This window comes from Nocardiopsis valliformis DSM 45023, assembly GCF_000340985.1.
Taxonomy (GTDB): domain Bacteria; phylum Actinomycetota; class Actinomycetes; order Streptosporangiales; family Streptosporangiaceae; genus Nocardiopsis; species Nocardiopsis exhalans.
The window spans coordinates 1-57,671 of record NZ_ANAZ01000012.1; the positions used below are offsets into that span (position 1 = coordinate 1).

The window sequence follows — 57,671 nt, forward strand, 5'->3', positions numbered from 1 at the left end:
GTCGAAGGAGTTGCGCTGGTGGGTGCCGCCGTCGTTGCCCATGCTGCCCTGGTAGTCGGACCGGGAGAACGAACCACTGTCGTAGGCCGGGCCGGAGCGGAACGAGCCCGACGAGTAGCCGCCGGTCAGGGGGTCGGTGTCACCGGGCAGCGGATGCCCGGGCACGTGAGGGCTGCCCATCGGCTGGCCGGGGGCGGGCTGGGCGCCCGTACCCGGAAGCGTCCCGCCGGTGGGGCCCACGCCGCTGGAGGGCCCGCCGTAACCGCCCATCGAGGACAGGTCCGGGCGCTGGTGGGCGCCGGTGTCCATGCTGGACCAGATGGGTGAGCTTAGCTCGTCGCCGCCGGCCGAACCCGGCCGGAAACCCGGGTCCAGAGGATCGGGGGAAGCTGGGCGCTCACCGCTGCCTCCGGCACCGCCGGAACCCGGGCCGCTGCTCAGGGGCGGGTAGTCGGAGCGGTTCATCGACCCGCTGTCGTAGGGCGAACGCCCGTCACTGCCCTGCGACGGGTCGCCCAGGGGCGCGCTACTCAGGGGACCACCGGCGAGCGGGTCGTGCCGCTCCTCGGGCCGCAGGGGCTCGCGGCCCTCGAACGGGTCTCCGGTCGAGGGCTGGTGGGGATTCCAGCTACCCGGGCCCAGGGGATCGTCCTCCCGAGGTGCCGAAGGCACGGGGGACACGGGGGGCTGAACCGGGGGCAGGCCCTGGGTGGGCGGCAGCGCCGCGCGCGCCGGAGCCTGCTCCGGCGGGGACTGCTGGGGCCTCTGCGGAGGCTGCTCCTGGTGGCGCGGTGCAGGATCCGGCTGCGCGGGCGCAGAGCCCTGTCCCAGGCTGGCCAGCATCGCCAGATCGGAGGAGCCGGTGGGCGTTCCGCGTTCCCCGGGCGCGGGCGGCAGGGCGTTGGCCCCGCTCGACGGGCCCTGGATGATCATCGTGTTCTGCTGGTCCGGCCTCTCGGGTCCGTCGTCGTAGTCGTCGTCGTAGTCGTCCGCGTGACCCCCGGCGCCCCCGCGCCCGCCCGAACGGGACCGGCCGGAGTCCTCGTCACTCAGACTGGACCAGAAGTCGTTGTCGGAGAGCCCGTCGGAGTCGTCGTCCTCCCAGTCCACCCCGCGCTGGCGCCTGCCCTTGGGGCGCCGCTCCGCATTGCCCCCGCCCTGACGCGATCTGCGGGCCCGACCCCGCGGGGCCGCCTCGTCGTCCTGCGGGTCCCCGCCCCGGTCACGACGGTCATCCCGATCGCGCCGGTCGTCCCGGTCGCGGTCCTCGACGTCGTCGTACTCGTAGTCGTCGTCGTAGTCGTCCTCATTCGAGCCGAGACTCAGCGCGCGCATACCCAGCAGGAGGAGCACGAGGACGGCGAGCACGACGATGACGGCGATGATGATGACGGTGACGTTCATCGCTTTGTTGGGCGTGGAAACCCGGTCCTTCAGGGCCGGGAGGAAACGCCCTGCTCCTTCCTGAGGGTGTAGGCATAGCCGTCGGCCCTCTGAAGCAACCGAACATGCCGATGGTTGATGCCCTGGACAGTGCCCCGGGCGGTGGTGATGGTGAAACTCCCCGTGGCGCGTGCCGCGACCCGGCCGGTGTGCGTCCCCGCCTTCTTGCCCTTGGGCGCCACGGCGCGGACCAGGTCCCCGGTGACGAAAGAGAAGAACCGCCTGGAACGCGGTAGCCGCAACCGGGCGAACCCGTGCTTGTCCGGGCGGGTACGGGCGTAAGAGCAGCGTCCGGCGCCCCCGGCCACCGGCATCGGATGAGGTGCTGGTGGTCTCCCCTCGACCATGTTCCGCACCGGGTACCGCTTTTGAGCGGTGTCCGTGCCCCGTTTCGTTCCCGATCTGGTGGGGGGCCCGCCGTTCGCGGTGGTGTCTGCTGGCACGGATTCCAGAGCAAGGACAAGAACCGCGCCGCAGGCGTCCGTAAGAGGGAAGCGTCGCACGCGAAGCGTGTCTGTTGAGGGTGGTGGGAGACGGGTGGGCTGGGGAAGCACATCCTGGTGGGTCTGCTGTCCTGTGCGGAACGTAGCCATCGAGATCACCTCCTTGTGGTGATGGCTGGGTCTGGTAAAGGCGGCTTTCAACCACGAGGTTTGAAAGCCCGGCCTGTCAGGACCGGGGTCCCTTTACGGTGTACGCACTACCTTGGGGAGGTCGGCCGCGCCCGGGGAGCGCCGGGGACCGGCCGGGCGAGGTCCGATCGAGGCGAGGTGGCGGCCCGGGCCCGCGTGGTTCCGGCGCACCGACCCCGAGTGGCTGGCAGGGTGCGTCCGCCGGTGTTCCGACGCGGTCTCGGATCAGGGTGCCGCGGGGCGGTTGAGCGGGAATCGGTCATCTGAAATGGGGCGAGGGGCACAGGCCCACTGTATGTGCTGTCGTGCGCTGTGTGCAGAGGGCGACAGGGGCTTCCTCAGTTAATTCCGGTGACACCGGTCGGGTGTGGTCGGCCGGATTCGGGCTGCCGAAAAGAGCTATGGTGACTCATGTCACTCGCTGCTGGTGACCAGTGTTCCCCTGGCCACGGCCTGCTCGGCGATGCCGTCCAGAGTCAGGCTCAGCGCCGCCCCCTCGGGCAGGTCCAGGGTTCCGTCCAGCGCGTACACGGTGAAGCGGTACTCGTGCACGTCACCCTCCTCGGGGCAAGGCGCCCCGTAGGCGGAGTCCCCGAAGGTGTTCTGACCCAGCTTCGCGTTGCCCGGAACGGTGTTCTGGCGCAGCTCGACCAGCTGTGGGTCCAGGTCGTAGACCATCCAGAACACGACCGCGGCACCCGGGTCGTCCATCACCAGCGCGATCGAGCCCACGTCGTCGGGCAGTCCCGACCAGCTCAGCGGCGGCGAGACCGGTTCGCCGTCGGCCTCGCACGTGTACGCGCTCGGGAGCGGCTGGCCCTCCTGCATCATCGGGCTGGTCACGTTGATGTCGGTCGGCATCTCGGCGCGCAGCTCCGAGGACATCCCGCAGCCGGTCGACGCCAACAGGGCGGCACCCGCCACGAGCGCTCCCACGCGGGCGCCGGGGGACGTTCGGGGTACGCCGTGCGCGGCGGTGGTCCGGAGGGAAGACAAGACCGGGGACAATGGGGCTCCTGCTGCACTTTCGGGCCAAAAGGCGAGACTCGCTGTACACCGGACACGACGCCGGAAGGTCCGGGACGGTCACGGTGGAATCGCGTTCACCGGCTGCCGCGGCGGGCACCGGAACACGCTCCTGAGCGAACCTTACTGTGATCGGCCGCGACCACGGGATTCCGGAGCGCCGACGGATCCGCGTCGCACCGCCTCCGCCCGCGCTGGTGCCGCTGGTGCCGTGCACGATATCGGCGGGCTTTCTCCCAGCGGATCGGAGATCATGGGTCGGTGCGGTTCTCTATTCTGGGCCCCCTCCAGGTGCACGATGCCTCGGGGCACCCCATCACCATCGGCGGCGCCCGCCTGCGCGCCCTCCTGACCCTGCTGCTGCTCCGCCCCGGCCAGCAGGTGGCCACCGAACAGCTCACCGATGCCATCTGGGGCGAGGACGTCCCCGCCGCCGCGGGCAACGCTCTCCAGGCCCTGGCCTCCCGCCTGCGCCGCACCTTGGGGGAGGGAGCCCGCCTGCACGGTGACGCCTCCGGGTACCGGTTGGAGGTCGTCCCCGGCCAGGTGGACCTGCACGAGTTCGAGGACCTGGCCGGGCACGGACGGGAGCGGCTCCTGGCCGGCCACCCCGAGCAGGCCGAACGCGCGCTCTCGGCCGCGCTCGATTTGTGGCGCGGCCCCGCCCTGCCCGACCTCACCGCCCGGGGCGTGGCCGAGCACATCGCCCTGCGCCTGTTCGAGGCCTACCGCACCGCACGCGAGGACCACCTGAGCGCCCGCCTGGACCTCGGCCGCTTCGTGGCGGCCCTTCCCGAGGCGGAGTCACTGGCCGGCGGGGAACCGCACCGTGAACGCCCCGCCGAACTGCTGATGCGCGCCCTGTCCGGCAGCGGGCGCACTGCCGACGCCCTCGCCGCCTACGAGGGTTTCCGGGACCGGCTCGCCGAGGAACTGGGCCTGGACCCCTCCGAACACCTCCAGCAGGTCCACCTGCGCCTGCTCCGGGGCGAGTTCGCCGTCGGCGGCCCCGCCGAGCCGCCTCCGCCGGCGGCCGTCCGCCTGCCCCGGCAACTGACCAGTTTCGTGCCCCGCGAGGCCGAAGTCCGCGCAGCCGTTACCCGGTTGTCCGGCTCCCGGCTGGTCACCCTCACCGGCCCCGGGGGCGCGGGCAAGACCCGCCTGGCCGTGGAGGCCGCCGCCACCCTGGTCGAGCACGCCCCCGAACTCGCCTCCGGCGGGGTCTGGTTTGTCGGGCTCGCCCCTGTGCGCCAGGGGGCGGATCTGCCCGACGCCCTGGCGGCCGCCCTGGAACTGCGCGGACAAGCCATGATCCAGGCGCGCACCGCCATGGCCCCGCAGACTCCGCTGGACCGGGCCGTCTCCTTCCTGAGCGAGCGTTCCGCACTGGTCGTGCTGGACAACTGCGAGCACGTGGTGGACGACGCAGCCCGCCTGGTCGAAGTGCTGATGTCGCGCTGCCCGGACCTGCGCGTGCTCGTCACGTCCCGCGAACCCCTGGGGGTCGGGGGCGAGAACCTCCTGCCGGTGCCCTCGCTGGCCCTGCCGCCGAAGACCGCCGGAGTGGAGGAGGCCCGCTCCTACCCCGCCGTGACCCTGTTCACCGAACGCGCGGAGTCGGTGCTCCCCGGCTTCACCGTCGGCGCCGACAACGTGGGACACGTCGTCCGGATCGTCCGTGAGCTGGACGGCATGCCACTCGCGCTGGAACTGGCAGCGGCCCGGCTCCGCGCGATGTCGCCCGCCCAGCTCGCCGACCGCCTCTCCGACCGGTTCCGCCTGCTCACCGCCGGAAGCCGATCGGCCCTGCCCCGCCACCGGACCCTGCGCGCGGTCGTGGACTGGAGCTGGGAACTGCTCGACGAACCCGAACGCCGTCTGCTGCGCCGCCTGGCGGTCTTCCCCGGCGGGGCCACCCTGGAAGCGGTCGAACAGGTCGGTTCCGACCCGGGCGGCCCGCACGGGGTCGTCGCGGGCCACGATGTCTGGACGGTCCTGTTCACCCTCGTGGACAAGTCGCTGGTGGTCGCGCAGACCCCTACCCGCAACGACGCCCCTCCCCGCTACCGGCAGCTGGAGACGGTCCGCGCCTACGCGGCCGAGCGCCTGACCGGCAGCGGCGAGGAGGAGCGGGTCCGGGACGCGCAGGCCCGCTACGCGCGAGACCTGTGGCGGCGGGCCGACCCCGAACTGCGCGGCCCGAACCAGCGGGTTTGGATCGCACGTCTGGGAGCCGAGAGCGACAACTGCGTCGCCGCCTTCCGCTGGGCACTGGAACGGCGCGACGCCGTCCTGGCCCTGGACCTCGTCGAGAATTCCCAGTGGTACTGGTCTCTGGACGAACGCTGGCAGCAGGTCAGCGGGTGGGCGCACCAGGTTCTGGAACTGGTCGGTGACACGCCTCCCGCGGGGCACGAGGTGGCGTACGCCCTCTGCCTGTTCCACACCGCGGGAGACATGAGTTTGGGCCGCAAAGCCGTCATGGAACGGATCGGCCAGGTGGAGGAGGTGCTGGCCGGCGTGGGCCGACGGTGCGAGGACCACCCGGTGCTCATCCTCTGCCTGGTCTACCAGGCGATGGCGGACGGCAGCCCTGACAGCCCGGCCCGTGCACGCCTGGAGGACAGTGCCGGGGAGCAGAGCGATCCCTGGAGCAGAGGGGTCGCCTACCTGATGCTCGCCCTGCTGGACGGGGTCTTCGGTGAGGCGGACCGTTCCATGCGACGGGCCTCGGCCGCGTTGGAGGTCCTGCGCGGCCTCGGGGACGTGTGGGGGCAGTGCAACGCTCTCCTACAGTTGGCCGACGTCGTTCGCTTCACCGACCTCGAACGCTGCCGCGGCCTGCTCACCGAAGGCGTCGAACTCGCCGCTGGGGACGGGCTGAAGGGAATCGAGGCCATGTTCCGGATTCGGCGGGCACAGGCCCTCGTCGACATGGGCGATGTGGAGGAGGCCGAACAGGACCTGAGACAGGTCATCGACGACTCCGTCGCTGATGATTACCTGGTGATGCTCCGGATCCCCCAGATCCTGTGGCTTCGCGCCGCGGGCCGGATCGAGGAGGCCCGGCGGTTGGCGGACGAGACCGAACCGGTCGTGGCTGGGCTGGGCGGTTTCGCACCGGCGTACCTCGAACCCGCCTGGCGGATCCAGGCGGCCGCCCTCGCCTGGGAGGAAGGTGACACCGAGCGGGCCTGGCAGGACGCGGGCCGGGCCTGGTGGCTCTCCCGGCACGGGCTGAGCACGGTCGGTGCCGACGTCCTGGACGCCTTCGCCCGCATGCTGACGGAGGAGGACCCGGAGCGGGCCGCGCTCATGCTCGGCTACGCGGCCCGGCTGCGCGGCGTTGCCGACACCACCCCCAAGGTGCGGCGGATCCGCGAGCGGCTACGGGGGCGTCTGGGCGAGGAGCACTTCACCCGGCTCCTGAACGAGGGGGAGAGCACCGAACGGGAGGCGGCTCGAGGCCGGGTTGCGGAGTGGCTCGCCCCGATCGTGCCCGACGACGTCGACCTCGGTGACTGGGCTCGCTGAACGGGGCGCGCTGAACACTGAAGGGCTCAGCGCGCCCCTGGTCTTCTGCGCCTGTCGCGGACCTCAGCTACGGCGGCGGTAGGCCCACACGGCCAGCGGGAAGAAGATCGCCGTGATCACGACGGTCCACACCAGCGTCCAGGCGACCGGACCGGCGACATCACCGCCGAGCATCAGTGCGCGCATGGCGTCCACCACGTGGGTGACGGGGTTGTTGGCCGCGATCGGGGCCAGCCAGCCCGGCATGTCGTCGGGCGAGACGAAGGTCGAGCTGCCGAAGGTCAGCGGGAACAGCAGGATCATCGCGAAGGACTGCACGGCCATCGGCGTGCGCACGATCATGCCCACGAAGGCCGACATCCAGCACAGCGCGAACGCGAAGAGCAGCACCAGCGCACTGGCCAGCAGCACACCGACGGCACCGCCCTCGGGTCGGAACCCGATCGCCAGGCCCACCGCCATCACCATCACCACGGTGATCGCGTACCGGACCAGGTCGCCCAGGATGGCGCCGATCAGCGGGGCCGACCGCGCGATGGGCAGGGAGCGGAAGCGGTCGAAGATCCCCTTCTCCACGTCCTGGCTCAGGCTGAAGCCCGTGCCCATCGTGGCGAAAATGACCGACTGCGCGATGATCCCGGGCATGAGGAAGTCGCGGTAGGTCTGCCAGTCGCCCATCATCGCCTGTCCGAAGACGAAGACGAACAGGGTCACGAACATGACCGGCTGCAGCATCAGCCCGAAGACCTCTTCGGGGTTGGCCTTGATCTTCAGGACGCTGCGCCAGGTGAGCTGAAGCCCGTGCTGGACCGTGGTCAGCGGGGTGATGTTGGCCGGAGCCACCGTCACACCCTCCTGAAGCGTCCGGGGCCGGGTCGACACGGCACTCATGCGGGGGTCCCTTCGTTCGCGGGCCGGCCCGCGGTCTCGTCTTCGGCGGTGTGGCCGGTTAGGGCGAGGAAGACCTCGTCCAGGCTCGGTTTGCGTAGGGAGAGCTCGGCCACGACCACACCCTGCTCGTCCAGGCGGCGCACGGTCTCGGGCAGCACGTTCACGTCCGTGACCGGAACGCTGACGAGCAGACCGTCCGCGGTGGCGGGGGTGCTGGTCACGGCCTCCACGATCCGGGTGGCCAGCGGCAGCTGGCCGGGATCGACGGTGCGCAGCTGCAGCACCTGGTTGCCCGCGTGGTTCTTCAGCTCCTCGGGTGTGCCCCGGCTGATCACCTTGCCGTGGTCCAGCACGAGGAGGTCGTCGGCGAGCTGGTCTGCCTCCTCCAGGTACTGGGTGGTGAGCAGCACGGTCACCCCGTCGCCCACCAGGTCGCGCACCACCTCCCACAGGCCGTTGCGGCTGTGTGGGTCCAGACCGGTGGTCGGCTCGTCCAGGTACAGCAGCGCGGGGCGGCCCACCAGGCTCGCCCCCAGGTCCAGGCGGCGGCGCATCCCGCCGGAGTAGGTCTTGGCGGGGCGGTCGGCGGCGTCGGACAGCCCGAAGCGCTCCAGCAGCTCCTTGGCCCTGGCCCGGGCGTCGGCACGGCCGAACCCGAGTAGGCGGGCGATGAGCACCAGGTTCTGGGTACCGGTCAGCTCCGCGTCGACCGCCGCGTACTGGCCGGTCAGCCCGATCTGGCGGCGGACCTCGTGCGGCTGGCTGACCACGTCGAAGCCGCCCACGGTGGCGTGCCCGCCGTCCGGTCTGAGCAGTGTGGACAGAATGCGGACGGTCGTGGTCTTCCCGGACCCATTGGGCCCAAGAACACCCAGCACGGCGCCCGCCCTGGCCGTCAGGTCCACTCCGTCCAGGGCGGTCTTGCCCTTGAAGTGCTTGACCAGACCCTCCGCGCGGATGGCGTCAGTCATCAGTCCTCCGTTTTCAGCGTCTGTCCACAAGTGTGCCGACCTGCACTGACAAAACGCTGACACCCCGGTTCGCCCCGCCCTGACACCATCGGTGTACAACCCCGTCAGGCCGCAAACCCGTAGAATCTTGCTCGTGATGAACACCCCGCCGCACGACGCCATTCCTCCCTCGGGGGAGTCCCCTGAACCACTCGCGTCGACCGAGGTCGCGCGGTTGCGACCACCGCTGCGGCGGGTGAGCGGACGGGCCATCGGGGTGTGGACCCTACGGCTGATCTTCGGGTCGCTGTTCAACCTGGTCCTGCTGAGCCTGATCGCCTGGGCGGTCAGTTCGGCCCCCTGGGGCTGGATCCCGGAGTGGGCCTCGGAGAACGCCCGGGTGCTGCCGGTGGCCTACTTCGTATACGCGCTGGCCAAGATCGCGATCGTGCCGTCCTGGCGCTACCGGGTCCACCGCTGGGAGGTCAGCGACGACGTCATCTACACCCGGGTGGGCTGGATCAGCCGCGCCTGGCAGCTGGTCCCGGTCAACCGGCTGCAGACCGTGGACCACACCCAGGGGTGGCTGGAGCGGGTCTTCGACGTGGCCACGCTGAAGGTCCAGACCGCCTCCTTCGCCGGTTCCTCGACCATCGAGGGGCTGGACTCCGACGAGGCGCGCAGACTCAGCGAAGAGCTGGCCGTGCGCGCCGGGACCCTGCGGGATGACGCGACCTGATGGACCGACACCACGGACAGCCCGAACCCGACCCGGACCCCTATGGCTCCGACCCGGATTCCGTCGGCCCCGCCACCGCCGATCCCACCGAACCCGCCGATACCGAAGTGGGCGGAGCGGGTGCGGGAGCCGGTGGTTGGGTCGCGCCGGGCAGTACCTCCTCCGCCGCGGCGCCTGAGACCGGGCCCGGCCCGTGGTCCCCACCTGGGCTACCCGACCCGGGGCGCGTGTCAGAGGCCGCGTCCTGGGCCCCGCCCGGGGGGCACCCGTATCCCGACCATCCGCACCCGGGTCACCCACACCCCGGCCATCCTTACCCGGAGCACGCTGGGCCCCCGGCCGGGCCACCCGGGGACGGGGGACCACCCCTGCACCCCGAGGCGCCGCCCTTCGGCGGGGAGCAGCCCCGTTCCTGGTGGGGGGAGACCCCTGGCGCGCCCGCGCTCGGCTTCGGTGTCGAGAGCGCCCACCAGCTCAGCCCGCGCAGCATGGTCGTCGGGCCGATCAACCAGCTCAAGAGCCTTCTGCTGCCCGTCCTCGCCGGTCTGGTGATCGGCGGGTTCAACCCGTGGCTGCTGACGGCCACCGGGATGGGCGTCATCGCTCTGCTGGTCGGCGGGCTGGTCACCTGGAGGACGTTCCGCTACGAGGTGGGCGAGGACCGGATCGAGATCCGCAAGGGCCTGATCCGGCGTTCGCGCCGCACGATCCCGCTGGAACGGGTACGGGGAGTGGACGTCACCAGCACCCTGCTGCACCGGATGCTGGGCGTGGCAGTGGTGCGGATCGAGGCGGCCGCGGGTTCGGTTGGCGACACCGAGGACGGCAAGCTCGACGCCGTCTCCGCGGAGGAGGCGGAGCGGCTGCGCCGGGTCCTGCTGCACCGCAAGGCTGTGCTCACGGAGAAGGAGGCGGGGGCGGGGGAGACCTCCCCGGAAGCGCCGGGAGGGGAAGGCGAGAACGGTGTCACGGCCGCCGTGCACACGCCCTTGGACGGAGACGTCGCCGACGACACCGTCACCCACTTCACGATGCCCCGGTCCTGGTACCTGTACGGGGCGCTCAGCCTGGGGTACCTGCTGACCCCGTTCGTGGTCCTGGCCACCCTGTTCGGCATGGTCCAGCAGTCGGCCGGGCAGTTGGCCACCGACTACTTCGTCGACTGGGTGACCAGCACGGACCGCGCCTTCCTGGTGGTGTTCGGGACGGTAGCCGTCGGGGTGCTGGTGCTGTTGATGCCGGTCTTCGCGGTGGTCTCCTACGCGCTCACCCACTGGGGTTTCTCCCTGAAGGAGCGGGACGGCTCCCTGGTCGCTGAGCGGGGCCTGTTCACCCGGCGCAGCGTCACGCTGGAGAAGCGGCGGATCCGCGGGTACGAGCTGCTGGACAGCCCCCTCGAACGCACACGCGGGGCGGTGGGGCTGCGCGCCATCGTCACCGGGCTGGGGGACGCGGCCACGCGCGCGGTCCTGATGCCGGTCGGCCCGCGCTCGCGGGTGGAACCGGTGCTGGACCGGGCTCTGGCGCTGTTCCGCGCGCCCCTGACCCGGCATCCCCGGGCGGCGCTGTACCGCCGCCTGACCCGGGCGGTGCTGCCCTTCGCAGCGGTGGCGGCCGCTGCGGCGGCTCTGGACATCACCTGGCTTGTGGTGACCGCCGGAGTGCTGGCCCTGCTGGGCGTACCGCTGGGCATCGACCGCTACCGCTCGCTGGGTCACGGTTACGACGGCGAACGCGTGAGCGTGCGTTCGGGATCGCTGTCCCGTTCGCAGGCCACGGTGGAGCGGTCGGCGGTGATCGGGTGGACCTGGACCCAGACCCTCTTCCAGCGCCGCTCCCGCCTGGCCGACCTCCAGGTCACCGTGGGCGCGGGCACGGGCGGCTACACCGCGCAGGACGCCTCCCTGGACGAGTCCGTGGCCTTCGCCGCGCGGATCACCCCGGAGATGGTGCGGCCCTTCCTGGTCCAGGCTGAGGGCGAGCCGGGGCCGAGCGGCCAGGAGACGAGTAGCCGGGGTTCGAGCACTCGGGACTCGGGTGGTCAGGGAGCGAACGGAGCAGGCCCGGGCTACCGGGAGTGAGCTTTAGGGCGTGTCCGGCGAGTACGTACCCTGCTGGGCGTTGCCCCAGCGGCACTGTCGCTGCGCATCTCTCAGCCGACGGCCAAACCCGGGCGGGCCCCGCTGTGCGACACTGCGGAGCTTGCGCAGCAGGGCACAGTAGGGGCACTCCTTCCGCGGCCTTGCGCCAGCACCCTCAACGGACGCCTCCGGCGTGGCCTTCTTTCCGCTCGCGGACGGGCAGCATCCACCGAACACGCTCTAAGGGGGAGGGCGATCACCGCGCGGTGACCGCCCTCCCCCTTCGTGTTCTTACGTCGGCTCGGACGTTCTCTTGGGGCTGTTCAGTCGTTCTTCTTGGAACCGAACATGATCTCGTCCCAGGACGGCACCGAGGCGCGGCGTCCGCGGCCCTTGCGTTTGGCCGCTCCGCCGCCGGGTGAGCCGTTGGCCGAGGCCGGAACGGCTGGGGCCGTGGGCGGGGCCTGCTCGGCGGCGCGGCGCGGTGTTCCCTTGTCGTTGAGGTCGATGGTGGCCCGGCGGCGGCGCGGACGCTGCTGCTGGCTCTCCTCTGCGGCCGGGGCCTCCTCGGTTTCGACCTGAGGCTCGGGCTCGGGAGCCGGGGCGGGCCGGGCGTCCAGCCAGTCCGGCGCCGCGGACCGCTGCCGGGGCTCGGGACGCCCGGGTTCGGGGTGCCTGGGTTCGGAGGGCTCAGAGACCTCGTGCGCGACGGGCCCGGGCTCCTCGAAGAACTGCCTGCGGGGTTCGGGCTCGTACCGCTCCGACTCGTACCGCTCGGGTTCGGGCTGGCGGGGCCCGTACCGGAGGGGTTCGGGGTGCGCGGGCGGTGCATCGACCGGGTCGGCGAAGCGCTGGTGAGCAGCCGGCTCGGACCGGGGCGCGGCGGGCCGCGGGGTCTGCGGCAGCGGAGCCGCTGGCGGGGCCTCACCACGGCGCTCGGCGAATCGCTCGCTGGGCCGTTCCAGAGGCCGGCGGGGTGCGGGCTCCGGCTCCGGCGGGGCCTGGCGCTGGCGCTCCTCCCTGAGCGGCACCCCGAACTGGTCGGTCTCGGGTCGGCGCGCGACCGGACGCAGCGGTTCGTCCAACGGCGTGTCCTGCGCGGGCGACAGGCGGCGCGGGGCGACGTGGTCCGGGCGTCGCTCAGCGGCGGACTGTGCGTCCAGGCGGGGCAGGTCGGTGGTGGCCTCGTTGCGGCGCGGGGTGAAGGGCGTGACGTTCGTGCCGGGAGCGGGGGCCGCGTCCAGGGGCTCGTTGGAGGAGAACCGGGCGGCCTCCTCGTCAGCGGGCGTGACACTGTTGTGTCTGGGCTCGTACAGCCAGTGGGCGACACGCTCGTCGCCGCCGTGCAGGAAGACCAGCTTCAGCTGCCAGGAGCGGTCCTCCCGCTTCCATGAGTCCCAGGCGGCGTCGCCGGTCTCCAGCTGGTGGGCGCCGATCCTCTTGGTGACCAGATCTCCCAGGGAGGGTCCCGGCGAGGCGTCGTTCGGTGAACGCACGGTGGCTCGCTGGGCCTGCTGCGCGATGTACTCGCGCTCCTGGAGGACGGGTCCCTCGAACCAGCGCACTCGTTCGATGGGTATCCCGGAGATCTCGGAGATGGCCTCCGCGGTCTCGCCGGACCGGATGCGGGCCTGGATTTCCTTGGGGCGCAACGGATTCTCCACTTCGATCTCGTACTGGCCGAGCCGGGAGAACTGGCCGCGTACTGCGGCACGGAGGCGGTCGTCGACGGGCAGCATGAAACGGGTGCCACGGCCGGTGCTGGCGAGCACCAGGTAGGTGCCGTCCTCACTCACGGCCACGAGGCGAAGCTCGTGCATCGCCCTCCCTTTCGCGTCCCGTCGAGGGTTGGTCTGGCGGACCGTCCCCCGCGTTCTCCAAGTCTGGTCGGCCGACAACTGTTCGGCCAGTACCGCGCCCGGCATGTCCGAACTGTGCCCGCCTCCCGGCCCGTGGTGGGCACCACGGTGGGAGCTGCCCCGGGGTTCCGGGGCCCTCACGGTCGCTTCCGCTGCCAATCTTGACACGCTGAACCTTCCGCGACCGGGAGCGATCGTGGGGGAATGTCGCCGATCCCGCGCGAAGGCTCCGCGGTGATGGTATCTCGGGGACCTCGAATCCCCCCAGGTCTGGGAAAAACTCCGATCTCGGACCAGGTCCGAACTTGACATCTCCTGGTGTTCGCAACTCGACACGCCGATGGATGCCACACAGTGATCCTTCTTATTTCATGGCGTTATCAGCGTCCAGTCCCCCTTATGGTGAAGTTTCCGCTGATGGGATTTATGTGGAGTTCGGGGCTTGCGGGAGCATCTGCCCCACCACACGCCCATCCCACGACCATGAGCCGCACCTCCCCCGTGCGCGGCCGACACCAAGGGGGACCGCACCATGCCAAGACCCGACCACGGAGACGAGTTCGAGGAGGAAGAGGAGGAAAGGGCGGGCGCGGAGGAGAGCAAGGACAAGAAGAAGCGCATCGACCTGAGCATGGCGCAGGTCGCCGGGGCCGGTGTCGCGACGCTGACCGCCGCCACCGCGGCCTCCTACCTCAACGTCTACGGCACCGTCATCGGTACCGGTGTCATGGCGGTGCTCAGCACCTCCGCTGCCCCCGTGATCCAGCACTGGCTCACCCGCAGCGGCGAGCAGGCCAAGGAACTGGCGGAAAAGAAGGCCGCCAGGCAGAAGGGCGTGCGGGCTCTGGTCGACACCGAGGCCGAAGCCGCCGCGGAGGCAGCCACACAGGATGCGGCCGAGGCCGGAACCGGCCACATGGGTTTCGACACCGGAGCCACCCGGGTCGCGGACCCTGACGCCCCCAACCCCTTCGGCTTCCCCGCCGATCCCGACGCCACCAGGACGATGGCTATGCCCATGGTGGGGCTGGACCTGCCGGGCCAGACCGTCGCTCACGGTTTCGGCAACCCCGAGGACCCCACGCAGGTGGGCGGACCGCCGGTCGCCGACGCCACTGAACCCCTGCCCCAGATCGGGGGCCCCGGCGATACGCGGTACCCGGACGGCCCCGCCAGGGACAACGAGGACGCGGACGGCGCGATCGGTGATGAACGCCCCAAGCGCGGCTGGAAGACGGCCGTCATCTCGGCCGCGGCGGTGTTCACCCTGGTCATGCTGGTGATCCTGGCCTTCGAACTGCTCACCGGGCGCTCGTTGACCGCCTGGACGCAGGGCCAGGACGAGCCCACCTCTCCCTCGCTGTTCGGCGGCCAGTCCTCGCAGGTGCAGGACGAGGAAGAGGCGCCGGAGACCACCGAAGGGGATCAGCCGGAGACGGAGAACGGGACCGGAACCCAGCCACAGGGGACCGACGCACCCGTGGAGCCCGAGCCCATCGCGCCCCCGGGCGAGCCTCAGCCCGAGGTGCCCGGCGGCGGTGCGACCGATCCCGCGGAGCCGCCGGTGAACGGCGGGGAACCGGCGGAGCCGGGCGGCGGGGAGGCGCCTGACCCCGGGGCGGAGAACCCGCCCGAGGGTGACACTCCCGCCGAACCCGCCCCGGTGGTCCCCAACGGCTAGCTCCGGCACATGCGGTCTCCGGTGCACGCATATCGTCCCCCGGCCCTCGACGACATGAGGGCCGGGGGACGTTGCGTCAGGGGTGACCCGTTAACCGAACACCTTGTCCAGGTAGGCGTTGCCGAAGCGGCGGTGCGGGTCCACCCGGTCGCGTACCGCCAGAGCGTCGTTCAGGCGCGGGTACACGCCCTCCAGGTACGCGCGGTCGCGGGTGTGCAGCTTGCCCCAGTGCGGCCGTCCGCCCACCGAGGTGAAGATCGCCTCCAGGTCTGCGAAGTAGGCCTCATAGGGAGTTCCCTTGTACATGTGCACCGCGACGTAGGCGGTCTCGCGCTCGTGGGCGGTGGACAGCCACACGTCGTCGGCCGGGGCGAAGCGCACCTCCACCGGGAAGCTCACCCGGTGGTCGCCGCGGTCCACGATCGACCGGGCCTCGCGCAGCACGTCCGCCGCGTGCTCGGCCGGGATCGCGTACTCCATCTCCACGAACCGCACGTCGCGCACGGACGCGAACACCTTGTGCGAGACGTCGGTGTAGGTTCGCGCGGACAGCGCGCGGGAACTGATCTGGTTGACCTTCGGCACCACCGAGGGGAAGCGTCGGCATATCCGGTTGATCCGGTCGAAGAGGGTGTTCGACAAGAAGTCGTCGTCCAGCCAGCTCTTGAAGGCCGACAGCGGATCGGCCGGACCCTGGGTGATGTTGTTGCGCTTGGTGTTGGTGTTCCCGGTGTGCGGGAACCAGAAGAACTCGAAGTGGTCGTTCTTCGCGCGCAGTTCGGGCAGGCGCTCCAGCACCTCGTCCAGGGGCATGGGCTCCTCCTGGGCGTGCAGGAGGAATGCCGGGCGGACCGCGAAGGTCAGCGCCGTCACCACGCCGAAGGCGCCCAGACCCACCCGGGCGGCGTGGAACAGGCCCGGGTCGCGCTCGGCCGAGCACTCGACCACGGAGCCGTCGGCCAGTACCAGCTCCAGTCCCACGACCTGACTGGCCAGTCCGCCCGCGTCGCGCCCGGTGCCGTGGGTGCCGGTCTGCACTGCACCGGAGACGGTCTGCACGGCGATGTCGCCCATGTTGGCCAGGGCCACGCCGTGCGCGGCCAGGGCGTCGTTGAAGTCGCACAGGGGCAGCCCGGCCTCGACCGTGGCGGTACCCGCCACCGGGTCGATCGACCGCACACCCGTCAGGGAGGTGGGGGTCAGGAGCAAGCCGTCGGTGATGGCCACGTCGGTGAAGGAGTGCCCGGAGCCGACCATGCGCACGCGCAGGTCGTCGGCGGCCGCCGACCTGACCGCGGCGACGACCTCCTCGGTGTTGTTGGGGGTCGCCGTACGGCGTGGGCGGGCCTGGTGGGTGTCGGCCCAGGTGTGCCACAACACATCAGTCATGCCGCGACATTACCCATCAGTCACTTATGTGACCAGACCGGGAGTGTCCCTGGTCACGGAAGGTACGAAAGTCCCAACACTCAGGGTGGGGCGGATCGAGGAGGTCCCCGGGAGCTGGTTTCATGAAGTGCATGAGGCCTTACGACGCGTTTTTGCTGATCTCCTTCGGTGGCCCGGAGGGCGAGGACGAGGTCATCCCGTTCCTGGAGAACGTCACCCGCGGGCGCAACATCCCCCGCGAGCGGTTGGCGGAGGTCGGTGAGCACTACTTCCTCTTCGGTGGAGTGAGCCCGATCAACCAGCAGTGCCGGGACCTGCTCGCCGCGGTCACCTCCGACTTCGACGCCAACGGCATCGACCTGCCGATTTACTGGGGCAACCGGTTCTGGGAACCGATGCTCACCGACACCCTCGCGCAGATGAAGAAGGACGGCATCCGCCGTGTGCTGGCGCTGCCGACCTCCGCATACTGCAACTGGTCCAGCCGGACTGCCTACCACGAGGACATCGAGCGCGCCCTCGCCGAACTGGGTGAGGACGCACCCGAGGTCGACCTGATCCGCCCCTTCTACGATCACCCCGGTTTCATCGACCCCCTCGTGGAGTACACCCAGGCGTCCCTGGAGCAGCTCCCCGCCGACCAGAGGGAGGGCGTGCGCCTCCTGTTCTCCGCGCACTCCATCCCCAGTGCCATGGCCGAGGCCAGCGGTCCTCCGGGGCACGGCTTCGGTCCGGAGGGCGCCTACGGGGCCCAGCTCGCCGAGGTGGCCCGTCTAGTGGTCGAGCGCCTGGACCGCGCCTACCCCTACGAGCTCGTCTACCAGAGCCGCAGCGGCCCGCCCAGCCAGCCCTGGCTGGAGCCCGACGTCAACGACCGGATGGAGGAGCTCGCCGGGGAGGGCGTGCCCGCCGTGGTGGTCATCCCGCACGGGTTCGTCTCCGACCACATGGAGGTCAAGTTCGACCTCGACGTGGAGGCCCGCGACACCGCCAAGAAGCTGGGCATCGGCTACGAGCGCGCGCTCAGCCCCGGCACGCACCCCGCGTTCGTGTCCATGGTGACCGAGCTGGTGCGCGAGTACACCGGCCGTGGAGAAGAGCACAAGCTCGCCTCCCTGCCGCCCTGCGCCGGCGGAAGCGGTCAGTGCTGCAAGCAGCGCTGATTCGGTGGAGCGGAAACGGCCGCGATTGGCGTAGCGCCTGTTCCGGACGCGCTCCTGACGCCGGGTGAACCCGCTGGCGTCCGGGACGGCGCCGTCACCGCTGTCCCGGGCGCGCTCTCCGAGCGAGGCTGCGTCAACAATGTTGACGTCTCTGACGTGGGGAAACGTAAAAAGGGGTGGTGATCAGGTTCACTGTCCCGGATAAGGTCGTCCCAGACCACAAGTCGACGGTTTCTGGAGATTCCCCTTGGTTCGTTCCTGGTATGAACTGCCGGAGTACGTCCGCCTGCGCCGCGTGAACGGGCTGCGCCTGTCCCCGGACGGCACTCGCCTCGTCGCGCCCGTGAGCGACATCGCCCCCGACGCCAAGTCCTTCCGCAGCGCCCTGTGGGAGATCGACATCGCCCCCGAGTCCGAGGGCGGGCGCGCCCCCCGGCGTCTGACCCGCTCCACCAAGGGCGAGTCGGGCGCGGAGTTCCTCCCCGACGGCTCGGTGCTCTTCAGCACCGGCCGGGTCGACCCCGAGGCTAAGACCGAGGACAAGCCCAAGGCCGCCCTGTGGCTGCTGCCCGCCGACGGCGGCGAGGCCCGCCAGGTCGCTTCCCGGCCCGGCGGAGTGGGCGCCTTCACGGTCGCCCGCGACTCCGGCCTGGTGGCCTTCACCGGCAAGGTCCTGCCCGGGGCCGAGGACGACGAGGCCGACACCGAGGCCCGCAAGGCCCGTGAGGAGGCCGGGGTCACCGCGATCCTGCACGAGGCCCTGCCCGTGCGCTCCTGGGACAGCGACGTCGGCCCGGACCACCCCCGCATCTTCACGGCCACCCCGCCCGAGGACGAGGACGCCCGCCTCGGCGAGCCCCGCGACCTCACCCCCGACGCCGGCCTCTCCCTGCTGGGCGCCTCCCCGGCGCTCACTCCGGACGGCTCCACCCTGCTCACCAGCTGGTCCGTGCCCACCTCCGGCGGGGCCCGCCGCGAGGAGGTCGTCGCCATCGACGTCGCCACCGGCGAGCGCCGCACCATCGCGGGCGGCCCGGACGCCGACTTCGAGTTCGGCTCGCCCGCGCCCTCCCCGGACGGCACCAAGGTCCTGGTCTACGCCGACGACGAGGGCAGCTACGACGGCGAGCCACGCAACGCCACGCTGTGGATCACCGACCTGGCCACCGGCGAGGGCCGCGACCTGCTGCCCGACCACGAGCTCTGGCCCCAGGGCTACGTGTGGTCGGCGGACTCCAGCACGGTCTTCCTGGTCGCCGACGAGAACGGCCGCCGCCCGGTCTTCCGCCTGGACGTGGCCACTGGCGCGCTCACCCGGATCACCGGCGACCACGGCGCCTACAGTGCGCTGAACCCGTCCCCGGACGGACGCTACGTCTACGCGCTGCGCGACGCCTGGGACGCCCCGCCCGCCCCGGTCCGGCTGGACGCCGACGCCACCGACGGCCAGCCCGTCCATCTGCGCACTCCCGGCTCCGAGCTGACCATGCCGGGCACGCTCACCGAGATCGAGACCACCGCGGACGACGGCACCCGGATCCGGTCGTGGCTGGTGCTGCCTGAGGAGGCCTCGGCCGACTCGCCCGCTCCGCTTATGCTCTGGGTCCACGGTGGCCCCTACATGAGCTTCAACGGCTGGACCTGGCGATGGAACCCGTGGCTGCTGGCCGCCCGCGGCTACGCGGTGCTGCTCCCGGACCCCGCGCTGTCCACCGGCTACGGCCAGGACATGCTCCGCCGGGCCTGGGGCCAGTGGGGCCCGCGCACGCACGCCGACATCATGGCGATCACCGACGCCGCCGAGGCCCGCGAAGACATCGACGCCGAGCGCACCGCCATGATGGGCGGCTCTTTCGGCGGCTACATGGCCAACTGGATCGCCGGGCACACCGACCGGTTCAAGGCGATCGTCTCGCACGCCTCCCTGTGGCAGCTGGACGGGTTCAGCGGTACCACCGACTACCCGCCGGTGTGGGAGAACGAGTTCGGAACCCCCTTGGCCCAGCCGGAACGCTACCAGCTCAACTCGCCGCACCTGCACGCGGACAAGATCCGCACCCCGATGCTGGTCATCCACGGTGACAAGGACTACCGGGTGCCGATCGGCGAGGGCTTGCACCTGTGGCGCGACCTCCTCCTGCACGGGGTCGACGCGAAGTTCCTGTACTTCCCGGACGAGAACCACTGGATCCTGACCCCGGGCAACGCCCAGGTCTGGTACCAGACGATCTTCGCCTTCCTGGACCACCACGTCCACGGTAAGGAGTGGACCAAGCCCGAGCTGCTCTAGGCTTCGCGGCTCGTAGGAGCGCACACCCGAGAGGACCCCGGCACGCGCCGGGGTCCTCTCTCTTCGTCTCCGACGCCCAGGAGGCGCTGCGTGCTAGCCACCGCGAGAGCTTCTTCGCCGAGATGGTCGACCCGATGGTCGCCCGGGCCAAGGTGCTCGAGGTGCCGATCGCCCAGGTCGTGGCGCGCATCCGCCAGCTGGACGAGGGGGACCGCACATGAGCGCCGCCGTCGAGAGCCCTCGGGTGGAGGTCGCCGGACTGCGGGCCGTGCGCGGTGGCCGGACCGTCCTGCGCCGGATGTCCCTCACCCCGGTCAGCCCCGCCGTTATGCTCCTGGCCCAGGTGGCCGTCAGCGTGCTCCAGGCGCTGCTGGGCATCACGATCGCCTTGGCCGTCTTCCACGCCGTCTTCGCCATCAGCCCGCCAGGGGAGTGGGGGTGGGCGATCCTGAGCCTTGTGCTGTGCATGGCCGCGATGTACGCGATCGGGGTGCTCCTGGCCGCGCTGGCGCCCTCCACCACCGCCGCTACCGCCGTCGGCATGGTGCTCTTCCTCGGGATGATGGCGCTGGGCGGCGGGGTAGTCCCGGCCGAGAACCTGCCCTCCTGGCTGGCGTCGGCCGGGGAGGTGCTGCCCTTCGGTGCTGGTGTGCAGGCGATCGCCACCAGCTGGACGGGCGGCACCCCCGAGACCTTCCACCTGCTGGTCCTGGTCGGCACCGCCCTGGTCGCCTCGGTCGCGGCCGTACGGCTCTTCCGTTGGGAGTAGTGCCGCGGTGGGGATCATCGACTGACGGGAGCGCGGCGTAGAGTTCGTTGGCGAAAGCGTCCAGGCACGACCGGGCCTGGCGGCCACGAGCGGAAGGGCACCAGTGACCACCATCCAGTCCCCACACGACCTGGAGAAACTGCGGGACCTGGCCGTCGCGGTGGCGGCGGAGGCCGGAGAACTCGCGGCCAAGGGGCAGGAGGGCATCACCGTCCTGGACACCAAGTCCAGCCCCACCGACGTCGTTACCGAGATGGATCGGGCGACCGAGGACTTCATCAGGGACCGGCTGCTCGCGGCCCGCCCGCACGACGCGGTTCTCGGCGAGGAGGGCGGCGGCATCGAGGGCAGCAGCGGGGTCCGCTGGGTCGTCGACCCCATCGACGGCACCGTCAACTACCTGTACGGGAGTCCCGACTGGGGGGTCGCCATCGGCGCGGAGATCGACGGGCAGGTCGTGGCGGCCGCCGTCTACCTGCCCGTCCACGGGAAGATGTTCGAGGCGGTCCTGGGCGGCGGGGCCAGGCTCGACGGCCGGGCTCTGCGCGCGCCCGAGGCGGTGCCGCTGGAGCGGGCGCTGGTCGCCACCGGCTTCGGATACTTCCCCCAGCGCCGCCTCCAACAGGCCAAGGTCCTCACCGAGGTGATCCCGCTGGTGCGTGACATCCGCCGGGGCGGTTCGGCCGCGGTGGACATCACCGGGATGGCCACCGGTCGCTACAACGCCTACTACGAGCGCGGGCTGCACCTGTGGGACTGGGCCGCACCCGGCCTGGTCGCCAGTGAGGCCGGGCTGCGGGTGGGGGGTTTGCACAGCGGGCCGCCCAGCAACGAACTGGTGATCGTCGCCCGCCCCGGTCTCTACGAGGAACTGGACGCGCTGCTGGCCCCGCTCGGCGCCGACACGGACGGCTGACCCCGGGCAAACGAAAACCGGGAACACGCGAGGGCCGTGAACACAGGAAGGCCCCGGGCGCGGGGAGCGCCCGGGGCCTGGGGGAGACGGGGTCGGAACACCCGAACGGTTGCCCGCCCCGTCCCTGCGCTGCCGGTCCCCGGCCCCTCAGGGGTAGGGGACGGCGTCGGCCGCTCCGGTCAGGAGTGGGCGTCGACGCCGTTGCGAGCCGCGATGCGGTAGAGATCCTCGAGCTCCGACGCATGGGTGTCGGCAAGGAAGTCGTCCCCGGCGGCCTGCGCCGATTCGAGCGACCGATAGGTCTCGCTGATACGGACCTTGATCTCCGCCATGAACTCGCCCATTGCACCTCTTCCAGGGGTAGACCGGGACATGGTGATGCCCCGGTGTAATCCGTATGCGCACGCCTTTGCGTCCGCACGAATCGAAGTCGTCACGACCCTGTGACATGCGTGCTCGTCGCGGTCCGGGAGGGTGCCCGGGGTCCACGCGTGCGTCTCCTACCTCTACCGCACTGTGATCCACGTCAAACCCCCACCCCCCGCGCGTGATCCTTCCGTAACTTCCACTGGCGACAGAGGGTCATTCCGCAAAGTGGAAAAGTCCGCCTCAGGGGTGATTCGGGTGTTCGGGTGTCGGGGGCGCCCGGGCGGTTCAGGGGCGGCTCGGATGCTTGGGGCAAGCGATGGGAAAGAGTGTCACAAGACACATTTCTCTAATGGGCCTTGTGCTTACTTGTTTCTTATTCTTGATGTGTCAGATTTGAGATGTGCGGGGTTGAGCCGTCGCCGACGGTTGGGGGATTCGTCGGCGGCGGCCACCCCGTGCGTAGGGGAGTTGCGAAGCTCCCGGTTCAGCGCCCGTGCCACACGGGGCGAGGAGAAGGACTCTCCGGAGTCCACGGGTTTACCGTCTCCTTACCTCCACTGTGAGAGAACGGTTGACGCGGCCGGGACCAAGAACGCCGCTGCCGGTGTGTTGGGGGATGCGCCGGCAGCGGCCCCCTTTTTGTTTCCAGACACCGATGCTCTAGAGGGACAACGTTGCGCGTACTCGTGGTCGAAGACGAACGGGTCCTGGCCGACGCAGTGGCCGTCGGACTGCGACGGGAGTCCATGGCGGTCGACGTCGTCTACGACGGGGACGCCGCCCTCGAGTACACCGCGGTCAACGACTACGACGTCGTCGTGCTGGACCGCGACCTCCCCGGCACCCACGGCGACGACGTCGCCCGCTCCCTGGTCAACGAGAGCTACAACGGCCGCATCCTGATGCTCACCGCCTCCGACGGCGTCCAGGACAAGGTCGAGGGCCTCACCCTGGGGGCCGACGACTACCTGGCCAAACCCTTCGCCTTCGCCGAGCTCATCGCCCGCGTGCATGCCCTGGGCCGCCGCTCGGCACCGCCGCTGCCGCCCGTCCTGGAACGGGGCGGCATCACCCTGGACCCGGCCAACCACCAGGTGCACCGCGAGGGCCGCGAGGTCTCGCTCACACCCAAGGAGTTCGCCGTCCTGCAGGTGCTCATGCGCGCCCAGGGCACCGTGGTCAGCGCCGAAGGCCTCCTGGAGAAGGCCTGGGACGAGAACGCCGACCCCTTCACCAACGTCGTCCGGGTCACCGTCATGACCCTGCGCAAGAAACTCGGTGACCCCCCGGTCATCCAGACCGTCCCGGGGGCGGGGTACCGCTTGTGAGACCGGGGGAGCGTCCAGAGCCAGGGCAGGTCGAACCCACGCGCCCCGGGGACACGGGGACCTGGCGCAGCCTGAACTCCGTCGCTCCGAGCGGATCCGGAGGGGAACGCTCCACCGCCCACGCCACGGTCCACCGCTTCACGGACAACCTGAGCCTGCGCGCCCGCCTCACCCTCATCTACGGGATGCTGTTCTTCGCGGCGGGCTCCCTGCTGGTCCTGGTCAACTACCTCGTCGTCGCGGTCCTGCTCAACGCCCTCCTGTCCGAGGAGAGCCCCGCCGAGCTGATCGAGAACAGTCACTACATCGAGCAGGTCCTCACCCACGTCACCCGGTTCTCGCTGCTCGCGCTATTCCTGGTGGGGCTGCTCGCCGTGGCCCTGGGGTACGCGGTGGCGGGCCGGGCGCTCTCACCGCTGCAGAAGATCACCCGCATCGCCCGCAGACTCTCCGAACGCTCCCTGCACGAACGCATCGCGCTCTCCGGGCCCGACGACGAGATCCGTGAGCTCGCCGACACCTTCGACGGCATGCTCGAACGCCTCGACCGGGCCTTCGACGGGCAGCGGCGCTTCGTCGCCAACGCCTCTCACGAGCTGCGTACGCCCCTGGCGATCAACCGCACCCTCCTGGAGGTGGCCCTGAGCGCGCCGGACGTCTCACCGGACCTCAGGACCGTCGGGCAGACCCTTCTGGAGACCAACGCCCGCCACGAACGCCTCATCGACGGCCTGCTGTTCCTGGCCAAGAGCGACCGCGAACTCGAGGTCAAGGCCAGGGTCGATCTCAGCGAGGTCGTCACGACGGTGCTCAGCCAGCTCAGCGGCGCCATCGACGAGTCCGGGCTGTCGCTGCGCCAGGACCTGCGGCCCGCCCCGGTGACCGGCGACCCCGTGCTGTTGGAGCGCCTCGTGGCCAACCTGGTCGAGAACGCTCTCAAGTACAACGTCGACGAGGGTGAGATCACCGTGCGCAGCGGTATGTACGAGGGCATGCCCGCGGTCCAGGTGGAGAATTCAGGCAAGGTCATCCCGGCCTACGAGATCGAGGGACTCTTCGAACCGTTCCGCCGCGGCTCCGGCGACCGCGTGGGCTCGGGCCGGAGCGCCGGTCTGGGCCTGTCCATCGTGCGTTCGGTGGTCCGCGCGCACGAAGGGGTGGTGACCGCCTGGCCCCGCGCGGGCGGCGGTCTGGTCGTCACGGTCTGCCTACCGGTGCCTCCGGGCAACGGCACCGAACCCGCCGAGCGGCGCTAGGGTCTCTCCGACGGACGGGTCCCGGGGCACGACTACGCCGGGGGCCAAGCTGCGTACCGCCCCGCTTCGTGGTATCTATACGTGTCCGAAGACACGCCCACCCCTGTCACGAGCGTCAAGCCGGGGTGGGTATGCTTCCCCGGGCGTGGACACGGAGGGAATCCCTCCTGACGTGCGCATGTCTTGTTTTTCGCCCGTACTCGGGGGAGTGCTCCATGCTTGTCCGGCATGTGGGCGCAAACGTGTTTTCAGGTCTACGAGGCGCCTGACGTTGGGTAGTACAGCAGGGAACGACCTGTGAGGGGCCGCTGAACCTTGGCCGCCTCCGGTCACAATCTCGTGAAAGTGCTGCTGACCAGTGAACTGTGACCCGGGAGGGGGCACAGATCACCGACATCGGGAAAACTCATCGGCCGATCCGGGCACAACGAAGGTCTCTCAAGCGTTACACCCGCGCGACGAGGCACTAAACGAGGGGGATGGAGTTAGCAGAGATGGCGACCGACTACGACAGCCCGCGCAAGACTGACGAGGACATCAACGAGGACAGCCTCCAGGAGCTGCAGGCGCGGCGCGTGGACAAGGGCACCGGTACCATCGACGTCGACCCCGACGAGGTGGCCGAGGGCATGGAACTGCCCGGTGCCGACCTGTCCGGCGAGGAACTCGCCGTGCGCGTACTTCCCCGCCAGGCCGACGAGTTCACCTGCTCGCGCTGCTTCCTGGTGCACCACCGCAGTCAGCTCGCTGAGCAGCGCGCCGGTCAGCTGGTCTGCAAGGAATGCGCCTGACGCTGATGGCGACGGGTCCGCGCACGGCACCCAGGGGTCCCCGAGGACACCGTGGGGTACGGGGGCAGGACCTGTTCGACCGTCGGTGAAGACCGGTGGGCACCCGAGCACGACCGGTGAGCGCCCGAGCCGCGATCCGATGCGTCCCCTCCGGGGGCGCATCGCGCGTCTTTCGGGGTGGAGCGAGGGGACGGCGCGCGAAGCACGACGGTGGACGGCCGACCGCACATGGGGACCCCGAAGAGGGGAAAGAAACCAGTGCGGTGGGCCGCCCACCGTCGTCGTGATTACCGGGTTGAAAGACCCCGGACGAGGGCGGGCCTCAGACCTCCAGGTCGCGCCCGCCGGAACCGCCCAGCTGTTTGCGGGCGGCGCGGACGGCCAGCACCCTGGCCACCTCGACGCCCACACCCGCGACCACGGCCCAGCTCAGGGCACGGCCCAGGCTGACGTCCGGGGACTCCAGGTCCGTCGGCGGTTCCTCGCCGGTCGCACGTGTCCAGGCGAAGGTCAGAGCCTTGCGCGTGACGAACTCGGCCGCGAAGCCCGCGACCAGTCCGATGACGACCGGTGCGACCTCACCGTCCTTCTTAGCCATGTGAATCGTTCACCGTTCCCTTGTGCGTACGATGATGCGCGCGGCTGCGCGCGAAGACGCGGCGTCTACGTGAGGAATCCTTTCACGCTGGCCCGCACCCCCGCATCGGCGGCCGCCGACCGGATTCACGCGGGCGCGGTCCGGGCCACCCCGTATTCCCTGACGGGGGCGGAAAAGCGGGAGCAACCAATGGTTGCGGAGGGCTAACATTGCCGTCATGACCAACCGCTCTCATTCCTTCCGCATGCCCGACAAGCCTTCGCTGGACGGTATCGAGGCGAAGTGGGTCGACGTATGGGATGAGTCCGGCGTCTACCACTTCGACCGCACCCGCAGCCGCGAGGACGTCTACTCAATCGACACCCCGCCGCCCACGGTCTCGGGTTCGCTGCACATCGGACACGTGTTCTCTTACACGCACACCGACACTGTCGCGCGCTTCCAGCGGATGAACGGCAAAGCTGTCTTCTACCCCATGGGCTGGGACGACAACGGCCTGCCCACCGAGCGCCGGGTCCAGAACTACTACGGCGTCCGCTGCGACCCCTCGGTCCCCTACGACCCGGACTTCCAGCCGCCGGAGAAGCCCAACCCCAAGCGGCAGATCCCGATCTCGCGCCGCAACTTCATCGAGCTGTGCGACATCCTCACGGTCGAGGACGAGAAGGTCTTCGAGTCCATCTGGCGCCGTCTGGGGCTGAGCGTCGACTGGCGGCACACCTACGCCACCATCGACGACAACTCCCGTGCCGCCGCCCAGCGCGCCTTCCTGCGCAACCTGGCCCGCGGCGAGGCGTACATGTCGGAGGCACCCACCCTGTGGGACGTCACCTTCCGTACCGCCGTCGCCCAGGCCGAGCTGGAGGACCGCGAGCGTCCCAGCGCCTACCACAAGGTCGCCTTCCACAAGCCCGACGGCACCCCGGTCCACATCGAGACCACCCGACCCGAGCTGCTGGCCGCCTGTGTCGCGCTGGTCGCCCACCCCGACGACGAGCGCTACCAGGACCTGTTCGGCACCACCGTGTCCACACCGGTCTTCGGTGTCGAGGTCCCCGTCAGGGCGCACCGCCTCGCCGACCCCGAGAAGGGGTCCGGTATCGCGATGATCTGCACCTTCGGTGACACCACCGACGTCACCTGGTGGCGCGAGCTCCAGCTGGAGACCCGCCCCATCATCGGCTGGGACGGCCGCGTCATCGCCGACCCGCCCAAGGGCATCGACTCCGACGCCGCCCGCGAGGCCTACGCCCAGCTGGCCGGGGCCACCGTCCACACCGCGCGCGAGCGCACCGTCGAGCTCCTCAAGGCCAGCGGCGACCTGGTTGGCGAGCCCAAGCCCATCACCCACCCGGTGAAGTTCTACGAGAAGGGCGACAAGCCCCTCGAGATCGTCACCACCCGCCAGTGGTACATCCGCAACGGCGGCCGGGACGAGAACATCCGCGCCCAGCTCATCGAGCGCGGCCGTGAGCTCACCTGGTACCCCGAGCACATGCGCCAGCGTTACGAGAACTGGGTCGAGGGCCTCAACGGCGACTGGCTGATCAGCCGCCAGCGGTTCTTCGGCGTCCCGTTCCCGGTCTGGTATCCGCTGGACGCCGACGGCAACCCGAACTACGACCAGCCGCTGCTGCCCACCGAGGACCAGCTGCCCATCGACCCCAGCTCGCAGGCGCCTGCCGGGTACACCGAGGATCAGCGCGGCCAGGCCGGCGGGTTCATGGGCGACCCCGACGTCATGGACACCTGGGCGACCTCCTCGTTGTCCCCGCAGATCGCCTCGGGATGGGAACGCGACCAGGACCTGTTCGAGCGGGTCTTCCCGATGGACTTCCGCCCGCAGGGCCAGGACATCATCCGCACCTGGCTGTTCTCCACCGTGGTCCGCGCCCACTTCGAGAACGACAGCCTGCCCTGGAGCACCACCGGCATCTCCGGCTGGATCCTGGACCCGGACCGCAAGAAGATGTCCAAGTCCAAGGGCAACGTGGTCACCCCCGTCGCGCTGCTGGAGAAGTACAGCTCCGACGCGGTCCGGTACTGGGCGGCCAGCGGCCGTCTGGGCACCGACACCGCCATGGACGAGGGCCAGATGAAGGTCGGCCGACGGCTGTCCATCAAGATCCTCAACGCCAGCAAGTTCGTCATGTCGGTCGCCGGTGAGAACGCCACGACCGACCCCGCGCAGGTCACCGAGCCCTTGGACCGGGCGATGCTGGCCGCGCTGGCGGACGTGGTCGAGGAGGCCACCGCGGCCTTCACCGCCTACGACCACACCCGTGCCCTGGAGCGCACCGAGCGCTTCTTCTGGGACTTCTGCGACGACTACCTGGAGCTCGTCAAGACCCGGGCCTACGACACCGAGTCCGCCGAGGGTGCCTCCGCGCGCGCCGCGCTGCTCATCGCCCTGGGTGCCCTGCACAAGCTGTTCGCACCCTTCGTCCCCTTCGTCACCGACGAAGTCTGGAGCTGGTGGCAGGACGGTTCGGTGCACGCCCAGAGCTGGCCCGAGGCCGCCGAGTACCGCGCCGCGGCCGCCGGCGGTGACCCGGCCGTCCTGGCCGCCACCGCCGAGGTCCTGCGCTCGGTCCGCAAGGCCAAGTCCGAGGCCAAGCTGTCCATGCGCGCCGAGGTCGACAACGTCCGGGTCTGCGGCAAGCAGGCCGAGGCCGCCCGCGCCGCCGCCGCCGACATCGCGGCCGCCGGTCGCGCCGCCGGCATCGACTTCGAGACCACCGACGACGGTGAGCTCAGCGTCGAGGTGACGCTCGCGGAGCCCACCGAGGCACCGGAGTAAATCCGCAGTGACCAGCGGTGACTCACCAGTAGTAGCGGAGTGTCAGCGCTGGTGGCAGCGCTGACGGGGCGGGCCCGAGCACATTCGGGCCCGCCCCGACGTCGTCCGCGGCCACACCGGCCCGCGCGGCACCGAGGCAGCACCCGGGGGGCGATAGGCTCGGCGAATGTGAGTACCTCATCCCTGGAAGGCGGACGGCTGCCGATCACGGTCCGTCGCCTGGACCCCGGCCTCCCCGTCCCCCAGTACGCCCACCCGGGTGACGCTGGCGCGGACCTGTACGCCGCCGTCGACATCCATCTCGAACCCGGAGAACGCGCCACCGTCCCCACCGGTCTGGCCATCGCCCTACCCGAGGGCTACGCGGCCTTCGTGCACCCCAGGTCCGGGCTTGCCGCCCGGCACGGGGTCACGGTCGTCAACGCCCCGGGCACCGTCGACGCCGGATACCGGGGCGAGATCAGGGTGACCCTGCTCAACACCGACACCAACACCCCGGTCAAACTCGCCCGGGGCGACCGGATCGCGCAGATGGTGATCCAGCGCGTGGAGCGGGCGGAGTTCGTCGAGGCGGACGAACTCCCCGATTCGGTGCGTGGTGCGGGTGGTTTCGGTTCGACCGGGGGCCACACCGCACAGCGGTGAACGTCCCCCGACTCCCCGGTGTGATCCCGGGACCTACGGAAGAAGCGGAGAGGTGAAGGCGTGTTTGGACGCCGCCGCAAGAAGCGGGACAAAGAGACCGAGAGAGCCGCGGAGACGGAGGCCCAGCCCAAGCGGCAGGGTGCCGCCGGCGCGGTCTCGTTCGACAACGAGATCGAGCCGGAGCGTGCTTCGGACCAGCCCGTCAAGGACGAGGACCAGTACCGTCGGACCGGCCCGTGGGACTCCTCCGAGGACGCCCCCGAGGCCAGCCGGATGGACCTGGGCAGCATGCTCCTGCCGATGGAGCAGGGCACCGAGATCCAGGTGAACGTCGCCCAGGACAAGCAGAACAAGCAGAAGATCATCGGGGTCACCCTGGTGCGCGGCAAGACCGCGCTGCAGGTGCAGCCCTTCGCCGCGCCCAAGTCCTCCGGGCTGTGGGACGAGATGCGCGAGGAACTGCGCGAGCAGGTCACCAAGCAGGGCGGCAAGGCCGAGGACCACGACGGCACCTTCGGCCCCGAGCTCCAGGCGCTCATCCCCATCAAGGGGAAGAAGACCGAGGACGGCAGGCAGCTGGGGCAGCGGGTGCGCTTCATCGGCGTGGACGGTCCGCGCTGGGTGCTGCGCGGCGTGATCCGCGGCGAGGGCGCGACCAAGCCCGAGATGATGTCCGAGATCGAACAGATCTTCGCCAACATCGTGGTGGTGCGCGGCGATCAGCCGGTACCGCCCAGTGAACTGCTGCAGATCACGGTGCCCAAGAAGATCCAGGAGCAGATGGCCGCCGCCGCCCAGCAGCGCGCCGCTCAGCAGGCCGCTCAGCGCGGCAACGCGGGCAGCTCGCCCAACGGCTCCGCGGGTGGACCTGCGCCCAGCGGTTCCTGAGGGATCCCGCTGGACCCGGTGAAGTCGGGGGGGCTTTCGGGAAAAACGGGGGCTCTCTGGAGAAACGGCCTGTGGACAACCGTGTCCGGGGTGCGCCGTTCCGTACTGTGTGTTTCATGGCACAGACGACGCAGAACAGCGCTCCCCGGCCGCTCCCCGAGGACTGGGACCGGCTCCTGGCGGTGGTGGCCCACCCTGACGACCTGGAGTTCGGCGCCTCCTCGGCGATCCACCGGTGGACCGCGCAGGGCAAGGACGTGGTCGAGCTCTTGGTGACCAAGGGCGAGGCGGGGATCGACTCGATGGATCCGGGGGCGTGCGCGCCCCTGCGGATGGCGGAGCAGCGCGCCTCCGCGGAGGCCGTGGGCGCGGCCACGGTCGAGTTCCTCGACTTCCCCGACGGCACCTTGGAGTATGGCCTGCCGCTGCGCAGGTCCCTGGCCGGGGCGATCCGCCGGCACAGACCAGACGTGATCGTCTCCATCAACTTCCGTGAGCACTTCGGCGGGGGCAGCTTCTTCAACCACGCCGACCACCGGGTCCTGGGCCCGGCCCTGCTGGACGCGGTCCGCGACGCCGCCAACCGGTGGGTGTTCACCGAGCAGCTAGTCGAGGGCCGGGAGCCCTGGGACGGTGTGCGTTTCGTGGCCTTCGGCGCCGCACCGGACCCCACCCACTTCGTGGAGCTGAGCGAAGAGAACCTCGCCGCCGGCATCGCGTCCCTGGACGCGCACGAGGTGTACCTGGCCAACCTGGACGGCTTCGATCAGAAGACCTTCCTGCGGGAAGGTGCCGTGAGCTCGGGGGAGTGGGCGGGCGTACCGCTGGCCACCTCCTTCGAGGTCTTCGACACTTGATCCCCGGTGGCCGGGGCCCGATACCCGGCCGTGCCGGGGGCGGCAGTACCTGAGCGCGTCGTGTCCGCGGTGCGCTGTCTCTCCACGGCTCCGGGAGCTTCCGGAGCCCGAGCCCCGGAAGGGCGGACATGACCAGAAGCGGTGGCGGGGGAGCACGCCGGGGCCGGAGCAGGGGCGTGCGGGTCCTGCTGTGGACGCTGGCCGTGCTCATGGCGCTGGTACTGGTCGCCGGGACAGCCTTTCTGGCCTGGGCGCTCACCCCGCACCGGGCCGAACCCGGACCCCTGGCAGCGGCCGGGGAAAACCCGTCCGTCCTCGTGGAGCGCCGGGACGGCGCTTTAGTGCTCGCCCCGGCCGAGGCCCCCTCGGGAACCGGAATGGTCTTCTACTCGGGGGCGCGTGTGGAGGCTGACGCCTACGTGGCCGTCTGGGCCCCGGTGGTGGCCCGGACCGGGGTCACGGTGGTCCTGCCCGACCTGCGCCTCAACCTCGCCCTGCTCGACTCCGCCCGAGCCGAGAGCGCGGTCGAGGTGGCACCGGAGATCTCCGAGTGGTATCTGGGCGGGCACTCCATGGGCGGGGCCTTCGCCGCCCAGCACCTGGGTACCGGGGAGGGTGCCGTCGAGTGGGCGGGGCTGGTCCTGTGGGCCTCCTACGCCATCGAGAGCGCTGACCTCGCCGACCGCGACGACCTCAGAGTGCTGTCGGTGGCGGGCGGCCGTGACGGCGTGCTCATCCCCGACGAGGTCGAAGAACGAAGACCCAATCTGCCCGAGAACGCTGTCATCGAGGTGATCGAGGGTATGAACCACGCCCAGTTCGGCGCCTACGGCGACCAGGCGGGCGACGAGGAACCTGACCTCACCGACGCCCAGGCTCACGAGGCCCTGACCGAGATCACCGCCACCTTCCTGGAGACTTCCTGACAGTCCAGGGTCCTGCCCGGCTGGGGGTGTAACAGACCTGGGCCGCGAGGTGAGCGCCCGCTCACCGTCTGGCTCAGGAAGCGGGGCCCGGGTCGACGGGGTCGGTGATCCGGCCGGTGAACAGGATCGCGCCCCGGCGGCGCAGCACGAACCGGAAGGGCTGGTCCACCAGGAACTCCTTGGGCTTGGGCGGGATCACGGCCGACATCACCATGACGGCGGCGGTGGCGGCGGCACCCTCCGCGCCCTTCTCGTCTACGCGCAACACGGCCTGGTGCACGATGGCGTCGACTTTGAGCGGCTCGGCACTGATCCCGCCGAAGTCGGCGGCGTCGGTGGCCAGGGTGCGCACGTGCGCGGGGGTGGTGGCCAGGGGTTCGAGCAGCGCGGTCTCGGTCTCCACGGCGAAGCGCGGCAGGGCCAGGCTCACCTCCTCCTGCCTGCGTGCCTTGTAGAGGCCTCGCAGTGCTTCGGGAGTGAGGGGCGGGGCGTCGGCCCGCTCGGCGCCGGAGGAGTCGGGAATGATCACGTCTAGGGCCAGCCCGTGCTCGCCCTCCAGGGTGACCATCCGCAGCCCTCCGTGCTCGGCGTGGGTCATCCGCCCGGTGCGCCGCATGGTCGGGACGCGGTGGGTGCCGCCCGGAGCGTGGAAGGCGCGCTCGCGCGTCTGGGCCGCCTCGAAGGGCTCGGTCCACACCATCTTCACCCACAGGGCGTTGACCAGGAGCAGGCGAACGTCGGGGTGCACGGTGCCCGGCGAGAGCAGCTCGGGGATCAGCCCCTGGGTGACCTGCGAGACCCGGTCGTTGACCTTCGTGCGCACCCCCTCGGCGTCACGGCGGAAGTCCACCCGGTCCACCTCGGCGTCGGCCTGGGCGCCAACCCGCTCCTCGAACTCGGTGCTCAGCGGAAGGTCGGCGGGCACGTACAGGCCGTTGAGGGTGGCCAGATCCAGCCCGTCGACGGCCTCGACCGCGGCGTTCAGGGCGTCCAGGTGCCCCGCGGGGCCGGAACCGGCCGGGGCGACCAGGGCCGCCAGCTCACGCAGGGTGTCGCCGCCCGCACCGGTGGCCAGCAGACCGAGCACGGCCCCGACCGAGTAGGGCGACCACACGTGGGAGGCCTTCTCCTCGACCAGCTCCGGGTCCAGGGCGAGCGCGAAGCGCAGGTGCTCCTCGTGCGGCTCTTCCATCCTGCTGGTCTTCACACGGGCTCCTCACGAAAGCGGGCGGGCCGCCAGCGTACGGAAGAGCGCCGACACAAAGCTAGTGTCCGGGGTGAGAGCGGGGTGAGAGCGGGGTGAGAAGTCGCACGCCGCATTGGCAGACGAAGCGGGACAAGGCGGTGCGGGGAAGGCCGCCGGCGTCGCGGAACGCCACTCCCCGGCTGTGACAGGTCGCATAGGGTGGTGCATCATGGCTGGCGGCCGCAGACGGCCGCACGGCGAGACGGGACCAGGAGCGGGATGACTGAGCAGCAGCGGGCCTCCGAAGAAGCGGCCCAGGCCGACGAGGGCCGGGCGGGCAGCGGCCCCGTCGTCACCGAGGGAACGGTCGAGGCGCTGGTCCGGACCAAGCTCGCCGAGGCCCTGGGCGGCAAGCGCGGCATGGTCGAGACGGCCATCCCCACCCTGACCTTCACGATCTCCTACATCGCCAGTTCCGAGCTGCGGCTCTCGATCATGCTCGGTGTGGGCGCGGCCCTGCTCCTGGGCGTGCTCCGGCTGGTGCAGCGCTCCTCGGTGCAGTACGTGATCACCAGCCTCTTCGGTATCGGCCTGGCCGCGGTCTTCGCGATGCGCAGCGGCAACGCCGAGGACGCCTTCCTGCCCGGCATCATCTACAACGCGGTCTACGCGGTGGTGCTGAGTATCTCGGTGCTGGTGCGCTGGCCCGCGATCGGCCTGATGATCGGCCCGTTCATCGGGAACAAGGAGGACTTCACCTCCTGGCGGAGCAACCCGGCCGTGGTCAAGCTGGCCTCGCGCCTGACCTGGCTGCTGGTGCTGCCGTGCGTCATCCGGGTCGTGGTGCAGTACCCGCTCTGGCTGGCCGCGTCCAACGAGTGGGCCAACACCTTCGCCCTGCTGGGCCTGTCCAAGGTCGCCATGGGCTGGCCGCTCCAGGTGGCGGCCTTCGCGGGCATGGTGTGGATCCTGGCCCGCGGCCGCACCCCCCTGGAGAACGGGGTCACCGAGGCCGGTGCGACCAAGGACGGCACGGCCGCGGACACCGGTCAGGCCGGGTCCGACCAGCGGGATCAGTAAGACCGATCATTCAGGCCTCGGCCCCGGGGACGCGGCTTCCTCAGCGGTCCCGGAACCCTCGGGGCCCTCAGCATCATCGGGAACGGTGCTGTCCGCCGGGCCCAGCAGCTCCTCCAGGGGGCCCAGGGCCTCCGGTTCGGCCAGGAAGACCACCGTGTTGCCCACGGACAGCGTCCGCTGGGGGTCGGGAGGGCGAACCCCGCCCGGGCCGAGCACCGCGACCAGGGCCACGCCCTCGGGCAGCGCGCCGGTCAGTTCGCTCTCGAGGCTGCCCGCGAACGGGCTGGCGGCGGGCAGCACCGACTCGGCGATCTCCGCGCCGGGCAGGGGCGGCAGGGTGCCCTCCTCGACGTAGTCCTCCTCTTCGGTGACCCCGTCCACCAGGTCGGCGATCAGCCGGGGCGGGGAGACCGCCAGGTCCACCCCCCAGGAGTCGTTGAACAGCCACTCGTTGTCCGGATCGTTGATCCGGGCGATCACCTGCTCCACCCCGAACTCGGTCTTGGCCAGCAGGGACACGACCAGGTTCACCTTGTCGTCACTGCTGGCCGCGATGACCACGTCGAAGTCGCCCAGTCGGGCGTCCTCCAGGGTGGCCAGTTCACAGGCGTCGGCGAGCAGCCACTCCACCTGGGGGAGATCGTCGACACCGATGGCCCGGGTGTCCCGGTCGATCAGCAGGACGTCGTGTCCGCTGCCCGCTAGTTCCGTGGCGATGGAGCGGCCCACGCTCCCGGCTCCCGCGATGGCGATCCGCATCTCACCCACGCCCCGTCTCGTCCTCGTGACCCTGGTCCAGCCGTTTGGCCAGGTCGCCCATCTCCCGGCTGTGCGCCACCACGTGCAGCACGTCGCCCGCCACGAGGGTCTCCTCGGAGCGGGCCAGCGCGATACGGCCCTCCCGCACCAGATAGACCACGCGCAGCGGGGAATCGGCCTCCAGCTCGGCGACGGTCCGACCCGCCCAGCGCTCCGGCAGACTGAGTTCGTTCATGGTCAGGCTGCCCGAGGCGTCCTGCCACTCCGGCGCGGCGGTGAGCTGGTCGTCGCCGGGCACCACCCGGCGCAGGATGGCGTCGGCGGTCCAGCGCACGGTCGCCACGGTGGGGATGCCCAGGCGCTGGTAGACCTCGGCCCGGCGGGGGTCGTAGATCCGCGCCACCACGTTCTGCACCCCGAACGCCTCGCGGGCCACCCGGGCAGCGATGATGTTGGAGTTGTCGCCGTTGCTGACCGCGGCGAAGGCCGCCGCGCGGTCGATGCCGGCGCTGAGCAGGACCTCGCGGTCGTGCCCCACTCCGCGGACGGCGTGTTTGGCCACGGTGGTGTGGAGCCGACGGAACGCCTCGGGGTCCTGGTCGATCACCGCCACCGTGTGCCCCAGGTCCACCAGCGTGTGCGCCAGTGTGGAACCCACACGGCCGCACCCCATGATCACGATGTGCACCTCGTCCGAACTCCCGTCGAGCTAGCTCTCCACCCCGCGGGCACGGAGTCGCTCACGTGCCCCGACAGCTCCACCTTGACACACAACACCTCCAAGCACGTGACCGCCCCGGCCGCACAGTGCTCGGACCAGCACGTGTGGTGCCCGAAGACCGGTAGATTGGGGTCGGTTGGTGGCTGTGCGCGCAGGGTCACCCGGAATTCCGACCCAACCAGCTGAGGACACCGCCATGACACGTGTGGGCAACGAGATCGAACTGACCGTGGACGACGTCGCCCACGGGGGATGGTGTGTGGGCCGCCTGGACGACCAGGTCGTCTTCGTCCGCCACGCCCTGCCGGGGGAGCGGGTCCGGGTCCGCGTCACCGAGCAGACCACCCGATTCCTGCGCGGCGAGGCCGTCGAGGTCCTCACCGCCTCCCCGGACCGGGTCGAGGCGCCGTGTGTGTTCTCCGGCCCCGGTATGTGCGGCGGCTGCGACTGGCAGCACGCCAGTCTGGACTCCCAGCGCCGGATGAAGGCGAAGGTCGTCACCGACCAGCTGAGCCGGATCGCCGGGATCGACCGCGAGGTGGTCGTCGAGGAGCTGCCCGGCACCCCCGACGGCCTGGGCTGGCGCACCCGGGTGCGCTTCTCCGTGGACGAGGACGGAAACGCCGGTCTGCGCCGCCACCGTTCCCACGACATCGAGCCGGTCGACAAGTGCCTGATCGCCCACCCCGGTGTCACCGAACTCGGCGTCACCGAGGTCAAGTGGGAGAACATCAGGGACGTGGAGGCCGTAGCCTCCACGACCCGCGCCGATCGCGCGATCGTGGTCACCCCCACCACCGCCAAGCTGGGCGAGCTGCCTGAGCTCAAGGCCTCCAGCGCCGTGCTGCGCCGCTTCAAGGGCGGCCGGGTGCAGTCGGTGCGCGGCCGCAAGGGCGTGCGCGAGGACGTGGCCGGTCGCGAGTACCGGGTCGGCGCCGGCGGGTTCTGGCAGGTTCACCCGGCCGCGGGTGAGACCCTGAGCGCCGCCGTCATCGAGGGCCTGGAGCCCAAGCCGGGCGAGACCGCCCTGGACCTGTACTGCGGTGCGGGCCTGTTCACCGGCGCGCTCGCCGAGGCCGTGGGCGCCGAGGGCCGTGTGATGGGCGTGGAGAACGGGGAGCACGCCGTTCGCGACGCCCAGTACAACCTGAAGGACCTGCCGCAGGTGCGCGTCGAGCGCGCCGACGTGGCCAAGCAGATGCGCGAGTGGGCCGACGTGCGCGCCGATGTCGTGACGCTCGACCCGCCGCGCGCCGGTGCCGGTGTCGAGGTTGTCCGCAAGGTGGCGGGGATGAAGCCGCGCCGGATCGCCTACGTCTCCTGTGACCCGGCGACCCTGGCCCGCGACCTCGCCGAGTTCGGCCGTTCCGGTTACCGCCTGGTGGGTCTGCGCGCCTTCGACGCCTTCCCGATGACCCACCACGTCGAGATGGTCGCCGTCCTGGAGCCGGTCAAGCTGGCCCGCCGCCACCGCGAGGCCGCCGAGGCCGAGCTGGCCGAGCAGGACGCCTAGAACCGGGCAGAAGGCCCGGGACCGTCAGCGGTCCCGGGCCTTCTGCGTTCCTGAGGGTCAGCCGATGCGTCGTCCCGCAGGTCGGAGCACTGCCCGGAGACGGAGCCCGTGACGTCGTCCACCACGCCTTCGAGGTGCTCGGCTTCGAACCCCTCGACGAGGTCGAACCGATGATCACCCGCTTGGAGGGCGGCTTCTCCGGGGCCACGTGTGACCCCTACTGCGTGGTCGGTGAGGACATCGAACCGGGCACCTACGAGGCGACCATCTTCGGCGAGGGGCTGTTCACCGACGCCTACTGGGAGGTGACCGACTCCGGCGGCGGCATCATCGCCAACGACTTCGTCACCTCGGCGCAGAAGGTCACCGTCACCATCCTCGCCCACGCGGGCCAGTTCACCGAGACCATGTTCGGTCGCGGCTTCTGAGTGAAGGTCGGCTGACCGGACCGGACTCGCAGTGGGTGGCGCCCCGGAACCCCGTGGCGCCCCCCGTTCGGTCAGCGGCGGGTGTGCTGGAAGCGCCTCGGCAGCGGCACCCTCAGGACGGCCAGGCCCAGGGCCAGGATGACCAGGCCGGACCAGGAGACCAGGGGGAGGCGCTCACCCACCAGAGCCACGCCCAGGACCGCCGCCACTGCGGGTTCGGCCAGGGTGAGGGTGGTCGCGGTGGCGGCCGGGGTGTGCCGCAGGCCCCGGCCGAACAGCCAGTACGCCAGGAACACCGTGAATAGGGCCAGATGCAGCGCTACCAGGGCGCCGTTGACCGTGGCCAACCACGCGGCTCCGGTGGCCAGCACCACGGGCAGCACGAGGACGCCGCCGCCCGCGAACATCGTGCCCATGACCGCACCCGAGGTGTGTCCGCGCCGGATCAGCTTCTCGGCGATGATCGCGTACAGCGAGTAGGAGAACCCCGCGACCAGGGCCAGGACCACGCCCAGGGAGTTCACCGGGGTCGGCGTTCCGGTGAGGTCGGGGCCCAGGACCAGCACCGCGCAGCCGAGCACGGCGGCGACGGTCGCCGCCGCCCACCGTGCGCTGGGCCGGGTGCGGTCCACGTACCATGCCAGCAGCCCGGAGAAGACCGGTGCGCTGCCCAGGGTGATCACGGTGCCGACTGCCACCCCGGCGTTGGCCACCGCCGGGTAGAAGGACAGCGGGTACCCGGCGACCGCGACCGCGCCCAGCAGGAGGATGCCCCATGTACGGGCACGGGTGCGGGTGTCGGAGCCGGTGAGAAGGGAGGCTGTGGAGCCCCGGCCCACCAGGAACAGCAGGATCCCGCCGAGAACGAGCCCGGCCGAACCGATCGCGGCCGGGTGCGCGCCGGCGGGCGCGAAGGAACTGGCGGTGCCGGTGGTGCCCCACAGGACGGCGGCGCCGAGGATCGGCAACGGGCCGCTGGTGAGGCGGGTCAGGGTGGGGTTCGGCCGCTGCGCGACCGTGGGAGTGGTGTGTTCTGGCACGTTCGTGCTTTCCGTCTTGACGCCTGGGAAACGGTCTGTTGCCGGGCGCACGACGGACACGGCCGCTCACCGTGGCGGTGGGGCCGTGGAGTCCGGGAAGGTCAGCGGGTGCGCCCGGTCAGGCGCACAGCGGCGGAAGGACCTTGTGCCAGTAATAGTTCACGCCCCCACATTAGCGCCCCGTGCGGGAATGCCGTGAGCCGGGGCGCGCGGGGCTCAGGAGCACACAGGAAGGGGCTCGCCCCACCACTCGTCGATCTCCTCCTCGGTCCAGTAACTCGTTTCCCAGTCCGGCTCCGGAAAACCCGGTTCCCCGGGGGCGGGTAGGTCGAACAGGTCCGCCAGTACGCCGGCCCCGGTCTCCGGGGAGGTCACGGTGTCCCAGTGCTCGTCCACCACCGACCCGACCCGCTCCCCGGGCATGTCGAGGAGGGCGTGTGCCAGGGCCAGGTCCTCCGGCGCGGGGTTGAAGCTCAGCAGCATGTTGTCCGCGGTGAAGACCTTTTCCTCCCAGGGACTCTGCTCGTCGGCGGCGGCCAGCCATGCCGCCACCACCAGTCGGGACTGACCGCTCGCACCGCATGGGTACGCGTCCATTGGGAACAGGGGCAAGCCGACCAGTAACGCGGCGGCGTCGGCCACCACGAGGTTGGCGGAGTAGGGCTGGTCCGTCTCCCAGTACTCACCGACGATGATCGACTGTGCGGGGGGTGCCAGGTCCAGGTCGTTGCGCATACCGCTGCCCGTCTGCCACACCGCGAGCAGACGGTGGCGCTCCCGCTCGGGCACCCGATCCAGGACGGGGGACAGTGCGGCGTGCCAGTAGGCCACCCACGACTCGTAGCCGGGCAGGGGGCAGTAGGCCACCCCGTCCCTCGTGCGGCATGAGGGGGCTTCCGCACCGTGCAGCTGGTCGAACGAGATGTCTGACTCGTAGGTGTAGGTCCTGTTCCCGTGCGCGACTGTCCCGGTGATCGCCACCACCAGCAGTAGGCTCACGCCCAGCGGGACCGGCCGCAGACCCCGGCCTGAGCTCTTCCTGACCATGGCCAGGCAGACGAGGGCGGCTGTCAGCAGGACGGCGTACGCCAGGTACAGCAGGCCGAGGAGGGTCACTCCGGGGTTGGGCATCTGGAAGGGAACCATCGCCGAGGAGACGACCCAGCTCATGCGCGAGACGATGACGTCCGCCCTGCTGCCCATGGCCGTGAACGAGTACAGCAGGTAGGTCGGGATGAGCATGATGAACAGGATCAGGGGCGCGAAGGAGCGCGTCCAGGCCGCAGAGGCCACCGCTGCCAGGGGGCCGAACCAGCTGGACATGAGGACACCGGCAAGGGTGAACGGACTCATCACACCGGAGACCGGGAGCGGTGCACGTAGCAGGTAAGCGGCGACCAGGAGCCCCGTGCACGCTGACGTGAGGGCCACGGCCGCCAGCGACAACGACAACAGACGGGTGCGCGCGGCCAGGGGAAGCGCCAGATCGGTCGAGTGTCGCACCTCGCGCAGCGCGGGGAAGCTCGTGACCACGAACATGATCGCGGCCACGCTCATGGCGTTCATCGAGGACTCGTGGTAGAGGTCGGTCGCCGTCGGAACACTCGGTACGTAGGACGTCGCCCCTTGGAACAGGAGCGTCAGGGGCACACCGACGAAGAAGACCGGGCTCGACAGCATGTGCCGCAAGTTGAACCGGGTCAGCCCCCAGAAGGTCCAGAAGCGACTCACCGGACGCTGCCCCGTGCGCCGGTGAGCAGGAGATAGGCGTCTTCCAGCGAGGGTTCCACCGGGACGCGCTCCGTCGAGTCCGGGTTGCCGACACCCTCCGGTACCAGCACCCGGTAGCGGCCGTCCGCCAGTCGCCAGGAGGTCACACCCTCGGCGGGTCGCGAACCCTGCTCCCACACCCTGCCCCGGGCCCGGGCGACCAGTTCCCCGGGGGTGCCGTCGAAGATCACCCGGCCCTGGTCCAGGCACAGCACCCTGCGGCACAGCGCCGACACGTCCTCGATCTGGTGGGTGGACAGCACCACGGTGCTGTGAACGGCTAGCTCGGAGACCAGGTCGCGGAAACGGATGCGCTGTTCGGGGTCCAGCCCGATGGTGGGTTCGTCGAGCAGCAGGAGTTCGGGGCCGCCGAGCAGGGCCGCGGCCAGTCCCAGGCGCTGGCGCATTCCCCCGGACAGTCGGCGGATCCTGCTGTGTCTGCGGTCGTACAGGTCGACCTCGCGCATGGCTCGGCGGACCTCTTCGTGGCGTTCGCGGCGCCCGCCCAGCTCCTTGAGGACCGCCATGTAGTCCAGCAGGCCGAACACGGTGAAGTGCGGGTAGAAGGACGGGAACTGGGGCAGGTAGCCCATCCGCCGGCGGATCTCGGTGCGCTCGGCCGACCGCTCCGGGTCGCGGCCCAACACTCGCACCCGGCCGCCGGTGGCCTCCAGATCGGTCGCCAGACAGCGCATCAGGGTGGTCTTGCCCGCTCCGTTGCGGCCCAGCAGGCCGGTCACCCCCGGGCCCAGGTCCAGGTCGATCCCGTCCAGGGCCCGGCGGGTCCCGTAGCTGCGGACCAGTCCGCGCACGCTGACCCGGGCCGTGCCCGGACCGCCCGCCCCGCCACCGCCCACTCCGCTGTCGCTGATGTCGTTCCCGGTGCTCACGCGGCCCTCAATCTGATCAGGAGAACTCCGACCAGCAGGGTGAGCGCGGCGGCCCACACGACCTGGGCGGTGGGGGCGAACAGCACGAACGGGTCGAGGCTGTCGGCGGCGCCCAGCAGGGCCAGTGCGAGCAGCCAGCCGGCGCCGACCAGGCCCCCGGCGGTGCTCGGCGACATCCACTGGCTGAGCGCCAGACACCCGGCGACCATGGCCAGCGCGGGCAGGAGCCAGAAGACCGCCTCCCGCAGGGTGGAGACCGAGGGCATCAGGAACGCCGCCGCGGTGCACAACGTTAGCGCGGGCACCAGCACGGCGGCGGTGCGTATGAACAGCAGCCGGTACCCGGACAGGGGGGTCACCGAGGTGAGGCTGTGCGCGGGGTCCACGCCCCGGCCGTAGGCCAGGGCCACCCCGATCAGGGGGACGATCGGCGCGGTGAAGGCGAACAGCAGCGAGCCGCGCGGCAGCTCGTGCGCCACGGTCAGGGCCATGACGAGGACGAGCACAGTGGCGGTCAGCCAGGCGCGGTACAGCTGCGGTGTGGCAGCCAGCAGCTTGGCGGTGCTCTCGTGCAGGCCGATCGCGGTCAGCAGGTGTTCGACGGGGCCGCGCCGGGGCTGGTCGACCACGTCGCGCAGGTCGGCCCAGCTGCGGTCCAGCCAGGCCTCGTCTGCGGGCAGCAGGGAACGGCAGCGGGCGCAGTGGGTCAGGTGGGCTTCGGCGGACATGGCGGTGACGCCGTCGGCGGTGTGGTTCGCGTACTGGTGGAGTTGGTCGTGGGTCAGGTGCCAGCTCGTGCTCATGTGGTCAATGCCTCCCGTAGCCGCGCCTTGGCGCGCATGACCCGTGTCTTCACGGTTCCCTCGGGTATCTGGAGGATCTCCGCCGCCTCCCGCACGGTCAGGCCGTCGAGCACGGTGGCCTGGATCGCGGAGCGCAGTTCGGGGGAGAGGTCGTGCAGGGCGGCGCCCAGCGGGCCGTGCTCGATGTTGAGCAGCACGGTGTCCTCCGCGGACGCGTCGCCGATGGTCTCGTACGGTTCGGGTTCACTCTCGGCGATCCACCGGTTGGAGCGTTTGCGCAGCTGTGAGATGAGTTGGCGGATAGCGATGGTCCACAGCCAGGCCCCGGCGTCGTCGTCGCCCGGGCGCGGGGTGTAGGACCCGGCGCTGCGCCACACCGCCAGGAAGGTCTCCTGGAGGGCGGCGTCGAGTTGGTCGTGGTCGGAACAGCGGTAGCGCAGACGGGCGCGCAGCCAGGGTGCGTGCCTCCGGTGCAGGATCTCCAGAGCGTCGGTCTCCCCGGCGGCCACGGAGGAGAGCAGCACGGTGTCGGTGCTGTCGGGTCCGTAGACGGGGACGCGGCGTCGTGCGCGGCGGAGAAGCTTCACGTGGACTGCTATCGCGAGGGTGCGGCGGAACGGTTCTGCGGGTGGGGGCGCGGTTCTGCGCGCTGTCGACCAGACTTTGCCCGGGCGGCGTGTTGGCGTCGCACCGGTCTTGTCCACCTGTGGCCCCGGCGCTGACCACGGCTTTTCCACGGTACCCGCGCGGCGGTTTCGGAAAGGCCGGTGGAGTGGGAGAAACTGGGGCGTATGCGCCTGAGGATCTTCCTTGAGCCCCAGCAGGGGGCCACCTACGAGGACCAGCTCGCCATTGCCAGAGCCGCCGAGGATCTGGGCTTCGACGCCCTGTTCCGCTCGGATCACTACCTCTCCATGGGCGACCACGTCAGCGGGCTCCCCGGACCCACTGACGCGTGGATCACCCTGGCCGGTCTGGCCAGGGACACCTCCCGAATCCGGCTGGGCACCCTGATGACTGCGGCGACCTTCCGCCACCCGGGGCCGCTGGCCATCTCCGTCGCCCAGGTCGACCGGATGAGCGGCGGCCGGGTCGAGTTCGGCTTCGGCGCGGGCTGGTTCGAGCAGGAGCACGCGGTCTACGGGATCCCCTTCCCCGACTCCGCGCGCGAACGTTTCGACCGCTACGAGGAGCAGCTCGACATCATCACGGGGTTGTGGTCCACCCCGGTGGGGGACACCTTCCGTTACGAGGGCAGGCACTACCGGCTGGCGGAGGGGCCGGCACTGCCCAAACCACAGCAGGGGCCGCGTCCGCCGGTGCTGATCGGAGGTACCGGCCTGAAACGCACCCCGCGGCTGGCGGCGAAGTTCGCCGACGAGTACAACGTGCCGTTCTCCTCGCTGGAGGACACGGAGAAGGCCTTCGACCGTACGGCCGACGCCGTGCGGGCGTCCGGCCGTACCGTGCCGATGGTGTACTCGGCGGCCCAGGTCCTGTGCGCGGGGCGCGACGAGGCCGAGGTGTCCAAGCGGGCCGCCCGGATCGGTCGCGAGGTGTCGGAGCTGCGCCAGAACGGTCTGGCCGGCAGCCCCGACGAGATCGTGGACCGGATCGGCCAGTTCGGCGAGGCGGGTGCTGAGAGGATGTACTTGCAGGTCCTGGACATGTCTGACCTGGACCACCTGGAGCTGGTGGCTTCGTCGGTGGTCCCGCAGCTGGACTGAGCCGTCGGGCAGGATCGGATTGAAAGGGGCCGAGTATCGGGGGTGCCCGCGGGGGCTGGGGGCCCACCCGATAACTTGATATCGAGATACAAGTTAGATAACTTGACGTCAAGATAACAGCGGGGTTCCCCCCGACCCGCTCCCGGTTCGGGTGTGTGAGGTCGACCGCTTTTCGGCGCCGCGCCCCGGACCCTCGGACGTCCGCGGCCTGCGGGTCGCGACCCGCGACGATGTGGCGTCGTCGCAGGTCAAAGCGGCCCTGAAGGATGATGGAGGCGGCGGGAGTGTTCACCCGTGAACCCCGTGCCCCGGTGATCCGGTTAGGGCGGCCTCAGTAGGTCCCGCGTCCATCCCATGGGGGAGGATGCTGGGGACAAAGTGGCGAGATCAGGAGGCAGACACCGTGTCCGCGAACAGCTTCGGCGCCCGTGACACGTTGCGCGTTGGCGACGAGTCGTATGAGATCTTCCGGTTGGATGCCGTCAAGGGCTACAACCGACTTCCCTACAGCCTGAAGGTGCTGCTGGAGAACCTCCTCCGGACCGAGGACGGTGCGAACGTCACCGCCGAGCACATCACGGCTCTGGGGAACTGGGACGCCAAGGCGCAGCCCAGCCAGGAAATCCAGTTCACCCCCGCGCGGGTGATCATGCAGGACTTCACCGGGGTCCCCTGTGTCGTCGACCTCGCCACCATGCGCGAGGCCGTCCGCGACATGGGCGGTGACCCGGACAAGATCAACCCGCTCGCCCCCGCCGAGCTGGTGATTGACCACTCCGTGGTCGTCGACCTCTTCGGTCGCCCCGACGCCTTCGAGCGCAACGTCGAGATCGAGTACGAGCGCAACTACGAGCGCTACAAGTTCCTGCGCTGGGGCCAGACCGCCTTCGACGAGTTCAAGGTCGTCCCGCCCGGCACCGGCATCGTGCACCAGGCCAACATCGAGCACCTCGCGCGGGTCACGATGGACCGCAAGGGTCAGGCCTACCCCGACACCTGTGTCGGTACGGACTCGCACACCACGATGCAGAACGGCCTGGGCATCCTGGGCTGGGGCGTCGGTGGCATCGAGGCCGAGGCCGCCATGCTCGGCCAGCCGATCTCCATGCTCATCCCGCGCGTGGTCGGCTTCAAGCTCAAGGGCCAGCTCAAGCCCGGCACCACCGCGACCGACCTCGTGCTCACCATCACCGAGCAGCTCCGCAAGCACGGTGTGGTCGGCAAGTTCGTCGAGTTCTATGGCGAGGGCGTCGCCTCGGTGCCGCTGGCCAACCGCGCCACCATCGGCAACATGAGCCCGGAGTTCGGTTCCACCGCCGCGATCTTCCCGGTCGACGACGAGACCATCCGGTACATGCGCCTGACCGGCCGCTCCGAGCAGCAGGTCGCCCTGACCGAGGCCTACGCCAAGGCCAACGGCTTCTGGCACGACCCGGCCGTCGAGCCCGAGTTCTCCGAGTACCTGGAGCTCGACCTCGCCGAGGTCGTCCCCTCCATCGCCGGTCCCAAGCGCCCGCAGGACCGCATCGCGCTGTCGGCGGCCAAGCAGACCTGGCGCCACGACATCAGCGACTACGTCTCCGACGACGCCGACGAGGCGGGCGAGGAGTCCTTCCCGGCCTCCGACGCTCCGGCCCAGTCCGCCAACGGCGCCCGCCCGCACAAGTCCGTCAAGGTCACCATGGCCGACGGTACCGAGACCGAGATCGACCACGGCGCCGTTGTCATCGCCGCGATCACCTCCTGCACCAACACCTCGAACCCCTCGGTCATGCTGGGCGCCGCCCTGCTGGCCAAGAAGGCGGTCGACAAGGGTCTGTCCCGCAAGCCGTGGGTCAAGACCTCCATGGCCCCGGGCTCCAAGGTCGTCACCGACTACTACGAGCGCTCCGGCCTGACCCCGTACCTGGACAAGCTGGGCTTCAACCTGGTCGGCTACGGCTGCACCACCTGCATCGGCAACTCGGGCCCGCTGCCCGAGGAGATCTCGCAGGCGGTCCAGGACAACGACCTCGCGGTCTCCGCGGTCCTGTCGGGCAACCGTAACTTCGAGGGCCGGATCAACCCGGACGTGAAGATGAACTACCTGGCCTCGCCGCCGCTGGTGGTCGCCTACGCGCTGGCCGGGTCGATGGACATCGACATCACCACCGAGCCCCTGGGTGTCGGCAGCGACGGCAAGCCCGTCTACCTGGCCGACATCTGGCCGACCGCCGAGGAGATCCAGGAGGTCATGGACTCCGCGATCGCCTCCGACATGTACGCCTCCGCGTACTCGGACGTGTTCGCCGGTGACGACCGCTGGCGCGAGCTGCCCACGCCGCTCGGCAACACCTTCGAGTGGGAGGCTGACTCGACCTACGTCCGCAAGCCCCCGTACTTCGAGGGCATGGGCCAGACGCCCGCTCCGGTCACCGACATCTCCGGCGCCCGCGTCCTGGCCAAGCTGGGCGACTCGGTCACCACCGACCACATCTCCCCGGCCGGTGCGATCAAGCCGGGCACCCCGGCGGCCGAGTACCTCAAGGCCAACGGTGTGGAGCGTCGCGACTTCAACTCCTACGGTTCCCGTCGCGGCAACCACGAGGTGATGATCCGCGGTACGTTCGCCAACATCCGCCTGCGCAACCAGATTGCGCCGGGCACCGAGGGCGGCTACACCCGCGACTTCACCCAGGCCGACGCGCCGGTGTCGTTCATCTACGACGCCGCGCAGAACTACGCCGAGCAGGGCACCCCGCTGGTCGTCCTGGGCGGTAAGGAGTACGGCTCGGGTTCCTCGCGTGACTGGGCGGCCAAGGGCACCAGCCTGCTGGGCGTGCGCGCGGTCATCACCGAGTCCTACGAGCGCATCCACCGCTCGAACCTGATCGGCATGGGCGTCATCCCGCTGCAGTTCCCGGAGGGCCAGTCCGCCGACTCCCTCGGCCTGACCGGCGAGGAGACCTTCTCCATCACCGGTATCACCGAGCTCAACGAGGGCCGCGTCCCCAGCACGGTGAAGGTCACCACCGACACCGGTGTCGAGTTCGACGCCGTGGTGCGGATCGACACCCCGGGTGAGGCCGACTACTACCGCAACGGCGGCATCCTGCAGTTCGTTCTGCGTCAGCTGATCGCCAAGCAGTAGTTCCCCAGACCGCCGCCCGCGCCCAACAGGCGTGAGCGCGGTGCATCGAGGGCCGCCACCGTCCAACCGACGGTGGCGGCCCTTCCCCGTGTGTGCCGCTATGTTCTTGAACGTGCTCCGTTTTCCCCGTGTCACCCTTCTGGTGTCGGCTGCCCTGGTCTGGGCGTTCCTCGCCGTGCCGGGAACGGCGCACGACCCCCTGCTGCTGGGGGTGCTGGCCGGTGCCGTGGCCGGTTCCGCTCTCGTTCTGGACCTGTGGGGGTACGCGCTCCGGACCCCGAACGCTCCGGCCGAGGCCGAGTGGAGCCCGCGGCGGTCGGCCTGGAGCCTGACGGTCGCGCCCGTACTGTTCTTGCCCGCGCCCCTGCTGTACCTGTCGGCCAATCCCGACACTGTTTGGGCCCCTGTCCTGGGTTCGCTGGGAACCGGCCTGGTCTACGGCCTTCTCCTGGTCGGGCCGCTGGTGTGCGCGGTCGTCTCCCGGACCCGGCTGCACGCCTGTGCGCTTGCCTGGGCCGCCCGGGAGTGGTTCCGTGGCGAGGTTCTCGTGCTGCTCTGGACCTTGCTCGGCCTGCGCTACCCGAAGAAGCGTCAGGGCCACCCCCTGAGCCCGTTGCGCCGGCGTCGACTCGCCGTTCTGGCACGCAGGGAGGCCGCGGTCCTCGCCCGGGCCCTGGAGGAGGCCCCGGCCGAGGACCCGCGTACCCTCCGGGCGCTGAGCGAGGCGGACGTGGCCCTGGCACTGCTCCACGGGCGTCCGGACGAGATCGATCTGGTCGGTTCCCTCGTCATCTCGGGCCGGGTCCTGCGCCGCCTGGGCGTCCGCCCCGGGGACCCCGACGCCCGGGTGTGCCACACCAACCCCCTGCACGGGCCTTCCACCGGCCTGGGCGACACCAACATGTTCAAAGGCCCCCAAAGGCTCGAAGCCCTGTGCTCGTGGTGCCTGCCCCGGACACCGGAGAGCCGTTTCCGCTACTACTCGCTGCACCCGAACGTGGCGGGTGAACCCTCCGGCTTCGCCTCGCCCCGCAGGGCGCGGTGGACCGCCAACGCCTACGGATCGCGCGGCACCGTCCGTGCCCAGGAGCTGCTGCGCAGACCATGACCCCCACCTCTCCCGAGTTTCCCGTATCCTTCCTGTCGCCCGGCCCCTGGGCCGCACCGCTGCCCTGGGTGCTGCTCGCCCTGACCGTGACAGGGCTCCTGTTCCTGATCTGGCGTCGTTACGCCCTCCCGCCGCTGCCCGCCCTGCGCCAGCACGCGGCCTTCGACAACGCGGATCTGGCCCGGATCAACGAGTTGCGGGCCAGGGCGGAGGACCGCCTCACCGAAGTGGGCCGGCTCCTGGCCACAAGCGGAGAGCGAGTGCGCAACACCCCGCGGTTGCGCCGGGCCCTGGACGCGCACGCGGCGGCCCGCCGGGTCCACGACGGGGCGGGGGAGGACCCCGACCTGGCGGAGTCGGTGGGGGTCCTGGTCCTGCTGGACCTGGCCGAGGACCACCACGCCCGGGCCGTGGCCCGGCGCCGCGGCGAGGCGCCCGAGATGCGTGTGCACTGTTACGCGAACCCGCTGCACGGGACCAACACCGAGCAGGTGGACTGGCGGGAGGTCGGCGGTACCCGTGTCACCGCTGTACCGTTGTGCGCCGACTGCGCCGAGGCGGTGCGCACACGGAGACGCCCCAACGTCCTGCCCGATCGGGACCGAGGTCGCACCGTGCCCTACTACAAGGTCCCCGCGGAGCGGAGCGTGTGGGCGGCGACGGGGTTTGGCACCCTCCAGAGCGACCTCGTGGAGCGGGTGCTGCGTGGGGAACACCGGGGTTGACCAGGGGCGGAATCGGTTCCCGAATGCTCTCCCCGGGTTCCGGTCCGGCTGAAAAGTGCGGATATGCTCGGGCGCATGCCCTCGTCCCCCAGGACTGGACCCCCTCCGCGGTTCGCGGACCTGCCGATACGGGCCCTGGCGCTGTGCGCCGCGGCCGTGTTCGCCGTACTCGCGGGGGCTCCTGCCGCCTCGGCCGAGCCCTCTCCCGAGTCGGTCGAGCTGTATGAGAGCGCGCCGACCCCGGCCGAGTACTACGCGGACGAGCTCGCCGAACGCCCCGAGGGCGCGGCGGTGGTCGTCGACGACGTTCTGGCCGGTGACTACGACGTGGCCGAGCTGGAGGAGGAGCTGCACCGGCTCTTCTCCTCCCTGGACATGCCCTACCACGTGATCGTCAGCCCCTTCCCCGGCGGCCAGGGCGGCTGGGACACGGACTCGGTGCTGGCCTCGGTGGCCGACCGCTTCGGGCGGGACGGCCTGTACGTGCACCTGCGTCCCGGATCCGCCTACTCCCAGGAAGCGCGGGTCCGCGGTGGCGACCTGCCGGTCCGGGACATGCTTCGCGGACTGTACGACGACCCCCGGCTCAGCTACGACTCCAGGATCGACGAGACCGCCCAGGTCATCGTCGAGCGCCTCTCGGGAGCCGATCCCGTGACCGACCCTGACCCGGGGGACTCCGGGGACGCCGGGGACGAGGACGACGAACCGGGTGCCGCGGCCGCCTTCTGGGAGGCGTTCCTGGACGACGTCGACCCCACCGACTCCGTGGGCGCGGAGAACCTGGGCACCCTGACCGGTCTGGTCGCGGGCTTCCTGCTCGCCTCGGGTGGCTTCTGGATCTGGTGGCGGGTCCACGAGGGCCGCACGGGCGCCTTCGAGGTCCCCGGGGTACTGGTCGTCACTCTGCTGCTGGGCGGGCTGAGCGTGGCCGGACCCTACGCCTACATGATGAGCGTGCCCGAGGGCGGGTTCGAGACCAGAGCCGGCTCCGATGAGACCCGCTCCGAACCGCCCCACGTCACCCGCACCGACCGCGTCGAACGCCTGCTCACTGAACTGGGTTCGGCGCCCCTGCACGTCGAACCGCTGCTCCCGATGGACCGGGAGGGGTTGGCGGCCACCGCCGAGCAGCTGGAGCAGGCCCGGCTCCCGGTCCGCGCCCTGGTCGTGCCCATGCACCGGAGTGATGAGTCCGCGGCGGACCCCGAGGTCCTGGCGCACGCCCTGGCCGCGCTCACCGACGAGGAAACCCTTTACCTGGTGGCCGTGCCGGGTTTCGACGGGCGGGTCGAGGTTGCCGCCGCCTCCACCGGGCTGGGCATCGACCCCTACGACCTGAGCCGCCTCACCAGGGGGATCGAGGAGGCCACCCCGGCCCTGGCCCTGGAAGCGGCCCTGTCCGGACTGGCGGAGGTGCCCAGCGCCCCCGGCCGGCCGGACGCCGCCCCGCCGTTCGCGGACAGCTACGTGTACGACCCCGGGCCGCGCTCGGAACGCTTCTTCGGCGACGGCTTCTTCCCCTGCCTGCTGGTGGTGGGTCCGCTGTTCTCCGGGATGCTCTTCGGCGCTGTCTTCCTGGTGGTCTTCTCCGTGCGCCGGGTACGCAGGCAGGGCGGCAGCCCCCGGACGCGGATGAGCGCACGCGCCCTGCGCAAGCTCGCGATCGCCGAGACCCGGGCCATGGTCCGGGAGCTGGAGCGGGCCCCGGAAGGGCTGGTGCCCTCGGCCGCCATGCGCGACGCCGACGCCGCCCTGGTGGTGCTGCGCCGACCCGCGGACGCCCTCGATCTGCTCGGCGCCACGGTCCTGGCCGGGCGGGCGCGCGCCGCGATCGCCGGAGACGTGCAGCGGAGCAGACGGCCGGTCTGCTCGGCCAACCCGCTGCACGGTCAGGCGCGCCGACAGGGCCAGGTCCTCGTCGTCCCCGGCCGCCGCCCGCTGTGTGAGGCCTGCACCGCCCTCCCCGACGGCGACCGGCCCCGCCGCGTACTGGAAGTGCGCGTGGACGGCGCGTGGGTCCCGCACCTGAAACTGGACCGGGTCTGGGTCCGCACCAACTACGGATCGACCAACCGCGTCCTCATCGACGGGATCCTGGAGGAACGTGATGCGTAGTCCCACCGCCTTCATCGCCGCGGCCCTGGCTCTGCCGCCGGCCCTGATGGCTGCCCCTGTTGCCGCGCAGGAGGGCGACAACGCCGCACAGACGATCGCCGACTCCCTGGCCCGATCCCCGGTGCATGTGGACCCCGCCTACGCCAGTGCCTTCCCCGAGGACGCCCAGGAGGAGGTCGCCTCCCTCATCGAGGACTCCGAGCTGCCGCTGCGCGTGGTCGCGGTGCCCCTGGCCGACGGCGACACCTGGGATGGCGAGCCCGAAACCCTGGCCGCGCTGGTCCACGACCGTTCGGGCGGCGGCCAGGGGCACTACCTGGTCTTCGACAACGGCAGCATGTACGGCACGGACTTCGGCGGCGATCAGGGCCAACCGGCTCACTACGGCGCCCTGACCTCCTCCTACGCGACGGAGTTCAGCGGAGATCTGCGAACCGTGGTCCGGGTCTCGGTCGAGACCACGCTGTCCGACGACCCCCAGGGCGCCTTCGAGGACGCCCGAGACGCCTACGACGCGCAGCGGGAGTATCCGGCCCCGGAGCCCTCGCCCACGGACAGCGCACAGGACCAGGAGGAGGGCGGCACGGCCCCGCCCGGTTGGCTGTGGCCCTCCGTCGCCGCTCTGGCGCTGCTGCTCGCCGCCGGACTGGGCTGGCGTCACTACCGCACCCGGGTGCCCTCGATGCCCGCGCTGGCCGTCACTCAGCACGCGGGGTTCGACAACGCCGACCGCGCCGAACTGGACCGGCTGGTCGATCGGGGCGCCAAGGACCTGGTCGAACTGGGCGAGCGACTGGGCCGTCTACGCTCGGAATCCAAGGGGGAGGACGGTACCCGGCTCCTCCAGCACGCCCTGGACGCCCGCGCCGCCGCGGCCCGGGTCCACGACCGCATGACGGCCACCGAACCCACCCTGCCCGACGCGGTCGGCGTGCTGGTCCTGCTGGACATGGCCGAGGACGCCATCGCCCGCAGCCGCGCCCGGTCCACGAAACCGCGCGTGCACTGCTACGCCAACCCACTGCACGGGACCCGCACCCAGCGGACCGAGTGGCGCGAGTTCGGGGGGACCCGCAGCGTCCGGGTTCCGCTGTGCGCCGACTGCGCCCGAGCGGTGCGGGACCGGAGCCGCCCCCGGGTGCTGCCCGCTCGGTACCGGGGCGACGAGGTGCCCTACTACGACGTGCCCGCCGCCGAGAGCGTGTGGGCGGCCACCGGTTACGGCGCCCTGCGCGCGGACCTGGTCGACCGCGTCCTGCGCGGTGACCACCGGGGAGAAGACGCTCGGGGCGCAAACCGATAGCCCTGTCCCGGCATCACAACAGCAGCGCCGAACCAGCACCACCACGAAAGTCCCACCACGAACAGGTCGTCCCGATGTCCTCCACCCGCACGCTTTCGACGGTGCCGACGGTAGGGCCACTGACGGTGCCGTTGACGGCGCTGCTGATGGCCGCGCTCGTGCTGCTCTGCGCCGCGCCCGCCCACGCCGAGCCCGAGAGCCCCAGATCCTCTCCCAGCGAGTACTACGCCGGACTCCTGGCGGCGGAACCCGAGGGCGCGGCCGTGGTGGTCGACGACGCCCTCGCCGGTGACTACGACGTCGCTGAGCTGGAGGCGAGCCTGCACGAGGCGTTCGGCCGTCTGGACACCCCCTACTACGTCCTGGCCAGCCCCTTCCCGGGCGTCGCGACCTCGGCCGACGACTTCCTCGCCGCGGTGCAGGACCGGGTGGGCCGCCCCGGCGTCTACGTCTACCTGCGACCGACGGGCTCCTCGACGCACGCGATCCCCAGGCAGGTGGACGTGCCGGTGGACCGGGCGGCCACGATGCTCTCCTTGGAGCGGGTGGTCACCCTCTACACACCCATCGACGCCAAGGCGCACGCTCTGGTGGACATGGCTCTGGACCCCGAGTTGAACGAGCGGTACGCCGCCGGGTACACCGGCGGCTGGTACGTGCTGGGCCCGATCTCCTGGTGGCTGGATCACCGGATCCAGGCGCTGAAGCTGAACACCGTGGACGGCCCGGCCCGGCTCGGTGAGACCGCGGGGCTGGTCCTCGGGATGACGGTCACACTGGCCGTGGCTTTCGGGGCGATCCGCTCCGGGCGGCGCAAACGGGCAGCCCGGGCCGGGTTCACCGGGAGGCCGCCCGGGGACCGGGCGCTGCTGTCGGCCCGGTTCGCGGCGCCCGCCATCGGTGTCGTGGTCATGGCCGCCTCCCTGATCCACCTCAACACCGCCACTCTGCCCCGCGACGAGGAGCAGGTGGGGGAGCTGCCGCCGGCCACCCCGCCCTACGTCGCCGACACCGTCCGGGTCGACCGGATCACCGAGGGGCTCCGGGAGGACCCGCTGTACCTGGACCCCCTGGCCGGGCAGAGCGCCGAGGATCTGGCCCCGGTCGCCGAACGCCTGGCCGAGGCGGAGTTCCCGCTCTATGTGGCGGTGGTCCCGATGAGCCGCCACGACGAGTCGGGCGGTGACCCGGAGATCCTCGCGCACGCCCTGCACCACGTGATGGGTGAGGACGGGGTCTTCCTCGTCCTGGACAGCGTGGAGAACAGCTCGAGCTCGGTCGAGCTGGAGGCGGCCCTGTTCGGGTACGGCTTCGCGGACGAGGAACAGGAGTGGGAACAGGGCCGGGTGCTGCGGCAGGTGACCGGCTACCAGAGCGACACCACGGCCGCCCGGGCCCTGGACCGTTTCCTGGACGCGGTGGCGGAGGTCTCCGCCACTCCGGGGCAGTCCGTGGAGGAGCCCAGGTTGGCCTCCTCCCGCGCCGAGCCCTTCCCCGAACGCTCGCGCTTGAGCGACTTCGCCTCAGGGGACTTCTTCCCGAGGCTGATCTTCGCGGGCCCGTTGGCAGCTCTGCTGATCCTGGTCCTGGCAGGGGCCTGGCTCCGGTTCCTGAACCGGATGCGGTCCGTGCCCGGCCGGGCGCTGCGGCCCCGCGCGGACCGGGCCGTCCGGCGCGCCGTCAAGGCACTCCAGGCGGATCCGACCCACCGGGGGCGGACCGACGCCCTGCGCGAGACCGACGCCGCGCTGGCCGTGCTGGCCGGGAACCCCGACGAACTCGACCTGGTCGGGGTCACGGTGCTGGCCGAGCGGGCCGTGCTCAGACTCGACCCCGATCCGGCCACCGCGGCGCTGGCCGACGGCCCCGTGTGCATGGTCAACCCCCTGCACGGCCCGTCGGCCCTCCACGGGGACGACCGCGACCAGCCGCTGTGCGCCTCCTGCGCCGCGCTGACCGGGGCCGAGCGCACACGGCGCACCCTGCGGGTCGCCGCCCCCGACGGGGGCCGCCTGCCGCACCTGGAACTGAGCCGCTGGTGGACCGCCACCGGCTACGGGGCCAGGGGCCGACTCGACGTGGAAAACCTGTTGAAGGAGAGCAATGTCCGCTGAGCACCGACCGAGGAGGGCGCGCCTGGCCGTGACCGGGGCCCTGTCGCTGGCGTTCCTGCTCGCACCCGTGTCCGCGGGGGCGGTGCTGGCCGACACCGTCCCGGGCAGCGCCCATGAAGTGGACAGCACCCGGGAAGAGGTCCGCGAGGACGCTCAGGAGGAGCCCCAGGCAGAGCTGAGCCCCACCGAACGGCTTGCCGCCGATCTGGCGGAGTCTCCGGTCCACGTCGACCCCACCTACTCGGGGGCCTACCCCGACGAATGGGTGGCGGACCTGGCGGAGCGGATCACTGAATCCGGGGTGCCGCTGCGCGTGATCGTCATCCCGCTGATCGAGGGCGGGGAGTGGTCCGGCGAGGCCAAGGTCATGGCCGCGGCGGTACACGACCGGATCGGCGGTGAGGGCCACTACCTGGTACTGGACGGCCGCGATCTGTCCGGACACGACTTCTTCGCCCCCGGGGCCGGGGCCGACCGGGTGGACCGCGCCAGGTACGCCACCTCCACCCTCATCTACGAGATGGGCTTCGACGCCCCGGCATCCGCACGCATGGAACGGGCACTGGAGATCGCTCTGTCCGAGGACCCCGAGGCGATCTACCAGGAGGCCACCGAATCCCAGGAGCGGGGAGCCTTCGACTGGCTGTACTCCTTGGGGCCGGGCATGTACACGGTCATCGTGGTGCTGCCCTGGGTCCTGGCCGGGCTCGCCCTGATCGGCCTGGGCTTCGGCGTCTACCGCTGGCGCAGGCCGCGCGCGGTGCCGACCCTGCCCCAGCACGCCGCCTTCGACAACGCCAACCAGGCCCGCCTGGACGAACTGGTCGAACGCGCCGGTCAGGAGCTGGTGGAGTTCGGTGAACGCGTGAGCACCGCCGTTCCGGTAGCCGACGACCCCGAAGCCACCACCGAACTCCACCAGGCCCTGGACGCGCACGCCGCCGCCCGCCGGGTGTACGACGGCCTCCCGGCCGAAGTAGCCCTGGCAGACGTGGTGGGGGTGCTGGTGCTGCTGGACAACGCCGAGGACCACATGGCCCGCGCCACCCGCCCGGCCGCACGGCGGCGCTCGGGTCCGCTCCGTGCACACTGCTACGCGAACCCGCTCCACGGCACCGACACCAAGGTGACGCGCTGGCGCGAGTTCGGCGGCCGCGAGGATGTCCGGGTGCCGCTGTGCGCGGAGTGCGCCAAGGCTGTCCGGGACCGCAGCCGCCCCCGGGTGCTGTCCGTCCGTAAGGACGGACGCGAGGTGCCCTACTACGAACTCCCGGCCGCCGAAAGTGTGTGGGCGGCCACCGGATACGGTGCTCTGCGCGGGGATCTGGTCAAGCGGATCCTGCGCGGAGACCACACCGGACAGCGGAGGTAACGTCCGGGTATCGGATGGCCCGATACCGGAACGATGTCCGTGTACGGGCAGTCAGTAGCCTGTGGCACCCTGACATGGCGTCCCGGCCGGGACGCCCAACACGCGGATGAGAAACGGGGCGGGCTGTGGACGAGCCTCAGAACCAGGGCACCGAGGCCGAGCGGGTCGGTGGCTACCGGCTGCTGCGTTCCCTGGGGCGGGGCGGTTTCGGTGAGGTCTTCCTCGGTGTGGCCGAGGACGGCACGAGGGCGGCGGTCAAGATCCTGCACGCCAGCTGGGCGGGCGACGCGGACATGCGGCGGCGGTTCGCGGCGGAGGTCGAGCAGGCCCGGCGGGTGAGCGGCTTCTGCGTCGCGGAGATCCTGGACGCCGACCCCGCCGCCGACCAACCGTGGATCGCCACCGAGTACATCGACGGTCCCACCCTCCAGGCCTCCGTCGCGACGGACGGACCGCGCTCGGGGACGGAGCTCCAGCGCCTGGCCGTCGCCACCGCGACCGCGTTGGCGGCCATCCACGCCGCTGGCGTGGTGCACCGGGATCTGAAGCCGGACAACATCATGCTGGCCCAGGACGGGCCGCGGGTGATCGACTTCGGGATCGCTCGTGCGGTGGAGTCCACCTCGGTGACGGCCAGCGGGGTGGTCGGCACGATCGGCTACATGGCCCCCGAACAGCTCGAAGGAGCCCGGCTGACCGCGGCGGTGGACGTGTTCGCCTGGGCTTCGGTGATGGTCTTCGCCGCCACCGGGCGGGAGGCCTTCCACGGCCCCACCCAGGCCGCGCGCATCGCCCGCATCCTGGGCGGAGAACCGGACCTGGGCGGGCTCGAAGGTGCCTTCGCCGACACACTCCGCACCTGCATGGCCAAGGACCCTCGGGAGCGGCCCGACGCCGAGGTCCTCATGCGGCAGCTGATCTCCACCCCCGCCGCCGGCGCGCGGGCCCGTGCCCCGCGGCCGATCGGGGACCACGCGGCCACCGCGGTGGTGTCCTCACCCGACGCCGCCACCCGGGTCGGCGTCGAGGGGACCAGGGTCGCTGAACACCCGCCCAGCGGTGTCGTGCCGGTCGACCCCACCAGGGTGGCCCCGCCCGCCAAGGTCGACCCGACCCGTGCCTACACCCGGATGGCTCCGGCTGACGCCCCATCCCAGCAAGCCCCATCCCAGCAAGCACGGTCCCAGCAGGGGCAGTCCCAGGCGCAGCAGTCCCATGGCTATCCGCAGCCCCCACCGTTCGCGCAGTCCGCCCCGCACTCCGCGCCCCACAGCCGGATGTCGGGCCCGCACACCCCGGTGCCCGGCCACACCGGACCGGTGCCGCCCTACCACTTCGTCGGTGTCCGCTTCCTCGACCCCGGCACCCTGGCCGAGGCGATGCAGCGCAACTGGGGCGCCGCCGTCCAGGTCTTCAGCGACCCCGTCGAACGCGCGGCCCTGGGCGCCTGGATCATGGACGACCTCGGTGACACCACCGTCGATCGCGCTCTCTTCCGCCGCGAGGTCCGGGACGCCAACCTGGCGGTCGCCTCCTTCATCGCCCAGACCCGCCCCGACCTGCCGCCGGTCTTCCGGGGCCGGGGTATCTCCCTGGCCGAGCTCCGTGAGCTCTTCGCCGATCCGCGCCCCCTGCTGACCGGTGCACCGATGGCCAACGAGATGGTCCTGCTGGCCCGCCCCGAACTCCTGCGGCTGATCAGCGCCCACCACGGCCCCGAGTCCGCGGAGTACCAGCGGCTCGCCGAACAGCTGGACCGAGCCGAGCGCGCCGGGAACCTCCTGCACCAACAGCTCGCCCAGCAGCTGGAGGGATGGCGTTCGACCACCCCCAACGTCAACCCCGCGCTGGTCCTGGCCTTCCTGCTTAACCCCGGTCAGATGGTTCCGCCGACAGACAACGGCGACCCCGGCGTCGCCGAGTGGTTGGACATCCTCTGGCAGCGCGTCATGAACTCCGACGCCCCGGACAATGCCGGGTACGCCGCCGCGATCCACGGGTCCACGGGCACCCTCCAGGCCCTGTCCCGCCAGCGCCGCTACTGGGAGAGCCGCTACTCCGAG

At 70.9% G+C, this 57,671-nt stretch carries 46 protein-coding genes (1 of these 46 running past the window's edge); 29 read left to right on the forward strand and 17 right to left on the reverse strand.

Annotated elements, in window-relative coordinates; genetic code table 11:
- The 3 genes from D457_RS0112485 to D457_RS32440 form a co-directional block, all read right to left on the reverse strand.
- A partial coding sequence (locus D457_RS0112485; RefSeq protein WP_026116582.1) for a hypothetical protein occupies positions 1-1,404 on the reverse strand: 1,404 nt, incomplete at its 3' end.
- A gap of 29 nt (positions 1,405-1,433) precedes the next feature.
- Entirely contained in the window at positions 1,434-1,757 is a 324-nt protein-coding gene (locus D457_RS0112490) for a hypothetical protein (RefSeq protein ID WP_017581005.1), read from the reverse strand.
- 732 nt (positions 1,758-2,489) lie between these two features.
- Positions 2,490-3,083, reverse strand: a complete 594-nt coding sequence (locus tag D457_RS32440) for a YbhB/YbcL family Raf kinase inhibitor-like protein (protein WP_026116583.1) — start codon at positions 3,081-3,083, stop codon at positions 2,490-2,492.
- A 279-nt stretch (positions 3,084-3,362) separates the two neighbouring features.
- Between D457_RS32440 and D457_RS0112500 the strand changes: the two genes are divergently transcribed.
- Positions 3,363-6,635, forward strand: a complete 3,273-nt coding sequence (locus D457_RS0112500) for an ATP-binding protein (RefSeq protein WP_017581007.1) — start codon at positions 3,363-3,365, stop codon at positions 6,633-6,635.
- 63 nt (positions 6,636-6,698) lie between these two features.
- Here D457_RS0112500 and D457_RS0112505 read toward each other — a convergent pair whose 3' ends face one another.
- Both D457_RS0112505 and D457_RS0112510 read right to left on the reverse strand, forming a co-directional pair.
- Positions 6,699-7,526: an ABC transporter permease gene (locus D457_RS0112505; protein ID WP_026116584.1), complete on the reverse strand. Its 828-nt coding sequence runs from the start codon at positions 7,524-7,526 to the stop codon at positions 6,699-6,701.
- Positions 7,523-8,497, reverse strand: coding sequence for a daunorubicin resistance protein DrrA family ABC transporter ATP-binding protein (locus D457_RS0112510; protein WP_017581009.1), 975 nt, complete (start codon positions 8,495-8,497; stop codon positions 7,523-7,525). The genes D457_RS0112505 and D457_RS0112510 overlap by 4 nt, the downstream gene beginning before the upstream one ends.
- Before the next feature lie 136 nt (positions 8,498-8,633).
- On the opposite strand from D457_RS0112510, the gene D457_RS0112515 reads away from it, so the two are divergent.
- Together D457_RS0112515 and D457_RS32445 are read left to right on the forward strand one after the other, a co-directional pair.
- Positions 8,634-9,215 (forward strand): PH domain-containing protein, encoded by a 582-nt coding sequence (locus D457_RS0112515; protein ID WP_193374499.1) that lies wholly within the window; start codon positions 8,634-8,636, stop codon positions 9,213-9,215.
- Positions 9,215-11,296 carry a PH domain-containing protein gene (locus D457_RS32445; protein WP_152514227.1) on the forward strand — a complete coding sequence of 694 codons (2,082 nt, stop codon included), beginning with the start codon at positions 9,215-9,217 and terminating at the stop codon, positions 11,294-11,296. Before D457_RS0112515 ends, D457_RS32445 begins: the two co-directional genes overlap by 1 nt.
- Positions 11,297-11,619: 323 nt before the next feature.
- Here the strand turns inward: D457_RS32445 and sepH are convergent, their stop codons facing one another.
- The gene (gene sepH, locus D457_RS0112525) at positions 11,620-13,116 is read right to left on the reverse strand and encodes a septation protein SepH (RefSeq protein WP_017581012.1); all 1,497 of its coding nucleotides are present in this window, start codon (positions 13,114-13,116) and stop codon (positions 11,620-11,622) included.
- Positions 13,117-13,687: 571 nt separating this feature from the next.
- Between sepH and D457_RS0112530 the strand changes: the two genes are divergently transcribed.
- Positions 13,688-14,836 (forward strand): hypothetical protein, encoded by a 1,149-nt coding sequence (locus D457_RS0112530; RefSeq protein ID WP_017581013.1) that lies wholly within the window; start codon positions 13,688-13,690, stop codon positions 14,834-14,836.
- A gap of 90 nt (positions 14,837-14,926) precedes the next feature.
- Here the strand turns inward: D457_RS0112530 and D457_RS0112535 are convergent, their stop codons facing one another.
- On the reverse strand, positions 14,927-16,225 hold the full coding sequence (locus D457_RS0112535; RefSeq protein WP_017581014.1) for a D-arabinono-1,4-lactone oxidase: 1,299 nt from the start codon (positions 16,223-16,225) through the stop codon (positions 14,927-14,929).
- 131 nt (positions 16,226-16,356) lie between these two features.
- Between D457_RS0112535 and D457_RS0112540 the strand changes: the two genes are divergently transcribed.
- From D457_RS0112540 to D457_RS0112560, 5 genes are all read left to right on the forward strand, one after another.
- Positions 16,357-17,388, forward strand: a complete 1,032-nt coding sequence (locus D457_RS0112540; RefSeq protein WP_039831242.1) for a ferrochelatase — start codon at positions 16,357-16,359, stop codon at positions 17,386-17,388.
- A gap of 247 nt (positions 17,389-17,635) precedes the next feature.
- Complete coding sequence (locus D457_RS0112545; RefSeq protein WP_017581016.1) at positions 17,636-19,678, forward strand: S9 family peptidase; 2,043 nt, start codon at positions 17,636-17,638, stop codon at positions 19,676-19,678.
- Complete coding sequence (locus tag D457_RS35725) at positions 19,654-19,899, forward strand: hypothetical protein (protein WP_152514228.1); 246 nt, start codon at positions 19,654-19,656, stop codon at positions 19,897-19,899. Before D457_RS0112545 ends, D457_RS35725 begins: the two co-directional genes overlap by 25 nt.
- The gene (locus D457_RS32450) at positions 19,896-20,447 is read left to right on the forward strand and encodes an ABC transporter permease (protein WP_017581018.1); all 552 of its coding nucleotides are present in this window, start codon (positions 19,896-19,898) and stop codon (positions 20,445-20,447) included. The genes D457_RS35725 and D457_RS32450 overlap by 4 nt, the downstream gene beginning before the upstream one ends.
- Positions 20,448-20,550: 103 nt before the next feature.
- Positions 20,551-21,363: an inositol monophosphatase family protein gene (locus D457_RS0112560; protein ID WP_017581019.1), complete on the forward strand. Its 813-nt coding sequence runs from the start codon at positions 20,551-20,553 to the stop codon at positions 21,361-21,363.
- 179 nt (positions 21,364-21,542) lie between these two features.
- On the opposite strand, the gene D457_RS36420 is transcribed toward D457_RS0112560, so the two are convergent.
- The gene (locus D457_RS36420; protein ID WP_017581020.1) at positions 21,543-21,707 is read right to left on the reverse strand and encodes a hypothetical protein; all 165 of its coding nucleotides are present in this window, start codon (positions 21,705-21,707) and stop codon (positions 21,543-21,545) included.
- A 699-nt stretch (positions 21,708-22,406) separates the two neighbouring features.
- Between D457_RS36420 and D457_RS0112570 the strand changes: the two genes are divergently transcribed.
- The 3 genes from D457_RS0112570 to D457_RS0112580 all read left to right on the forward strand — a co-directional run bounded on the left by D457_RS0112570 (position 22,407) and on the right by D457_RS0112580 (position 25,107).
- Entirely contained in the window at positions 22,407-23,060 is a 654-nt protein-coding gene (locus D457_RS0112570) for a response regulator transcription factor (RefSeq protein ID WP_026116586.1), read from the forward strand.
- The gene (locus tag D457_RS0112575) at positions 23,057-24,316 is read left to right on the forward strand and encodes a sensor histidine kinase (RefSeq protein WP_017581022.1); all 1,260 of its coding nucleotides are present in this window, start codon (positions 23,057-23,059) and stop codon (positions 24,314-24,316) included. Before D457_RS0112570 ends, D457_RS0112575 begins: the two co-directional genes overlap by 4 nt.
- Before the next feature lie 494 nt (positions 24,317-24,810).
- Positions 24,811-25,107, forward strand: a complete 297-nt coding sequence (locus tag D457_RS0112580) for a DUF4193 domain-containing protein (RefSeq protein ID WP_013153901.1) — start codon at positions 24,811-24,813, stop codon at positions 25,105-25,107.
- A gap of 322 nt (positions 25,108-25,429) precedes the next feature.
- Here the strand turns inward: D457_RS0112580 and D457_RS0112585 are convergent, their stop codons facing one another.
- A complete protein-coding gene (locus D457_RS0112585; RefSeq protein WP_017581023.1) occupies positions 25,430-25,705 on the reverse strand; it encodes a DUF4235 domain-containing protein in 276 nt (91 codons plus the stop codon).
- A gap of 217 nt (positions 25,706-25,922) precedes the next feature.
- On the opposite strand from D457_RS0112585, the gene valS reads away from it, so the two are divergent.
- From valS to D457_RS0112610, 5 genes are all read left to right on the forward strand, one after another.
- A complete protein-coding gene (valS, locus tag D457_RS0112590; RefSeq protein WP_017581024.1) occupies positions 25,923-28,505 on the forward strand; it encodes a valine--tRNA ligase in 2,583 nt (860 codons plus the stop codon).
- A gap of 168 nt (positions 28,506-28,673) precedes the next feature.
- Complete coding sequence (dut, locus tag D457_RS0112595; RefSeq protein ID WP_017581025.1) at positions 28,674-29,150, forward strand: dUTP diphosphatase; 477 nt, start codon at positions 28,674-28,676, stop codon at positions 29,148-29,150.
- Between the two features lie 60 nt (positions 29,151-29,210).
- Positions 29,211-30,038 carry a DUF3710 domain-containing protein gene (locus tag D457_RS0112600; protein WP_017581026.1) on the forward strand — a complete coding sequence of 276 codons (828 nt, stop codon included), beginning with the start codon at positions 29,211-29,213 and terminating at the stop codon, positions 30,036-30,038.
- A gap of 116 nt (positions 30,039-30,154) precedes the next feature.
- Positions 30,155-30,895, forward strand: a complete 741-nt coding sequence (locus tag D457_RS0112605) for a PIG-L deacetylase family protein (RefSeq protein WP_026116587.1) — start codon at positions 30,155-30,157, stop codon at positions 30,893-30,895.
- A 128-nt stretch (positions 30,896-31,023) separates the two neighbouring features.
- Positions 31,024-31,821, forward strand: a complete 798-nt coding sequence (locus D457_RS0112610) for an alpha/beta hydrolase (RefSeq protein ID WP_083926749.1) — start codon at positions 31,024-31,026, stop codon at positions 31,819-31,821.
- Positions 31,822-31,894: 73 nt separating this feature from the next.
- Here D457_RS0112610 and D457_RS0112615 read toward each other — a convergent pair whose 3' ends face one another.
- Positions 31,895-33,013, reverse strand: a complete 1,119-nt coding sequence (locus D457_RS0112615; protein WP_017581029.1) for a serpin family protein — start codon at positions 33,011-33,013, stop codon at positions 31,895-31,897.
- Between the two features lie 273 nt (positions 33,014-33,286).
- Between D457_RS0112615 and D457_RS0112620 the strand changes: the two genes are divergently transcribed.
- Positions 33,287-34,087: a DUF3159 domain-containing protein gene (locus D457_RS0112620; RefSeq protein WP_017581030.1), complete on the forward strand. Its 801-nt coding sequence runs from the start codon at positions 33,287-33,289 to the stop codon at positions 34,085-34,087.
- Between the two features lie 6 nt (positions 34,088-34,093).
- On the opposite strand, the gene D457_RS0112625 is transcribed toward D457_RS0112620, so the two are convergent.
- Positions 34,094-34,855, reverse strand: a complete 762-nt coding sequence (locus tag D457_RS0112625) for a potassium channel family protein (protein ID WP_017581031.1) — start codon at positions 34,853-34,855, stop codon at positions 34,094-34,096.
- Positions 34,848-35,534, reverse strand: a complete 687-nt coding sequence (locus D457_RS0112630) for a potassium channel family protein (protein ID WP_017581032.1) — start codon at positions 35,532-35,534, stop codon at positions 34,848-34,850. Before D457_RS0112630 ends, D457_RS0112625 begins: the two co-directional genes overlap by 8 nt.
- Before the next feature lie 229 nt (positions 35,535-35,763).
- Between D457_RS0112630 and D457_RS0112635 the strand changes: the two genes are divergently transcribed.
- Together D457_RS0112635 and D457_RS0112640 are read left to right on the forward strand one after the other, a co-directional pair.
- The gene (locus D457_RS0112635) at positions 35,764-37,080 is read left to right on the forward strand and encodes a class I SAM-dependent RNA methyltransferase (RefSeq protein WP_017581033.1); all 1,317 of its coding nucleotides are present in this window, start codon (positions 35,764-35,766) and stop codon (positions 37,078-37,080) included.
- A 134-nt stretch (positions 37,081-37,214) separates the two neighbouring features.
- Positions 37,215-37,508 carry a hypothetical protein gene (locus D457_RS0112640; protein WP_017581034.1) on the forward strand — a complete coding sequence of 98 codons (294 nt, stop codon included), beginning with the start codon at positions 37,215-37,217 and terminating at the stop codon, positions 37,506-37,508.
- A gap of 71 nt (positions 37,509-37,579) precedes the next feature.
- Here D457_RS0112640 and D457_RS0112645 read toward each other — a convergent pair whose 3' ends face one another.
- From D457_RS0112645 to D457_RS0112665, 5 genes are all read right to left on the reverse strand, one after another.
- Entirely contained in the window at positions 37,580-38,548 is a 969-nt protein-coding gene (locus tag D457_RS0112645; RefSeq protein ID WP_017581035.1) for a DMT family transporter, read from the reverse strand.
- A gap of 216 nt (positions 38,549-38,764) precedes the next feature.
- Complete coding sequence (locus tag D457_RS0112650; protein WP_152514229.1) at positions 38,765-40,228, reverse strand: hypothetical protein; 1,464 nt, start codon at positions 40,226-40,228, stop codon at positions 38,765-38,767.
- Positions 40,229-40,275: 47 nt separating this feature from the next.
- A complete protein-coding gene (locus D457_RS0112655; protein WP_039831260.1) occupies positions 40,276-41,175 on the reverse strand; it encodes an ATP-binding cassette domain-containing protein in 900 nt (299 codons plus the stop codon).
- A gap of 29 nt (positions 41,176-41,204) precedes the next feature.
- The gene (locus D457_RS0112660; protein WP_017581038.1) at positions 41,205-42,011 is read right to left on the reverse strand and encodes a zf-HC2 domain-containing protein; all 807 of its coding nucleotides are present in this window, start codon (positions 42,009-42,011) and stop codon (positions 41,205-41,207) included.
- On the reverse strand, positions 42,008-42,598 hold the full coding sequence (locus tag D457_RS0112665; protein ID WP_017581039.1) for an RNA polymerase sigma factor: 591 nt from the start codon (positions 42,596-42,598) through the stop codon (positions 42,008-42,010). The genes D457_RS0112660 and D457_RS0112665 overlap by 4 nt, the downstream gene beginning before the upstream one ends.
- A 204-nt stretch (positions 42,599-42,802) precedes the next feature.
- On the opposite strand from D457_RS0112665, the gene D457_RS0112670 reads away from it, so the two are divergent.
- The 9 genes from D457_RS0112670 to D457_RS0112710 all read left to right on the forward strand — a co-directional run.
- Positions 42,803-43,738 carry an LLM class F420-dependent oxidoreductase gene (locus tag D457_RS0112670; protein WP_026116589.1) on the forward strand — a complete coding sequence of 312 codons (936 nt, stop codon included), beginning with the start codon at positions 42,803-42,805 and terminating at the stop codon, positions 43,736-43,738.
- Between the two features lie 364 nt (positions 43,739-44,102).
- The gene (acnA, locus tag D457_RS0112675) at positions 44,103-46,868 is read left to right on the forward strand and encodes an aconitate hydratase AcnA (protein WP_193374496.1); all 2,766 of its coding nucleotides are present in this window, start codon (positions 44,103-44,105) and stop codon (positions 46,866-46,868) included.
- 112 nt (positions 46,869-46,980) lie between these two features.
- Positions 46,981-47,976: a hypothetical protein gene (locus D457_RS0112680; RefSeq protein ID WP_152514230.1), complete on the forward strand. Its 996-nt coding sequence runs from the start codon at positions 46,981-46,983 to the stop codon at positions 47,974-47,976.
- Positions 47,973-48,701, forward strand: coding sequence for a cytochrome c oxidase IV family protein (locus tag D457_RS0112685; protein WP_017581043.1), 729 nt, complete (start codon positions 47,973-47,975; stop codon positions 48,699-48,701). Before D457_RS0112680 ends, D457_RS0112685 begins: the two co-directional genes overlap by 4 nt.
- A 75-nt stretch (positions 48,702-48,776) precedes the next feature.
- Complete coding sequence (locus D457_RS0112690) at positions 48,777-50,819, forward strand: hypothetical protein (protein ID WP_239646087.1); 2,043 nt, start codon at positions 48,777-48,779, stop codon at positions 50,817-50,819.
- Positions 50,812-52,122: a hypothetical protein gene (locus D457_RS0112695; RefSeq protein WP_017581045.1), complete on the forward strand. Its 1,311-nt coding sequence runs from the start codon at positions 50,812-50,814 to the stop codon at positions 52,120-52,122. The genes D457_RS0112690 and D457_RS0112695 overlap by 8 nt, the downstream gene beginning before the upstream one ends.
- Before the next feature lie 74 nt (positions 52,123-52,196).
- Positions 52,197-54,236, forward strand: a complete 2,040-nt coding sequence (locus D457_RS0112700; RefSeq protein ID WP_051072922.1) for a hypothetical protein — start codon at positions 52,197-52,199, stop codon at positions 54,234-54,236.
- Positions 54,226-55,608, forward strand: coding sequence for a hypothetical protein (locus D457_RS0112705; RefSeq protein WP_051072923.1), 1,383 nt, complete (start codon positions 54,226-54,228; stop codon positions 55,606-55,608). Before D457_RS0112700 ends, D457_RS0112705 begins: the two co-directional genes overlap by 11 nt.
- 125 nt (positions 55,609-55,733) lie before the next feature.
- On the forward strand, positions 55,734-57,671 hold the 5' portion of the coding sequence (locus D457_RS0112710) for a serine/threonine protein kinase (RefSeq protein WP_026116591.1). 354 nt of this gene lie beyond the right edge of the window; 1,938 of the gene's 2,292 nt are visible here — the first part of the coding sequence; its start codon is at positions 55,734-55,736; its stop codon lies beyond the right edge, outside the window.

Bases quoted from the DNA above. Each gene is read 5' to 3' on its own strand.
- D457_RS0112505 (WP_026116584.1), bottom strand. From the start codon at position 7,526: ATGAGTGCCGTGTCGACCCGGCCCCGGACGCTTCAGGAGGGTGTGACG.
- D457_RS0112650 (WP_152514229.1), bottom strand. From the start codon at position 40,228: ATGCTGTCGAGCCCGGTCTTCTTCGTCGGTGTGCCCCTGACGCTCCTG.
- D457_RS0112610 (WP_083926749.1), top strand. From the start codon at position 31,024: ATGACCAGAAGCGGTGGCGGGGGAGCACGCCGGGGCCGGAGCAGGGGC.
- D457_RS0112490 (WP_017581005.1), bottom strand. From the start codon at position 1,757: ATGCCGGTGGCCGGGGGCGCCGGACGCTGCTCTTACGCCCGTACCCGC.
- D457_RS0112695 (WP_017581045.1), top strand. From the start codon at position 50,812: ATGCGTAGTCCCACCGCCTTCATCGCCGCGGCCCTGGCTCTGCCGCCG.
- D457_RS0112670 (WP_026116589.1), top strand. From the start codon at position 42,803: ATGCGCCTGAGGATCTTCCTTGAGCCCCAGCAGGGGGCCACCTACGAG.
- D457_RS0112535 (WP_017581014.1), bottom strand. From the start codon at position 16,225: ATGACTGATGTGTTGTGGCACACCTGGGCCGACACCCACCAGGCCCGC.
- sepH (WP_017581012.1), bottom strand. From the start codon at position 13,116: ATGCACGAGCTTCGCCTCGTGGCCGTGAGTGAGGACGGCACCTACCTG.
- D457_RS0112705 (WP_051072923.1), top strand. From the start codon at position 54,226: ATGTCCGCTGAGCACCGACCGAGGAGGGCGCGCCTGGCCGTGACCGGG.
- D457_RS0112510 (WP_017581009.1), bottom strand. From the start codon at position 8,497: ATGACTGACGCCATCCGCGCGGAGGGTCTGGTCAAGCACTTCAAGGGC.
- D457_RS0112530 (WP_017581013.1), top strand. From the start codon at position 13,688: ATGCCAAGACCCGACCACGGAGACGAGTTCGAGGAGGAAGAGGAGGAA.
- D457_RS36420 (WP_017581020.1), bottom strand. From the start codon at position 21,707: ATGGGCGAGTTCATGGCGGAGATCAAGGTCCGTATCAGCGAGACCTAT.
- D457_RS0112515 (WP_193374499.1), top strand. From the start codon at position 8,634: ATGAACACCCCGCCGCACGACGCCATTCCTCCCTCGGGGGAGTCCCCT.
- D457_RS32445 (WP_152514227.1), top strand. From the start codon at position 9,215: ATGGACCGACACCACGGACAGCCCGAACCCGACCCGGACCCCTATGGC.
- D457_RS0112620 (WP_017581030.1), top strand. From the start codon at position 33,287: ATGACTGAGCAGCAGCGGGCCTCCGAAGAAGCGGCCCAGGCCGACGAG.
- D457_RS0112700 (WP_051072922.1), top strand. From the start codon at position 52,197: ATGTCCTCCACCCGCACGCTTTCGACGGTGCCGACGGTAGGGCCACTG.
- D457_RS0112540 (WP_039831242.1), top strand. From the start codon at position 16,357: ATGAGGCCTTACGACGCGTTTTTGCTGATCTCCTTCGGTGGCCCGGAG.
- D457_RS0112580 (WP_013153901.1), top strand. From the start codon at position 24,811: ATGGCGACCGACTACGACAGCCCGCGCAAGACTGACGAGGACATCAAC.
- D457_RS0112690 (WP_239646087.1), top strand. From the start codon at position 48,777: ATGCCCTCGTCCCCCAGGACTGGACCCCCTCCGCGGTTCGCGGACCTG.
- valS (WP_017581024.1), top strand. From the start codon at position 25,923: ATGACCAACCGCTCTCATTCCTTCCGCATGCCCGACAAGCCTTCGCTG.
- D457_RS0112635 (WP_017581033.1), top strand. From the start codon at position 35,764: ATGACACGTGTGGGCAACGAGATCGAACTGACCGTGGACGACGTCGCC.
- D457_RS0112605 (WP_026116587.1), top strand. From the start codon at position 30,155: ATGGCACAGACGACGCAGAACAGCGCTCCCCGGCCGCTCCCCGAGGAC.
- D457_RS0112660 (WP_017581038.1), bottom strand. From the start codon at position 42,011: ATGAGCACGAGCTGGCACCTGACCCACGACCAACTCCACCAGTACGCG.
- D457_RS0112585 (WP_017581023.1), bottom strand. From the start codon at position 25,705: ATGGCTAAGAAGGACGGTGAGGTCGCACCGGTCGTCATCGGACTGGTC.
- D457_RS0112685 (WP_017581043.1), top strand. From the start codon at position 47,973: ATGACCCCCACCTCTCCCGAGTTTCCCGTATCCTTCCTGTCGCCCGGC.
- D457_RS0112615 (WP_017581029.1), bottom strand. From the start codon at position 33,013: ATGGAAGAGCCGCACGAGGAGCACCTGCGCTTCGCGCTCGCCCTGGAC.
- D457_RS32450 (WP_017581018.1), top strand. From the start codon at position 19,896: ATGAGCGCCGCCGTCGAGAGCCCTCGGGTGGAGGTCGCCGGACTGCGG.
- acnA (WP_193374496.1), top strand. From the start codon at position 44,103: ATGCTGGGGACAAAGTGGCGAGATCAGGAGGCAGACACCGTGTCCGCG.